At 60.1% G+C, this 57,671-nt stretch carries 43 protein-coding genes (1 of these 43 running past the window's edge); 17 read left to right on the forward strand and 26 right to left on the reverse strand.

The genetic code is table 11. The features are described from left to right. The 3 genes from ACKVY0_RS27710 to ACKVY0_RS27720 form a co-directional block, all read right to left on the reverse strand. On the reverse strand, nt 1–1,369 hold a 1,369-nt coding region (locus tag ACKVY0_RS27710; protein WP_409218121.1), incomplete at its 3' end, for a glycoside hydrolase family 32 protein. Beyond that, nucleotides 1,366–2,265 carry a carbohydrate kinase family protein gene (locus tag ACKVY0_RS27715; protein ID WP_409218122.1) on the reverse strand — a complete coding sequence of 300 codons (900 nt, stop codon included), beginning with the start codon at nt 2,263–2,265 and terminating at the stop codon, nt 1,366–1,368. The genes ACKVY0_RS27715 and ACKVY0_RS27710, both read right to left, overlap by 4 nt. Continuing rightward, the gene (locus tag ACKVY0_RS27720; protein WP_409218123.1) at nt 2,262–3,587 is read right to left on the reverse strand and encodes a sugar porter family MFS transporter; all 1,326 of its coding nucleotides are present in this window, start codon (nt 3,585–3,587) and stop codon (nt 2,262–2,264) included. Before ACKVY0_RS27720 ends, ACKVY0_RS27715 begins: the two co-directional genes overlap by 4 nt. Nucleotides 3,588–3,695: 108 nt before the next feature. On the opposite strand from ACKVY0_RS27720, the gene ACKVY0_RS27725 reads away from it, so the two are divergent. After that, entirely contained in the window at nt 3,696–4,808 is a 1,113-nt protein-coding gene (locus tag ACKVY0_RS27725) for a substrate-binding domain-containing protein (protein WP_409218124.1), read from the forward strand. Nucleotides 4,809–5,024: 216 nt separating this feature from the next. Here the strand turns inward: ACKVY0_RS27725 and ACKVY0_RS27730 are convergent, their stop codons facing one another. Genes ACKVY0_RS27730 through ACKVY0_RS27740 form a run of 3 tightly spaced genes read right to left on the reverse strand, consistent with a single transcriptional unit; the run spans nt 5,025 to nt 8,511 of the window. Continuing rightward, nucleotides 5,025–6,431, reverse strand: coding sequence for a sulfatase-like hydrolase/transferase (locus ACKVY0_RS27730; RefSeq protein WP_409218125.1), 1,407 nt, complete (start codon nt 6,429–6,431; stop codon nt 5,025–5,027). A gap of 48 nt (nt 6,432–6,479) precedes the next feature. Beyond that, nucleotides 6,480–7,985 (reverse strand): LamG-like jellyroll fold domain-containing protein, encoded by a 1,506-nt coding sequence (locus ACKVY0_RS27735; RefSeq protein WP_409218126.1) that lies wholly within the window; start codon nt 7,983–7,985, stop codon nt 6,480–6,482. After that, nucleotides 7,978–8,511: an RNA polymerase sigma factor gene (locus ACKVY0_RS27740; RefSeq protein ID WP_409218127.1), complete on the reverse strand. Its 534-nt coding sequence runs from the start codon at nt 8,509–8,511 to the stop codon at nt 7,978–7,980. Before ACKVY0_RS27740 ends, ACKVY0_RS27735 begins: the two co-directional genes overlap by 8 nt. Before the next feature lie 123 nt (nt 8,512–8,634). Here ACKVY0_RS27740 and ACKVY0_RS27745 point away from each other — a divergent pair, with 123 nt between their 5' ends. From ACKVY0_RS27745 to ACKVY0_RS27765, 5 genes are all read left to right on the forward strand, one after another. Beyond that, nucleotides 8,635–11,091: a c-type cytochrome domain-containing protein gene (locus ACKVY0_RS27745; RefSeq protein WP_409218128.1), complete on the forward strand. Its 2,457-nt coding sequence runs from the start codon at nt 8,635–8,637 to the stop codon at nt 11,089–11,091. Between the two features lie 66 nt (nt 11,092–11,157). Beyond that, nucleotides 11,158–12,018, forward strand: coding sequence for an SGNH/GDSL hydrolase family protein (locus ACKVY0_RS27750; protein ID WP_409218129.1), 861 nt, complete (start codon nt 11,158–11,160; stop codon nt 12,016–12,018). Nucleotides 12,019–12,032: 14 nt separating this feature from the next. Further along, complete coding sequence (locus tag ACKVY0_RS27755) at nt 12,033–13,646, forward strand: hypothetical protein (RefSeq protein ID WP_409218130.1); 1,614 nt, start codon at nt 12,033–12,035, stop codon at nt 13,644–13,646. Continuing rightward, complete coding sequence (locus ACKVY0_RS27760; RefSeq protein WP_409218131.1) at nt 13,643–13,789, forward strand: hypothetical protein; 147 nt, start codon at nt 13,643–13,645, stop codon at nt 13,787–13,789. The genes ACKVY0_RS27755 and ACKVY0_RS27760 overlap by 4 nt, the downstream gene beginning before the upstream one ends. A gap of 68 nt (nt 13,790–13,857) precedes the next feature. Continuing rightward, a complete protein-coding gene (locus ACKVY0_RS27765; RefSeq protein ID WP_409218132.1) occupies nt 13,858–15,207 on the forward strand; it encodes a sialidase family protein in 1,350 nt (449 codons plus the stop codon). 42 nt (nt 15,208–15,249) lie between these two features. Here ACKVY0_RS27765 and ACKVY0_RS27770 read toward each other — a convergent pair whose 3' ends face one another. Continuing rightward, nucleotides 15,250–16,230 carry a hypothetical protein gene (locus ACKVY0_RS27770; protein ID WP_409218133.1) on the reverse strand — a complete coding sequence of 327 codons (981 nt, stop codon included), beginning with the start codon at nt 16,228–16,230 and terminating at the stop codon, nt 15,250–15,252. A gap of 83 nt (nt 16,231–16,313) precedes the next feature. Between ACKVY0_RS27770 and ACKVY0_RS27775 the strand changes: the two genes are divergently transcribed. The 4 genes from ACKVY0_RS27775 to ACKVY0_RS27790 are packed head-to-tail and all read left to right on the forward strand — an operon-like array spanning nt 16,314 to nt 22,849. Next, nucleotides 16,314–17,852 carry a hypothetical protein gene (locus ACKVY0_RS27775; protein WP_409218134.1) on the forward strand — a complete coding sequence of 513 codons (1,539 nt, stop codon included), beginning with the start codon at nt 16,314–16,316 and terminating at the stop codon, nt 17,850–17,852. A gap of 5 nt (nt 17,853–17,857) precedes the next feature. After that, a complete protein-coding gene (locus ACKVY0_RS27780; RefSeq protein WP_409218135.1) occupies nt 17,858–19,600 on the forward strand; it encodes a DUF4838 domain-containing protein in 1,743 nt (580 codons plus the stop codon). 7 nt (nt 19,601–19,607) lie between these two features. Beyond that, nucleotides 19,608–21,674: an alpha/beta hydrolase family protein gene (locus ACKVY0_RS27785; protein WP_409218136.1), complete on the forward strand. Its 2,067-nt coding sequence runs from the start codon at nt 19,608–19,610 to the stop codon at nt 21,672–21,674. Between the two features lie 53 nt (nt 21,675–21,727). After that, nucleotides 21,728–22,849: a hypothetical protein gene (locus ACKVY0_RS27790; protein ID WP_409218137.1), complete on the forward strand. Its 1,122-nt coding sequence runs from the start codon at nt 21,728–21,730 to the stop codon at nt 22,847–22,849. A gap of 9 nt (nt 22,850–22,858) precedes the next feature. On the opposite strand, the gene ACKVY0_RS27795 is transcribed toward ACKVY0_RS27790, so the two are convergent. Beyond that, nucleotides 22,859–24,241, reverse strand: coding sequence for a sulfatase (locus tag ACKVY0_RS27795; RefSeq protein WP_409218138.1), 1,383 nt, complete (start codon nt 24,239–24,241; stop codon nt 22,859–22,861). A gap of 90 nt (nt 24,242–24,331) precedes the next feature. On the opposite strand from ACKVY0_RS27795, the gene ACKVY0_RS27800 reads away from it, so the two are divergent. Then, nucleotides 24,332–25,057, forward strand: coding sequence for a polysaccharide deacetylase family protein (locus ACKVY0_RS27800; protein ID WP_409218139.1), 726 nt, complete (start codon nt 24,332–24,334; stop codon nt 25,055–25,057). 27 nt (nt 25,058–25,084) lie between these two features. After that, a complete protein-coding gene (locus tag ACKVY0_RS27805; RefSeq protein ID WP_409218140.1) occupies nt 25,085–25,942 on the forward strand; it encodes an alpha/beta hydrolase in 858 nt (285 codons plus the stop codon). Nucleotides 25,943–25,945: 3 nt separating this feature from the next. On the opposite strand, the gene ACKVY0_RS27810 is transcribed toward ACKVY0_RS27805, so the two are convergent. After that, nucleotides 25,946–26,917 (reverse strand): sugar phosphate isomerase/epimerase family protein, encoded by a 972-nt coding sequence (locus ACKVY0_RS27810; RefSeq protein ID WP_409218141.1) that lies wholly within the window; start codon nt 26,915–26,917, stop codon nt 25,946–25,948. 75 nt (nt 26,918–26,992) lie between these two features. Then, the gene (locus ACKVY0_RS27815; protein WP_409218142.1) at nt 26,993–27,739 is read right to left on the reverse strand and encodes a four helix bundle suffix domain-containing protein; all 747 of its coding nucleotides are present in this window, start codon (nt 27,737–27,739) and stop codon (nt 26,993–26,995) included. A gap of 253 nt (nt 27,740–27,992) precedes the next feature. On the opposite strand from ACKVY0_RS27815, the gene ACKVY0_RS27820 reads away from it, so the two are divergent. After that, nucleotides 27,993–30,635: a PVC-type heme-binding CxxCH protein gene (locus tag ACKVY0_RS27820; RefSeq protein ID WP_409218233.1), complete on the forward strand. Its 2,643-nt coding sequence runs from the start codon at nt 27,993–27,995 to the stop codon at nt 30,633–30,635. A 1-nt stretch (nt 30,636) separates the two neighbouring features. Here the strand turns inward: ACKVY0_RS27820 and pdxA are convergent, their stop codons facing one another. The 8 genes from pdxA to ACKVY0_RS27860 all read right to left on the reverse strand — a co-directional run bounded on the left by pdxA (nt 30,637) and on the right by ACKVY0_RS27860 (nt 43,175). Next, a complete protein-coding gene (pdxA, locus tag ACKVY0_RS27825) occupies nt 30,637–31,632 on the reverse strand; it encodes a 4-hydroxythreonine-4-phosphate dehydrogenase PdxA (RefSeq protein WP_409218143.1) in 996 nt (331 codons plus the stop codon). A gap of 17 nt (nt 31,633–31,649) precedes the next feature. Beyond that, on the reverse strand, nt 31,650–32,492 hold the full coding sequence (locus tag ACKVY0_RS27830; protein WP_409218144.1) for an alpha/beta fold hydrolase: 843 nt from the start codon (nt 32,490–32,492) through the stop codon (nt 31,650–31,652). After that, complete coding sequence (locus ACKVY0_RS27835; protein ID WP_409218145.1) at nt 32,489–32,932, reverse strand: hypothetical protein; 444 nt, start codon at nt 32,930–32,932, stop codon at nt 32,489–32,491. Before ACKVY0_RS27835 ends, ACKVY0_RS27830 begins: the two co-directional genes overlap by 4 nt. An 86-nt stretch (nt 32,933–33,018) precedes the next feature. Continuing rightward, nucleotides 33,019–34,431, reverse strand: coding sequence for a DUF1501 domain-containing protein (locus ACKVY0_RS27840; protein WP_409218146.1), 1,413 nt, complete (start codon nt 34,429–34,431; stop codon nt 33,019–33,021). A gap of 45 nt (nt 34,432–34,476) precedes the next feature. Then, nucleotides 34,477–35,799 carry a DUF3883 domain-containing protein gene (locus ACKVY0_RS27845; RefSeq protein ID WP_409218147.1) on the reverse strand — a complete coding sequence of 441 codons (1,323 nt, stop codon included), beginning with the start codon at nt 35,797–35,799 and terminating at the stop codon, nt 34,477–34,479. Next, a complete protein-coding gene (gene dcm, locus ACKVY0_RS27850) occupies nt 35,796–38,582 on the reverse strand; it encodes a DNA (cytosine-5-)-methyltransferase (RefSeq protein WP_409218148.1) in 2,787 nt (928 codons plus the stop codon). The genes ACKVY0_RS27845 and dcm overlap by 4 nt, the downstream gene beginning before the upstream one ends. 204 nt (nt 38,583–38,786) lie before the next feature. Next, complete coding sequence (locus ACKVY0_RS27855) at nt 38,787–41,867, reverse strand: PSD1 and planctomycete cytochrome C domain-containing protein (protein ID WP_409218149.1); 3,081 nt, start codon at nt 41,865–41,867, stop codon at nt 38,787–38,789. Nucleotides 41,868–41,921: 54 nt separating this feature from the next. Continuing rightward, nucleotides 41,922–43,175 (reverse strand): hypothetical protein, encoded by a 1,254-nt coding sequence (locus ACKVY0_RS27860; protein ID WP_409218150.1) that lies wholly within the window; start codon nt 43,173–43,175, stop codon nt 41,922–41,924. A 94-nt stretch (nt 43,176–43,269) separates the two neighbouring features. Between ACKVY0_RS27860 and ACKVY0_RS27865 the strand changes: the two genes are divergently transcribed. Continuing rightward, nucleotides 43,270–44,142: a right-handed parallel beta-helix repeat-containing protein gene (locus tag ACKVY0_RS27865; RefSeq protein WP_409218151.1), complete on the forward strand. Its 873-nt coding sequence runs from the start codon at nt 43,270–43,272 to the stop codon at nt 44,140–44,142. A 9-nt stretch (nt 44,143–44,151) separates the two neighbouring features. Here ACKVY0_RS27865 and deoC read toward each other — a convergent pair whose 3' ends face one another. The 4 genes from deoC to ACKVY0_RS27885 all read right to left on the reverse strand — a co-directional run bounded on the left by deoC (nt 44,152) and on the right by ACKVY0_RS27885 (nt 49,609). Continuing rightward, nucleotides 44,152–44,934, reverse strand: coding sequence for a deoxyribose-phosphate aldolase (gene deoC, locus ACKVY0_RS27870; RefSeq protein WP_409218152.1), 783 nt, complete (start codon nt 44,932–44,934; stop codon nt 44,152–44,154). Nucleotides 44,935–45,113: 179 nt separating this feature from the next. Beyond that, nucleotides 45,114–45,773, reverse strand: a complete 660-nt coding sequence (locus ACKVY0_RS27875) for a hypothetical protein (protein ID WP_409218153.1) — start codon at nt 45,771–45,773, stop codon at nt 45,114–45,116. Between the two features lie 247 nt (nt 45,774–46,020). Then, nucleotides 46,021–47,262: a DUF1552 domain-containing protein gene (locus tag ACKVY0_RS27880; RefSeq protein ID WP_409218154.1), complete on the reverse strand. Its 1,242-nt coding sequence runs from the start codon at nt 47,260–47,262 to the stop codon at nt 46,021–46,023. A 19-nt stretch (nt 47,263–47,281) separates the two neighbouring features. Beyond that, on the reverse strand, nt 47,282–49,609 hold the full coding sequence (locus ACKVY0_RS27885) for a DUF1592 domain-containing protein (RefSeq protein WP_409218155.1): 2,328 nt from the start codon (nt 49,607–49,609) through the stop codon (nt 47,282–47,284). On the opposite strand from ACKVY0_RS27885, the gene ACKVY0_RS27890 reads away from it, so the two are divergent. Beyond that, complete coding sequence (locus ACKVY0_RS27890; RefSeq protein ID WP_409218156.1) at nt 49,608–49,766, forward strand: hypothetical protein; 159 nt, start codon at nt 49,608–49,610, stop codon at nt 49,764–49,766. The two genes, ACKVY0_RS27885 and ACKVY0_RS27890, sit on opposite strands and share 2 nt — an antisense overlap. Before the next feature lie 33 nt (nt 49,767–49,799). Here ACKVY0_RS27890 and ACKVY0_RS27895 read toward each other — a convergent pair whose 3' ends face one another. The 4 genes from ACKVY0_RS27895 to ACKVY0_RS27910 form a co-directional block, all read right to left on the reverse strand. Further along, a complete protein-coding gene (locus ACKVY0_RS27895) occupies nt 49,800–52,193 on the reverse strand; it encodes a DUF1592 domain-containing protein (RefSeq protein ID WP_409218157.1) in 2,394 nt (797 codons plus the stop codon). A 2-nt stretch (nt 52,194–52,195) separates the two neighbouring features. Continuing rightward, nucleotides 52,196–53,467 (reverse strand): DUF1552 domain-containing protein, encoded by a 1,272-nt coding sequence (locus ACKVY0_RS27900; protein ID WP_409218158.1) that lies wholly within the window; start codon nt 53,465–53,467, stop codon nt 52,196–52,198. A 53-nt stretch (nt 53,468–53,520) separates the two neighbouring features. Further along, a complete protein-coding gene (locus ACKVY0_RS27905) occupies nt 53,521–54,390 on the reverse strand; it encodes a hypothetical protein (protein ID WP_409218159.1) in 870 nt (289 codons plus the stop codon). Nucleotides 54,391–54,520: 130 nt separating this feature from the next. Further along, on the reverse strand, nt 54,521–55,288 hold the full coding sequence (locus ACKVY0_RS27910; protein WP_409218160.1) for a c-type cytochrome: 768 nt from the start codon (nt 55,286–55,288) through the stop codon (nt 54,521–54,523). Between the two features lie 129 nt (nt 55,289–55,417). Between ACKVY0_RS27910 and ilvD the strand changes: the two genes are divergently transcribed. Both ilvD and ACKVY0_RS27920 read left to right on the forward strand, forming a co-directional pair. Beyond that, entirely contained in the window at nt 55,418–57,133 is a 1,716-nt protein-coding gene (gene ilvD / locus ACKVY0_RS27915) for a dihydroxy-acid dehydratase (RefSeq protein ID WP_409218161.1), read from the forward strand. Between the two features lie 17 nt (nt 57,134–57,150). Next, on the forward strand, nt 57,151–57,671 hold the 5' portion of the coding sequence (locus ACKVY0_RS27920; protein WP_409218162.1) for a hypothetical protein. The gene runs 262 nt beyond the window's last position; the window shows 521 of its 783 coding nt (coding positions 1–521); it begins with the start codon at nt 57,151–57,153; the stop codon falls past the right edge of the window.

The raw sequence follows: 57,671 nt of genomic DNA on the forward strand, positions 1-57,671 counted from the left end.
ACAGGCGCAAGCCGTCGTCGGCGGTGCGCAGGGTCAGCTCCAGCGGGAGCGTGAAGCCGGAGGCAAAGGGCACGTTGTCTCCGAAGCCCTGGCGCACCCAGATCATCATGATGGCGCGGCCATCGGGCGCGTTGCTGAAGCATTGTGCGGCCTTCATGCCGCCGAAGATGCTGTGGCGATATTCCTTCACATCGGGCGTGAACTTTTTGCCATCGAAGGTGCCGACTTGATACTTCGGCGAGGCGTCCATGAGCACCCACTTTTTGTTCTTCGGGTCGCCATCCACGGGCAACTCGACAAACTCGGGGCATTCGTGGAAGTCCTGCCTCTCCACGGGCTGGCGGTCTTCCGGGAAGAGCTTCTCGGTCATGGATTGGAACTCCCACTTCTTCAAATCGCTGCTCGTGTAGAACGCCATGTGGCCGGAGATGGCATCGGGATTCAGGCCCATGCGATAGGTGACGATGACCCAGCGCCTCGTCGGCTCATGCCAGAACAGCTTCGGGTCGCGTCCGTAACTGCCGAGCCATTTCGAGCCCTCGGGCTTGGGATGCACGATGATGGGATTGATGTCGCGCATGACCGTGTAGCGGAAGCCGCCGTCGGTGGAATACGCGAGGCTCTCGCCGCTCGGGCTGTCGGTGAAAGCCGCGATGAGGGTCTTCTGCTGGCCGACCTGTTTGCCGAGCGTGTTGTTGTGGTCCACCACCGCGCCGCCGGAGAAGCAATTCGCATCCGCCATGCCAGGATAGCGATTCACGTCCTTCGCGCCACCGGAGCGCAAGGTGCGCGGAGCCTCGCGCCAATGCACCAAATCCTCGCTCACCCCGTGGCCCCAATACCAGCCGCCGAAGCCCGTCCCCACCGGATTGCACTGCCACGAGAGATGCCAAAGCCCGTCGGAATAGACCATGCCGTTCGGGTCATTGTTCCAGCCCTGAATCTGGCTGAAGTGAAACTGCGGACGCCCGCCTTCCTTGTAGATCGGCTGCGTGTGCCGCATCGTGTCGCTGCTCTCCATCCAGCCCAAAATCTCCGCGCCGCGAAGCACCGCCGACCCGCGGGTGATGCATAGGATCGCGTCCTTGCCCTTGAATTCCTTCATGTCGAGAAACGCCCAGAACTTCGCATCCTCCACCTTGCGTGGGAAGATCCCGTTGACTCGGTGAACTAGCATCCCGTCCACGATCACCTCCAGCAAGCCCGAGTCCGCCGTCTCCTCGCCCTTCTTCAAGGCCGCACGATCTGAAGTTGGCAGGATCAAGAGATCGCCCGTGAGCTTCAGCGAGCGCTGAGGGGGCTGCGCGCTGAGGGCGGTGGAGGTGAACAATGCGAGAGCGCAGAGGAGGAAGGCGAGGTGTGTTTTCATGAGATGGAAAAAGAGGGTTCAGCTTTGATCAAGGTAGGCACGGCACCCGATTGCGCGCATACTGCCGAGGCTGTTTCGCAAGCTTTGCGAAGGATGTCCTGATGCGCATCACCTCGCAGCAAACCGAGCACGAAAGCCGCCGTGAATGAGTCGCCCGCGCCGACGGTATCGACGACCGTGGTCGGAATGCCGGGCTGGTCGATTGCGCCCAGGGCGGAGACCAGGAGTGCGCCATCCGCACCACGCGTCATCACAACGCAATCGTGCCCATTTTGCTCACGTAAAGTCTGCAACGTGTCCTCCTGCTTCACAGTCATCGCGATGCCATAAGCAGCGGCAACTTCGGGCAGTTCATCGTCACTCAGTTTCAGCACGCTCGCCAACGCAATGGACTCGCGGATCAGCACTGCGTCATAGAACGGCAAGCGCAAATTCACATCCAGCACACGCAGGATGCCGCGTGCCTTCGCAACGCTCAGCGCTCGTCGGATTGTTGCGCATGATACTTCGCCGCGCTGCCCGAGAGTGCCAAAGTAGATCGCATCGGTCTCCGCGATGCGTATTTCAAGTTCAGTCGTCCATTCCAAACGATCCCAAGCCGATCCCGCATGAATCTCAAAGCTTGGTTTGCCCGCCGCATCCACGCTCACGCCGACGCTGCCCGTTGGCGCATCCGCGTTGCGTTGAACTAACGACGTATCCATCCCGAAGCCCTTCAAAATCGCGATAGCTTCATCGCCACGCGCGTCATTGCCCACCGCACTCAGCATGGACACCTCACCGCCAAGGATCGCCGCATGGCAGGCGAAGTTCGCCGGAGCGCCGCCGAAGCGAGCGCCATCAGGAAACAGGTCCCACAGCACTTCACCGCAGGAGAGGATGCGCGGCTTGCTCATGATATGCCGAGATCCCGCTGGATTTCCTCCAGACTGCGGCCCTTCGTCTCCGGCACCATGAGCTTCACCCAGACAAGTTGCAGCACCATCATGAAGCAGAAGAACAAGAATACATAACCAGCGGGGAAGGCGGTCACTATCTTTGGGAAGAAAGTCGTGAGCAGCGCGGCGAAAATCCAGTGCGTGAAGCTGCCGAGCGACTGGCCTTTCGCGCGGAACTTATCAGGGAAGAGTTCCGAGATAAGCACCCAGATGACCGCGCCCTGACCAATCGCGTGCGCGGCGATGAAGGCGAAGATGCACGCGGGCACGATGGCGAAGTGCTCGGTGAAGAAGGCCCACGCGCAAAGCCCCAGCGAGGCGATATAGCCGAACGAACCGATGTAAAGCAACGTGCGGCGGCCCAGACGATCAATCAGCCACAGGCCGACGAAGGTAAAGATAAGGTTCGTGATGCCAATGCCGACGGATTGCAGTAGCGCGGCCTTTTGTCCGAGGCCGGTGAGTTCAAAGATACGCGGCGCGAAGTAGAGGATCGCGTTGATGCCGGAGAGCTGATTGAAGCATGCGACAAGGATCGCGATGAGAATCGGCGTCTTCATGCCGCTGCGCCAGAAGCCTTGCGCGGAGCTGGCTTTGTCGTTGGCGGTGGTCATCGCATTTGCGCTGGCTTCGAGTCCGGCAGCGGTGGCATTTGGCGTGATGAGCTTCAGCACCGCGATGCCACCCGCGCGGTCGCCTTTGCGCGAAAGCAGCCACCGCGGGCTCTCAGGAATGATGAAGCACGCGAAGGTGTAGAGCACCGATGGCACCGCCATGATGCCGAGCATCCAGCGCCATGAGTTGTCACCCATGCCCGAGAGCAGCGAGTTCGAGACAAAGGCCACGAGGATGCCGAACACAATGTTGAACTGAAACATCCCCGCCAACCGCCCGCGACTCTCAGGTGGCGAGATCTCCGATATGTAAAGTGGTGCCGCCACCGTGGACACGCCGATGGCGATTCCACCGAGGAATCGCGCGATCATGAAGCCATATATCTCATTCGCAAACGCCGACCACAGCGAGCCCACTAGGAACAACAGCCCGATGCACAGAAGCGTCTTCTTGCGTCCAAAACGATCCGTCGGCCAGCTCCCCACCAGCGACCCCAAAACCGTGCCCCACAGCGCTGCGCCCATGGCCAGACCGTGCATCGCAGGACTCAGAGCCCACAGCGCCTGGATCGTCTTCTCCGCTCCCGAGATGACCACGGTATCAAAGCCAAACAGAAATCCCGCGAGCGCGGAGACAATGGACCAAAGTAAGAGGCGAGAGTTCATGGGAAACCTCAGCTTGAAGCGAATGAGCAGTCGGCGCAAACTTCTGTCATTGCGTAGAAGACAAAGTTGTCATGACAGATTCTCTAGCTGTAAGGTCTTCATCAGCCCATGAAGAAGCCCCCACGTCACCAGCAAATCTCTAGTGAACTGCTCTCCGAGATCCTCGCGGGCAAACACGATCACTCGAATCGCCTGCCAAGTGAAGCTCAGCTCGTGAAGCGCTTCAAAGTCTCCCGACCCACGATTGCTCGTGCGTTGCTCGACTTGAAAACGAAAGGCGTGCTAGAGCGCCGCGCTGGCTCCGGCACCTACCTGCGCAAAGATCGCGATGCCAGCCTTAGCGTCCGCCAGCTTGGCCTCATCGTGCCGGGACTCGGACGCATCGAAATTTTCGACGTCATCTGCGGCGAACTCGCTAGCCTCGCGCGAGTGAATGATCTCGGCATGCACTGGGGCGGCAGCACGCGACCGAGCACGGACAAGTCCATGAGCATCGAGGAAGCAGAAGAACTCTGCGCCCGCTACATCGAGACCGGCGTCAGCGGCGTGTTCTTCGCACCCTTCGAGCACACCACCGAAAACGAAGCCGCCAACCGCCGCATCACCGAGCGCCTTAGCCACGCAGGCATCCCCGTCGTGCTGATTGACCGCGACATCAGCGACTTTCCTCAGCGCAGCAGCTTTGATCTCGTCGGCATCGACAACTTCGCTGGCGGTTACCTGCTCGCCGATCACCTCATCAAACTCGGATCCAAGCGCCTCGCCTTCGTCACGCGTCCCTTCTCTGCCACCACCGTCGATGCCCGCAAAGCCGGAGCCAGCGCTGCCATGCACAACCAAGGAATCACAGTCCCACGCGACTTCCTCCACGCTGGTGATCCCGGGGACGTAAAGTTTGTCCGCAAACTTACTGCTGGCCGCCAATACGACGCCGTCATCTGCACCAACGACCACACCGCCGCCCAACTCCTACAAACTCTCACGCGTCTCGACATTAAAGTGCCGAGCAACCTCCGAGTCGTCGGTTTCGACGACGTGCGCTTCGCCACCCTGCTCTCCGTCCCCCTCACCACGATCCAACAACCATGCCGCGACATTGCAGTCACCGCCTTTAACGCCATGCGCGAACGCATAGCGAACCCAACATTGCCTGCGCGGAGTCTTCTGCTCACCCCGCATCTCATCGTCCGCGAGAGCTGCGGGGCATATCTGGCGAGATAGTAGTGTCAAATGACGATAGAGCGGATGAAGTCGCACTTGCTCCCAGGGATGCTTTCCCGGCTGATGCCACTCTCACGAGCAGGCGGCGATAGCCTTCGTTCGTGATGTCCTCAGAAGTGCCATAAAGCGATGTGAATACGCGACCTTCCTTGCCCGAGGACGATTTTTAGCTGCGCGTCCACTTGCTGGGCAGCAGCGGCTTGGCGGCCTTGGCACCTACTTCTTGCGCTTCTTCTCACCTGCACCCTTCATTGGCGGGCTCCACTCAGCGGGCTCTGGAGTGGCGATTTTGAGCGCGGCGGTGTCACCGCTTTGCTGCATTTCTTTTTCGAGGGCGGTGGTGAGTTCGGCGACTTTGGTGGCGTGTTCGGGCTTGTCGGAGAGGTTGGTGGTTTCAAAGGGGTCGGCTTGCAAATCGAAGAGCTGGGTGCGGTCCACCTGCGGGTAGCGGATGAGTTTCCAGCGGCCGTCGGTGAAGGCGCGTTGCACGTTCCGGTAGGCGAACATCAATTGGCTGCGGGCGGGCTTTGTGGAGTCGTTGAGCGTGGCGCTGAAGTCGATGCCGTCGCTGGTTTTGGGTCCGCTGATGCCACAGAGTTTGCCGAGTGTGGGCAGCAGATCGAAGAGATAGCACATCGCCTCGGTGCGCTGGTTTTCAGAGATGCCAGGACCGGCGATGATGAGCGGCACGCGCATGGAGTGCTCATAGACGTTTTGTTTGCCAATCAGGCCATGACTGCCGCGCGCGACGCCGCTGTCGGCTGAAAAGACGATGATGGTGTTCTTTGCATGCGGTGAGGCTTCCAGCGCGGCGAGCACGCGACCGATCTGCACATCGAGAAAGGAGATGTAGCGGTAGTACTCGGCAAGGAAGCTGCGCACATTTTCTTCTGTGCGCGGCCAGGGCAAGAGCTGCTCGTCGCGGATGGCCATCTCGCCGTTGTTGAAGGGGTGCTGCGGCAGAAAGTTCGGCGGCAGCGGGATCTGATCGGCGGTGTAGCGAATGGGGAAATCGTCCGGCACGATGTGGGGATCGTGCGGGCCATCGAAAGGCACGTAGGCGAAGAAAGGGCCGTTCGATTGCTGCTGGATGAAGCGGATCGCTTCGTCGGCAAAGACTTCGCAGGCGTGTTTGGCGCTGGGTTTGGCCGGGGCGACCTTGCCATCCACCACGTCGCTCAATTTGGCCTCCATCGGGTTCGTCATGCCGCCGGTGAACATGGAGCGTGCGATCTGAAACACGCGCGGCAGCGAGGTGTTGCCGTTGTGCCATTTGCCGCTCGCAAAAGTGGTGTAGCCGGCCTTCGTGAAGGCTTCGGGCCACGTTTCATGGCGCATCAGCTTCTCGTCGATGTGAAACAAGTTCTGCCCCGAGAGCAGCATGGCACGTGATGGCACGCACGTGGCTCCATTCATGCCACCCTGCATGTAGGCTCGGTTAAAGGCGACACCGCGATGAGCAAGGCGGTCGAGATTCGGCGTTTTGATCACCGGATTGCCCAGCGCGGCGATGGTGTCCGCACGTTGATCATCGGCGAAGAAGAAGAGGATGTTGGGCTTGGAGGTGTCTGCGGCGTTCGCGAAGGAGGCGAGGCAGGCGAGTGTGAGGAAGAGATGCTTCATGAATCGGGAGGCGTCTAAGTCGTTGATCGAAGGACTCATTTTGCAGAATCACCTGCCAAGCGCAGAGATCTCCGCATCGCTCAGCGCACGGTCCCACAACGCGAACTCATCCATCGCGCCGCTGAGGTGGCGGATGGCGACGCCGCCTTGGTGGCGGCTATCATTCCAGTTACCCAGCTCGGCGATGCCGAGTTTGAGCGCCGACGCGTCTTGGAGCGGCAGACGGGCCAACTGATCACCATTCGCGTAGTGGCGGATTTCTTTGGTCGCAGGATCAAAGACGACGGCGAGGTGCATCCAGCGGCCGAAGCGCTCAGGCGTGAAGAAAACCGGCGTGTCGTAGTCCACATGATGAGCATTCGCTTTCCCGGCCACACCGAGGCGGATGCGGCCATCGCGAGTGATCTGCCAGTGGACTTTGCGGTCACCCCAGCCCTCGGACATGAAGATGGAGTTCAAGGAGCGATCAAGGCCATTCACGCGCAACCATACGCCCATCGTGAGCGCTTTCGTTTCGCCTGCAATGCCGAGGCGCACGCGGTCGCTGACGTTGCGAAACTCCAGCGCACGCTTTTCCTGCCAGCGGCCAGCGGTCCATGAAGCACCGACGATGCTGCCATCCTCACCTTGCGCGGCATGATTGCGCAGCGAGCGAGCGGTTTCGTCGTCCTGGAAGTCGAAATGGAGCTTCAAACTCGGATCGGCGTTCAGCTTGGCACTTTGTGCCTGCCAGCGCTCGAACTGAGAGCGGTCTGACAAGGCGGTGCGGGCGTTGATTTCGTTCAGCGAGGCAAAGCTCGACGCATTCGCGGCGAGGAGCTGCGATTCGTCCGCGAAGGCCATCGCCTGGCCTTCTTTGAGCGATGTCATCGACTCGGCGGCCTGGTGCAGCTCGACCTCGCCTTTGAAGACGTGGACTTCAGACTTCGCATCATTCACATCCAGGCCGAACTCGGTGCCGAGATCGACGATGCTGCCTTTGGGTGTGTTGATGCGGAAGCCTTTGGCCTGCGGCGGCACGTTGGCGCTGAGTTTGCCGCGGGTGCAGGTCGCCTCGCCACTGGAGACGAGCTGCAGCTCGGCGGGGCCTTCGATCAAGATGCGGGCACCTTGATAAAACTCGATCTGGGCGATGCCCGACTTCAGTTTGAGCAAGCCAGGCGAAAGCGGCGTGCCGGGCGTGATGGCGGCGGATTCCCATTCGAGATTCACGCCGCGTGTGAGCACCGCGACGGAGGCACTGGTTTCTTCCACATCCGATTTCAGCCACGGCAGCACGATCCAAGTGCCTAGCAGCGTGATGCAGGCCGCCAGCGCCGCCACACTGGTGACCGTAGCGTAAGTGAAGCGACGTTTCGGCAGCAAGGCAGGCCGGATGATGTTGTTCGCGGCCAACGGCTTCGTGGCGCGCAGCATCGCGTCCATCTCGAAGTGCTGAAGCAGCCGCACGCCCAGTTCTGGCTGCGCTTTGAGCAAGTCATGCAACTGCGCCGCCTCGGCATCACTGAGCGTGCCTTCGAGGTAGTGTTGAATCAAGGTGTCAGAATCAAGCATGCGCGGATCCTCCTTGCCGCATGGATTGCTGGATGCACTCGCGCAGCTTCTCGCGCACACGAGAAAGCGCCCGGCACACCGTGTCCGCCTTCATATTGACCTGCTCGGCAATCTCCGGCGTACCGATGTCGTTGTAATAATAGAGTTCCACCAGCTCGCGGCTCTTCTCCGGCAACTTTTGCAGGCAGGAGCGCAGTACGCCGATCTCCTCCTCGTAACGCGGCGGCTGCTCTCGCTCCTCCGCCAGCAATCGAATATGATCCGCCAGCTTCTGCACCACCACCGGCTGCTGCCGCGTGCGCTCCCGCCAGAGCCGCATCGCGATGTGGCGCGTCATCGTGGCCAACAGCGGCCTCGCGTCGTTACTGAGATCCCATTTCGACTCCTTCGCCATGAACTCCAAAAAAACCTGCTGCGCGATGTCCTCCATCAATCCCGGCCATGGTGCATACTTCAGCGCCACGCCCTTCACGAAGTCGTGATGGGCGAGGAAAACCTGGGCGGCGTGGGTTTCGGCAGTGTTCATGCGTTGCCATTAACCCAAGCGAGAAAGAAAAACCGGACAAAAATTCCTCCCAAAAAACAAGAAGCCGGGCCTTTGACCACACCGTATGCGCAATTGGCACCTTTGACTGCGTACTTTGCCATCATGCTCCGCCGCAGCCTTACATTCGCCATTCTGCATTCGTCATTCGTCATTGCCGCAAATCCTGCGCCCATCGACTACGACCAGCAGGTTCGTCCTTTCCTCAAAGACAACTGCATCGCCTGTCACAACAAGACCACGACCAAGGGCGGCCTCAACATGGAGACACCGGAACTCATGGCGAAAGGCGGCGAGACTGACAAGGGCATCGTCCCCGGCAAAGGCGCGGACAGCATCATGTTTCAGGCTGCCGCACACACCTGGGATTCTGAAATGCCGCCGAAGGGCAATAAAGTCGGCGCGGTGAACCTCACCACCGAGCAACTCGCGCTGTTCAAAGCCTGGATCGATCAAGGCGCGAAGGGTTCGGCCAAACAAGAAGTCATCATCGCCTGGCAGCCGCTACCGCCCGGCCTGCAGTCGATCTACGCCGTCGCCGTCACCCCGCAGGGCGACTTCGCCGCTGCAGCACGGGCGAATCAGATCAGCCTTTACCATCTGCCCACGCAAAGCCTCGTCACCAAGCTCACCGACGAGACCTTGCTCAAGTCCGGCCTCTACAAACAACCCGGCGTCGCGCATCGCGATGTCGTGCAATCCCTCGCCTTCAGCCCCGATGGCACCCGCCTCGCCACCGGCAGCTTCCGTGAAGTGAAGCTGTGGAAACGCAACACAGCAGCACCAGCGTTCGCCCCTTCCACCAAGTTCACCGCCACGCAGGAGGCCGACAACAGCATCAAGCTCACTGAAACCGCCGGTGCCAAGCTCATCGCTCTCATCAAATCAGATCTGGTCACCGAGCAGACGCTCGCGCAGCGCAGCCTCGGTGCCGTGCGGGCCACGCTTGAAGTCACCTATCAAAACGAAGCCATCAAGAAAGCCGACACCGATGCCACCGAGCAGACCAACCGCTTGAAGAAAGCCAACGAACTCGCTGATCTCGCGAAAAAAGCCCTCGAAGAAAAAAAGAAGGACATCAAGCCCAAGGAAGACGCCAAAATCGCCGCCGAGAAGGCGGCGAAGGAAATCGGTGCTCAATTCGCCATGGCATCCTCAGGCAAGCCGGATGAGGCGTTGGCCAAAAAACACACCGAAGCTCAAGCCCAGGCTGCCAAGGCCGCCAGCGACCTCAAACTCGCGCAGGAAGCCCTCACCCGCGCCGAGACCGCCATCACCACCGTCACCAACGAAATCAAACTCGCCGCTAGCGACGCAAAAAAGGCCGCCGATTTAACCGCGATCGTTGAACTCGCGAAGCTGGCGCTCGAAGACAAAAAAAAGGCCGTCAAACCCAAGGCAGACGCCAAAGCCGCCGCTGACAAAGTCGCGAAGGAGATCGCCGATCAAGTCGCCAAGGTATCGACCGGCAAGCCTGACGAAGCCTTGGTCAAAAAGAACACCGATGCGCAAGCGCTGGCCACCAAGGCCGCCAGTGACTTCAAGCTCGCTCAAGAGGCCCTCACACGCGCTGAGTCCGCCATCACCGACACTGCCAACGAGATCAAACTCGTCACTGAAAACGAGAAGAAGGCCAAACAGAACGTCGTCGATGCCAAGGCACGTCTCGAAGTCGTGAAGAAGGAACTCGAGAAGGCGACTGCGGAGCGCGACCTCATTGCCAAAACACTCACCACCGGCCTCAAAAAGGCCAAGGCACTCCAGTTCTCCGCCAACGGCCTCGAACTCGTCGCCACCTTCGATGCCGGCCCACCGCTCGCGTGGAGCACCGTGAACGGCAAACCTATCGCGCCCGGCAGCAGCACGGCCACCTGGGTGCTGGAACGCAGCTTCGGCACCGGCGACGGCAAATCACTCATCACCGACCGCGCCAACAGCATCGCCTTCAGTCCCGATGGCAAAACACTCGCCATCGGCAGCGGCGAACCGTCCCGCAGCGGCGACATCACCTTGTGGGATGTTGCCACCGGCACGCTCACCACCACTTATGCCGAGCGCCATCTCGACAGCATCTTCGCGCTCGACTTCACCCCCGATGGCAAGCTCCTTGCCTCCGGCGGAGCCGACAAAGCCGTGCGCATCACCGATTTGAGCACCGGCAAAGTCGTGAAGGTCTTTGAAGGCCACACGCATCACGTTCTCGGCGTTTCGTGGCGTGCCGATGGCCGCCTGCTGGCCAGCGCCGGTGCGGACAACGTCGTCAAAATCTGGGATTGGACCACCGGCGACCGCCGCAAGAGCGTCGATGGCTGGGACAAGGAAGTCACCGGCATCCGCTACCTCGGTGCCGCTGATCAGATCGCCACCAGCGCCGGTGACACCAAGCTCCGCCTCATCACCAGCGACGGCGGTCAAGTGAAGCAACTGGCCGGCTCCACCGCCTTCCTCCAAGCCCTCGCCACCAATCAAGCCGGCGATCTCATCCTCGGCGGCGACCAGGACGGCACCGTGCGCGCCTGGGATGTCGTTTCCGCGAAGGAAATCGCCGTCTTCAAGCCATGACGTGCTGGTTGATCTTTTCGAGTGCGAGAAAGGATGGATGCGGCGGCTCGTTTGCTTGGACCCACCATGAACAGCCTCACACTTCGACTTCTTCCTGTCCTCGCCGCCACACTCCTCGCTCCCACTTTTGCCACCGCTGAAATCGCCGTGAAGAGCGGCGAGAAGATCGCCTTCCTCGGTGATTCGATCACGGCGGGAGGCTGGGGCAGCCCGGCGGGCTATGTGCGGCTCGTGATCGCGGGGTTGGAGGCAAATGGGATCAAAGCCGAGCCTGTTCCTGCCGGGATCAGCGGTCACAAGTCGGATCAAATGCTCGCACGGCTCGACAAAGACGTGCTGAGCAAAAAACCGCAGTGGATGACGCTGAGCTGCGGCGTGAACGATGTGTGGCACGGGCCGCGCGGCGTGCCCCTGGATGAGGCGATGGCGAAGAGCGGCACCTACGATGACAAAGTCGCCGCGCGTGGCACTTACCAGAAGAACATCACCGCGATCATCGACCAGGCGACGGCTGCAGGCGTGAAGCCGGTGTTGCTGACAGCGACGGTGATTCAGGAAAACCTCAGCAGCAAAGAGAACGGCTTGCTCGCGCCCTACAACGACTTCCTCCGCAAGCTCGCCAAAGAGAAAAATGTCCCAATGGCCGATCTGTTTGCGATGTTTGAGGAGCGCATCAAGGCGGAGAACAAACCGAACGTCAAAGTGCTCACCAGCGACGGCGTACACATGAACGCCGAGGGCAACAAGCTCATGGCCATCGGCGTGCTGCAAGCCTTGGGCCTCAATGCCGCCGAACTCGACAAAGCCAAGGCCTCCTGGCCAGCGCTCGAAGCCTTGGCCGTAGAAGCCGCAAAAAAACAGGCCGAAGCCAGAGCCAAAGCGGCTGCTGAAAAAGCCAAGGGAACTCCCGAACCGAAAAAGAAGTAAGCGGGGCCATTCGCATGATGATTCGGCGCCTCTGCCTCTTTTCGGCCCTTCTTGCTTCATGCTGCCCGCTTACCGCCGCCGATGACATCACCTGGCTCGTGAACTACGACGCCAAATCGCTGCCTGCCGCTCTGTGGAACGCCAACGGCACTCCCAACGCCAAAATCGAAGCCGACGGCCTGCGCTTGATCGACGACTCGAAAGAGTTCGCGAACTATCGCGCCGCATGGAAGGCGGGTGCGGATGACGAGATCATTGTCGAGGCCACGGTGAAGGTCGCCAGCGTCACCGGCTCGCAGCCGAAGAAGACCGCGTCGTCGCTTTGGCCGTGGCGTGATGGTGCGCCGGTGTCCGTGCTGGTGAGCAATGGCAAGCATCAGGAAGGTCTCGTGCTGTTTGCAAACCAAGCAGCGAGTCACACGGACCGCTTCATCCCGATGGACACGACGAACCGCGCGCACACCTACCGGCTCGTCATTCGCGGCAAGGATATGAGCATGTGGGTCGATGGTGAGCGCAAAGTCGAGGGCCAGGGCGCGTTCTGGAAGCCTGCGGAATCATCTGAGCCGTTCATTCAGTTCGGATCGAGCGCGAAGACGGCCACGGGCGAGGCGATCTGGCAGTCCGTGAAGCTCGGCGTGCGCAAAGCCGCCAGCGCAGCCGGTTCAGACCCGATCAAGCTCACTGTCAGTGAGCCGTGGGAGATCAAGCGCGACGACATCCGCCAGACACGGCCCTATCTCTATGACATGGGCAAGGGCTTGCTCCTCATGAGTGTCGCTCAAGGGCCGGACGCCTTCTACGAGCCCTACGGCCTGCTCAAATCGACCGACGCGGGCAAAACATGGTCGCCGATCCCTGGCCTCGACAAACTCGACACCACGCCGCTGCCGTGTTTGCGGCGGCCCGATGGCAGCATCCTCGCTGTGTCGCGTTGGACACGCACGCAGCCGGATGGATCGGTCATCGGCAAGACGGTGCATCTCAACGCCGACGCGACCAGCTTCACCATGATCGACAACAAGATCGTCTTGCCGAAGGAATACACGAACGAGTCCAAGAGCGATCAAATCATCTGCGAGCGCCACATCTGGAACGACGCCGACGGCGGCGCGACGATGGTCGTGTGGAGCCGTAAAGGCGTAAAGCTGCCCGATGGTCGCAACAACACCGTCCGCATGTCCCACCTCATACGCAGCACGGATGCAGGCAAAACGTGGAATTTTTTCTCCACCATCGGCCCCGGCGGCGAATCCGCCGTCGTGCGCCTCAGCGCCACCGAGCAAACCGCCGTCATCCGTGGCGACCGCGACTCCTGCATGAAGCAAATGTTCTCCCACGACGCCGGCAAGACGTGGAGCACGCCCATCAAGCTCGAAGTCGGCAAAGTCCTCCCTGACCTCGTGCAGATGAGCAACGGCATCTTGGCATGCAGCTATGGCCGCCCCGCGAGTTGCCTCATGTTCAGCCTCGACGGCGGTAAAACCTGGCCCTCCCACCACGTCATCTCCGACAAAGTCGGCTTCAATTACACCAGCATCCGCGAGATCAGTCCAGGGCGCCTGCTTTACATCCATGATGCGCCGAAGATGAATGCGGTGACCGTGGATGTGGAAGTGATCCCATGAAACCCCTGCTCCTACTCCTCTCGCTCGCCACCACCGCTTTTGCTGATCTCACACCCAGCGAGAGTGAACTGATGAAGCAACTCGGCCCGGACACACCGAGGTGCTTGGCGAGTGGCTGGATAGCTTGGGGCGGCAGCCCTTAAAATTAGACTAGCGAATCCGAATCCAGAGCTTCGGCAATCCCCACACGTCATCCGCGTTCATTGAGATCATGAAATGCATTTTGTTCCTTCTCGCCGTTTGTGTGCACGTTTGGGCTGCTGATCCGCAGGTCATCGTGCGGCCGCGTGTGTCGGTCATCGAGCGTGCGGGGATCACAGGCGGCGGACAAATCGTTTCGGCGGGAGATCGGCTGCTGATGTTTTACCCGAATCATCCCGATGACTTCGGTGGCAGCGGCGGCACAGGGTCGAGTATTTCGGAGGATGGTGGGGCGACGTGGACGGCGCAGCCGGATGATTGGCCAATGCCGAAGATGGTCGATCTGTGGGCTGACAAGTTGCGCAATGGCGACCTGCTCGCGTTTGGCATCCGCTGGGTGCCTGATCCCAAGAAGCGCGGAGAGATGACAGCGAAGGATGTGCCGGCGGAGGCGTATCAAATCGCGATGTCGAAGGATCAGGGGCGCACGTGGCAACCAGAGGCGGCGGTGATCGAGTGTCCGGCGGAGTTCGGTGTTATCGCGCGCCCGCTGCCACACACGTTCGAGGATGAAAAGGGTGTGTTGTTTATGCCAGCGTATGCTTGGGGCAAGCATGGCAATCACGCGCTGCTTTTGACCTCGGTGGATCGCGGCAAGCGCTGGACGGTGCTTTCGAGCATCACGACTGCGGCGGCGATGGTGAAGGCGGGAGCACCGGTGACGACGCCGTGGCTGGAGACGACCGTTTCGCCGACGAAAGCCGGTGACTGGCTGGCCATCGTGCGCACGGGCAGCAGCGCCAAGGCATCGCTGGTGAGCGTGCGATCCACGGATCGCGGCAAGACGTGGTCAGCGCCGGAGAAAATGGCCGCAGATGGCAAGTTACCGACTTTGCAATTCCTGCCGAATGGCGTGCTGGCGCTGCTCACAGCGCATTCGAAGAATCACTGCCGCCTCTACCTCTCCGCCGATGGAAATGGCCGCGAGTGGAGCCACGCTCACGTTTTGACGAGCCTCAGCGGCGGCAATGCGGGCATGACCGTTGCGGGCAAAGATTCGCTCGTGGTCGTTTCGCCCGCGAATGGCCGCATTGATGCCTGGCGTGTGTCGATCCGCGCTCCGAGTGCCATGGCGCAAGATTTGGCTGCCCCAACGAACGCGGTGATGCGCAAGGGCACGTTAAGCTGGCAAGCGGTCGCGGGTGCGGTGGGCTATCGCGTGACGCCGGTGCTGGTGAAGCCGAGCGCGGCCTTCAGCGAGGCAGAGGTGCTGCCGCAGGCCACGCTGGAGACGCAGGCCCACCAGATCGACCTGAGTCGGCAGCTTTTGCCTGCCAGCATTTACCGATTTGAGATTCATGCCGTGGAGCGTGAGGGCCGCGTGTCGCCTCCGCTGTGCACGGCTGTCCTGACGTGGTGAGGCCAAGATCGATCCGAGATGCTCTGAATACTGAGTGCAGTGTCAGGCTAGGGGCAAGCTGGAGTCGGCCCGGCAAAGCTGGTCGTGCAATGCACGCACACTTTCGGCATCAGGATGAACGATGGGACTGCCGAGCCGCTCGATAAAACGGCAGGAGGCAAATTTGGGAACAATCGCTTGGTAACCAGCCACCCATCTCTCCCGGCGCTGCACATGCTCTGGGGGAAATGGCCACTTGGACTTGGGGAGGAGTTCCTTTGGCTTGTAGCCCATCCGCCAGTATTTTGGACTCACTCGTGCTCGGAAACAGGCTTGAAGAGCACAGAGTGTGGCGAATCGTTTGTCGGAGTTCAGATCATTAAGAGCCGCTTTGGCCGCCTCGCCCGTGGGATCGAACGCAGCGTGCATTGCGAGCAGCCTGAAACCCGCTGGTGTCTCATAGACACGCAGATGCCATTCGGGATGGGAAGCAGCAAACGAGCGAATGGCCGCCAGATTCTCCTGCTTAGCCAATGCCTCGGCTGTCGGACGGCGCATGCGGTTGACGGAGTTGTTTACTAGAGACCACAGCCACGGGATGCCGATGGCAATCGCACAACCGAGTAAAGGTGATCGCTGCCAAATACCGACGACGATGCCTGCGATTACGACCGACAAACATCCCGCTGGATGAATCCTCCAGGCACCCCGCCAAGGCGCATCCACATCCGCAAAAAATACATTCGGAGTATTGAGGCAAAGCGACCCATAGCTGTTGCGTGTGACGATGGCGTTCTCGTGGCGTGAGATGACCTCCTCGCGGATGGGCACACCGTCTTCAGCGCCATAAGCATCCTTGAGTTCGCGGCGACGGATATCCTCGCCGCTGAGAATGCGTTCCATCGCCTCTTGAGCACGTCGATCTGCGACTGATTGCGCATCCTCCTGGCTGATGTCTGACCACCCCCAGCGCTTCACCGTGACTTGTTTGGCTGGCGTTTTGCTTTGCAGGCGCGACTCAGCCCAGAAGTGAGGAATAACCATGAGCGAGTTTGTTGTACCTCCAATCGTTTGTCAAAGATCGAGGCACCTAGCGAGACGACACCCATCGGCGCCGTAGTTCGGGAATGCGATTTCTGCTCATCTTTCTGCCCGTCCTAGTCCTTGCAGTCGAGCCCATCCGCATCGGCAAAGAGCATCAGCTTTTCCTCGATGATCACCTCATCGAGCACACCGAGCATCTCACGCGGCGCGTGCAGCAGGCGCGGAAGCACGAGGCAAACCCCATGATCGTGCCGCGGGCGAAATGGGAGCCGGAGGGCTACTTTTTGCCGTCGGTGCTCTTTGATGAGGAGGAGCGCATTTTCAAAGCGTGGATCGATGGCGGCGGACCGGGCGTGTTTTACTTCACGAGCAAGGACGGCATCAACTGGGAGCGGCCGAAGCTGCACTTGTTCCCCGAGTTCGACGCGGAGCCGACGAATCGCGTGATCCTCAGCGGCTTCGAGTTTGATCAAAAAGAAGCGCCGCCGGAAAAGCTGGCCTATTTGCGCTCACGCGAGCGCGGATGGACCTACTTTTGCTACGCGAGCGGCGTCATCAAAGACAAGCGCGAGACCGATCCGCAAAAGCGCTACAAGATGGCCTACCTGTGGATCGACCGGAAGTTCCAACGCACGCCCACATCGAAGCCGGGCAAACTCACGGCGCTGGGTGTGGCCTTCAGCCCCGATGGCATCCACTGGACGCCGCACAACGAACCCGCGAGCTACGCGACTCTCGATGCGCCGATCCACGTGAACTGGGACGAGAAGCATCAGCGTTGGATCATGCTCGGACGAGCATTTGGAGTCGTTACCGATGAAAAGAAGGCCGCGCAGGCCGCCGAGCCGAACCTGCAATACAACGCGGGTCGCGCCGTGATCCGCTGCGAAAGCACCGACTTCATCCACTGGACGCCGGAGAAGGGCGATCTCGTCATGGCCAGCGATGCGCAGGACTCGCCCACCACCGAGATCTATGACATGCGCAGCATTCCGTATGCCGGGCTGCACATCGGCCTCGTGCACATGTTTCTGAACAATCCCGACAGCGTCACGCTGCCCATCCAGCTCGCTGTGAGTCGCGACAATAAAACCTGGCAGCGTCTCAGCGATCGCTCGCCCTTCCTCGCGCAGGGCGGCTTTGGCGAATGGGATCGCAGCGTCATCTCGCCGCCCACAACCGATCCGCTCGTCGTCGGAGATGAGCTGTGGTTTTACTACACCGGGCGCAATGGCTTGCACAGCACGCGCTGGATTCCTGAGGACAATCCGAAGCTGCTCGCCGGTGTGTCGCCATTTCGCGGCTCGCTCGGCCTCGCCACGATCAAACGCGACCGCTTTGTCGGCATGGAGGGCAACTATTTACCTGGCATCCTGCGCACGAAGCCCTTCATCCACGACGGCGGCACGCTGCATGTGAATGCGGCGGCGAAGTTCGGCATCCTCACGGTGAGCCTGCTCGATGAGTCCGGCGCCTCGCTGCAAAAGATCACGATCAAGGAAGGCGATGCCATCGACATCGCCATTCCCGAACTCACGAAGCTCTCTGCGCGGAAAGACCAGCCGGTGAGATTGGAGTTCAGCGTGCAGAACGGGCGGTTGTTCTCGTTTTGGATGGAGTAAAAATCATGCGCCCCCTCGTCCTGCTCTTCCTTTTGTCGTTGCTGCCTCACGCTCAAAGCGAGCCGGTCATCCACCATGCGGCAACTGCGAGTGAAACGACCCAGTGGGCGGCGAAGGAGCTGCAAAGGCTGCTCGTCGCTGCTGGCTGCGAGTCCAGCCCAGCGATCCGGCTCGTGGCGGATGATTCGCTGCCGCATGATGGATTTGAGATCCGCAGTGAAAAGGGCGGCATCATCATCGCAGGCAACGACAGCATGCCGGAGGGCACCTGGGCGCTGCCGAGTCATGGGACGCTATGGGGTGTGCTGGATTTTGCAGAGCGCTTTATCGGTGCGCGATGGCTGTTTCCGGGGCCGCTCGGTGAGGATGTGCCGAGGCTGAAGATACTGGGCATCGAGCTAAAGGAGCCGATTCGCGGCCAGCCGGGCTTGGCGGCGCGTTCGGTGGCTTATCTCGGTGAAAGTGACCGTGAGATCACCTCCCGCTATGTTCCAGTGCTCGACTGGATGAAGCATCAGCGGCTCACGAACGCGCTACATCCCTTCGTCACCGGCTACGGGCACTCGTGGGATGATTATTTGAAGCCTGCGGACATCGAGGCACATCCCGAGTGGCAGCCTTCGAGCGGCAACTTTGAGCGCAACGGCAAGGTGACCTTCTTTTGCACCACCGCGCCCGGTTTGGTGGAGCTGTTCACCAAACGCGTCATCGAAACGATGGATCGTAATCCGAAGCGCGAGATGTCGAGCATCTCGCCCACCGATGGCGGCGGGTTTTGCACCTGCGAGCGTTGCAAGCCGCTGCTCGACACCGATCCGCACGGCAAACCGAGCCACGCACGCGCAATGCTCACGTTTTACCAACGCGTCGGCGAGATCATCGCCCGCGAGCGACCCGGGCGCAGGCTCGGCGGCTTCGTGTATTACAACTACCAGTATCCGCCCGCGAACGCGCCGAAGCTGCCGGACAACGTGAGCCTCTGCTGGGCACCGCTGAACTACTACGGCTACGGTTTGCTCAAGCCGCTGTATCGCGCCGAGTTCGAAGGCCTGATGAAGCGCTGGAGCGAGATCACACCGCATCTCTTTTACCACAACTACTCCACCTGGATGCGCAGCCTCCACGGCGCACCGTTGCCGGTGAGCCTCGACATTTTGAAACGCGAACTGCCCGCCGCCGCGCAAAACAAGGCCTGGGGTGCCCGCATGGTTGGCACCAGCGCTTGGGGCGTGAACGCGCCGATCAATTACCTGCTCGCGAAACAACTCTGGAACCCGCAGCTCGATGTCAGCGCTACCCTCAACGAGTGGCTCGAACGCGCCTACGGCCCTGGCTGGCGGCACATGCGGGCGCTTTACGATGAACTCGACGCCAAGATGGCCACGCACAAAGCAGCGCAGTCGCCCATCTACAAAGGTGCCAACTACGAGGTGAACGAGGAAGTCATGCGCACCATCTACGCGCCGCTCTTTGCCACCATGGAGCAGCACTACCACGCCACCCTCGCCGAATGCGCCACCGAGGTGCAGCGCCAACGCCTCGCGATGTTCGGCCACAACCTCACGCAACTCCACTTCGCCCTGCGAAAGGCCGGTTTGATCCCTGACGATGACCAATCACTCTTCCGTCGCGATGACGCCGCGTTTGCGCAGTTCCTGAAGGACATGGAGACGACGTTCAGCCTCTACCGCGACAAGCGCGGCCTCGATCACGGCCCGATTTGGAAGGGCGAGTGGCGGGAGCCGTAATCGTGGCATGCGCTCCCTTCTTTTACTTCTCGCTCTCAGCTCCGCGATGGCTGCGGATGAACTCACCGTGCTCGATCCGGCATCCAAACCGGCGGAGGCGTTTGAGGGATGGCTTGTGCGTGAGTTCAATGCGCTCTGTGACAAACGTAGCGCGGCGTTTGAGGTGATGATCAAGAGCGAGGCGGTATGCAAACGCTGGCAGGACGAGCGGCGGGCGTTTTTTCTGGAACGCATTGGCGGGTTGCCGGAGCGCACGCCGCTGAATCCGCAGATCACAGGCACGTTGCAAGGCAAGGGCTATCGCGTGGAGAAGATCATTCTGGAGACGCGGCCCGCGTTTCATCTCACGGCGAACCTTTACCTGCCGAACACGCCGCCGCCTTGGCCTGCGGTGCTGGTGCCGTGCGGGCACAGTCATGAGGGGAAGGCGGTGGGACAGTATCAGCTCATCTGCATGCTGCTGGCCCGCCACGGCATGGCGGCGATGTGCTACGATCCCATCGGCCAGGGTGAGCGCTATCAGATGCTCGATCTGGCGAAGGAACGGGCTGTTTTCGACGATGCGCCGCATGTGAAGGTGCCGCATCCGAATGTGCGGCTCATGTGTACCACCGAGCACACAATGACGGCCATCAGCAGCGCTTTGATCGGCGCGAATGCGGCGCAGTTCCGCATCTGGGACGGCATGCGCGTCATCGACTACCTGCAAAGCCGCAAAGACATCCTTGCGGACAAGATTGGCTGCACGGGAAACAGCGGCGGCGGCACGGAGACCGCGTATTTGATGGCGCTGGATGATCGCATCCTCGCCGCGGCACCGGGTTGCTATCTCACGACGTTTCGGAAACTCATCGAGACCAAAGGCCCGCAGGATGGCGAGCAGAACATCGTCGGACAGATCGCCTTTGGCATGGATGAGGCGGATTACTGCATCATGCGGGCGCCAAAGCCCACGCTCATCTGCGCGGGCACGCGGGATGTCACCTTCGACTTTGGTGGCACGTGGGAGCTGTTTCGCGATGCGAAGCGCTTCTACTCGCGCCTCGGCCATCCGGACATGATCGACCTCGCGGCACCCGATGCGCCGCACGGCTTCACGCTGCAACTCCGCGAGGCGGTGACGCGATTCATGGCGCGGCATCTTCTCGGCAAAGACATCGTCGTGCGCGAAGTCGCGAAACTGCCGGATTCATTCACCGACGAGGAGCTTCGAGCTCTCAGCATGCCGGACTGGACGCCCGAGCAGCTTCAATGCACACCGAAAGGCCAGGTGAGGCTGCTGCCGGGCGAGCGCAGTGTTTTTCAAATCAATGCGGAAACCGCCACGAAGCTCAAATCGACCCGTGAAAGCGGATTGGGGCCCAAAACCCTCCTCGAGGCCATCGGAGCCTCCGAAATGATCGAGGAGCCCCAAGTCGAAACACTCGCTCAAATCACGCGCGATGGCTTCACCCTCGAAAAACTCGCTTTGAAGGCCGAGAACGCCTTCCAACTGCCCGCGCTGCTCTACACGCCTGCCAAGCCGAGTGGTCAGGCGGTGCTCTATTTGCATGGCGAGAGCCTCAAAGCGGATGCCGTCGCCATCGAGCAGCTCGTGAAGACCGGAAACCTCGTCCTCGCCGCCGAACTGCGCGGCATCGGCGAGACGGAGACCGGTTTGAGGCGCAAAGCCTTCGGCGCAGGCCGTTTCGGCCGCGACAACCTCGAAATCCTCACCGCCTATCTCATGGGCAAAAGCTACGTCGGCATGCGCACGGATGATGTGCGGAGCTGGGCACGCGTTTTGAAGACCAAAGCGGCGACGGTGAGACTTATCGCCACTGGCGAGGCCGCGATCCCCGCTCTCCATGCTGCTGCATTGGAACCCGATGCCTTCACCAAGATCACGCTGCGCCGCATGATCACCAGCTACGAGTCCCTCGTCGGCGAGGGAGAGACTTTCGACCAGACCGTGAACATGGTTCATGGCGTGCTGAGGCACTACGACCTGCCGGACTTGATCCAACTCGCCGGAAAGGATCGCGTCGTCATCGAGCAGCCCGTGGACGGGATGGGTCGTGATCGAGTGCCCTGAGTCTGGCAATGGCCTGTCAGATGCACGCAGGCTGGTTCGTTCATGCCTCTCTCATGAAAAAGACACTTCTTTTGCCCCTCCTGCTTGCCGCCTCCGCCTTCGCCGCAGATGAATCACCCGACGATGTGAAGATTCGCGAATCGATCCCGCTGGGCGGTGACTTCAAACCGGAGCCGAAGGTGGGTGCGTTTGTCGCGGTGGGGCATGGGGCGCGGATCATCGTGTCGAAGGACGATGGCAAAACGTGGAAGCAGGTGTTCTTCGCCGCGCCGGGTGCGGATCATGGGCCGTGGGCGACGAAGGCGGTCGGTTACACGAGTGGCGTCTTCGCGGTGCCCGTGGGCTGGGGTGCAGCGACGATTTATTTAGCCTCCGACGACGCGGTGAACTGGCGTCACCTCACGAAAGGCACGGCGAAGCTCCCAGAAGGCAAAGGCGACTTACGCGTGATGCCCGGCACTTGGGGCATCGCGGGTGGTAAGGGCACCTTCGTCGGCAGCGGCTACATGACGTTTACCGCCACGAGCGATTTCGGACAGTCCTTCGACACCTTCGGCATGTGGGGAAAATTCAAAGACGATCCGCGTGGCAAGCTGAGCACGCACCACGTCGGCACGGTGTATTGCGGCGATGCCAGCGGACGCTTCCTCGCGCTCGGAGATAATCGCGTCGACTCCGGCGCGAAGTTTGGCAATCTCTTCGCCAGCGATGATCTGGGTAAAACGTGGCGCTGGCTCGCACCGAAGGGTCTGGAGGCCTCGGCGGGCCGAGGCACGCTGCTCTGCAATGGACAGGTGCTCACCATGACCGACAAGGAAGCCGAGAACGCCTGGACCAGCACCGATGGTGGCGAAACCTGGACCGGGCCGCATCCCACCGGCACGAAGCGTGCGACGATGAGCCTCGTCGGCAAAGAGTTCTGGCTCAGCGGCATGCTTTCGCGTGCCAGCGCGGATGGTAAAACCTGGCGTGATCTGCCCGCCGCGATACCCGAGGGCAACGTGACCGCCTCCGACACCGGCACGCTCGTATGCGTGAACAACAAACGCTCCAACATCCTGCGCAGCACCGACGGCGGCAAAAGCTGGCAGGAAGTCTTCACCTTCGAGATGGCGAAGGTCAGCGGTGGTGCGCAGGGCCTGCGAGCCGTCGCGTGGGGGCTGGTGAGGCCGTGAGATGTGCGCTCAATTGTCCTTCACCTCCCCATGCTCGTAAGTCTTGGGCAACGTGTCGGTCCAGGCTTTGAGGCGAGTGGTGAGTTGCTGCACGAGGCCGGGCTTTTGCGTGGCGAGGTTTTGACGCTCGCCGGGGTCGTTGGAGAGGTCGTAGAGCTCGATCTCGCCGCGTGCGCGGTGCGGGAGGTGGAGCTTCCAGTTTTGCCAGCGCAGGGTGGGATCGGCTTTCTCGGAGTTCACTTTCCAAAACAGTGGCTTCGTGCGCTCATGGATGCCGCCGAGGAGGGCTGTGGAGACGTTTTCGCCATCGAAGTCGGCGGCGTTGAAGGTCACACCGGTGATGGCGCACAAGGTCGGCAGCCAGTCGGTGCCGCTGAGCACGGATTGAGCGTCCACGCGGCCTGCGGGCACTTTTCCAGGCCAGCGGACGATGAAGGGCACGCGCACGCCGCCTTCGTAGTCGCCGTGTTTTCCACCGCGAACCTCGGGACCGGCGTATCCGAGCAGATGATGCGCGAGACGGGCTTTTTCGGTGGTGAGGGGCTTCTTGGCGGCATTGGCGGCGGTGCGCTCACGCAGGACATCTTGCGGCGATGAGGGACCTTGATCGCTGTTGAAGACGACGAGGGTGTTTTCGGTGAGTTTGAGTTCATCGAGCTTCGCCAGCAGGCGACCGATGTCTTGATCCATGGAGAAAGCCTCGCCGAGAAAGCGCCGCATGGAGTCATCCACATCGCCGCCGTGCTTTCGCACCGTGGCGAACTTCTCGCGCTGGTAGTCGGAGAAGTCGGCGTCCTTCACCTTCAAGCTGGCGAACTCATCGACAAACTTTTGCGCAGGATCGACCGGATGATGCGTGATGTGACCCCACACATTCATGTAGAAGGGCACATCCTTGTGCCTCTCCAGAAAGGCGATGGCGTTATCATAGACACGCGTGTCCTTGCCGCCATCGACCGGCTTTGGGGCCGCGTTTTCCTCGTCGGAGCCGATCACGTCGATGCCATAGGTCCCCGGTGTCACGGTCGGCCCCATGTGCCATTTGCCGAAGTGGCCCGTCGCGTAACCAGCCTTCTTCATCAGCTCCGTGACCGTCACGCGATCCCCAAAGCCAAAGCTGGCGGGATACTTCGCAAAGGTCGCTGGCCGTTTGCCGGTCATGAGGCCCGTGCGTGCCGGGCAGCAGGTCACGCCGGTGGCATAGAACTGCGTGAACCGCGTGCCCTCCCGCGCGAGGCGGTCGATGTTTGGCGTCTTCGCATACGGATGCCCGTAGCAAGCCGGATCACCCCATCCGTAGTCGTCCGCGAGGATGAAGATGATGTTCGGCCTCGGTGCCGCATGCAGCGAGCTGACGAGCCAAAGCGAGAAAAGGCAAAGCAGGCGAGTCATGGCCGCTATGAACGCGCAACGAGCACGCGGCTTTCGAGCTTCTGCTTCCAGGCTTGCAGAGCGGTGAAGCCTCCGAAAGTATGCGGCTACATGAAACATCTCCTCTTTGCTCTCATGCTCGTCAGCTCGCTGCACGCCGAAGCGGTGCCGGATAAACTTGTCGTGCTCACGTTTGACGACTCCGTGGCGAGTCAGGCGAACTATGTGGCACCGCTGCTGAAGAAATATGGGTTCGGGGCGACGTTCTTCATCACGGAGGGCTTTGAGTTCCTCGTGGACAAGAAACACTACATGACCTGGGAGCAGATCCAGGCGCTGCACGCGGATGGCTTCGAGATCGGCAACCACACGCGGAAGCACGCGGGCGTGGCGAAGCAGAAGCCGGAGCAACTGGCGGCGGATGTGGAGTTCATCGAGCAGCAGTGCGTGAAATACGGCATTCCGAAGCCGTTGAGCTTCTGCTACCCCGGCTATCAGACAAGCGAGGCGGCGGTGAAGCTGCTGCGGGAGCGCGGCTACCAGTTTGCACGGGCGGGTGGAGCGCAGGCATTCGATCCGACGAAAGATGATCTGCTGGCGCTGCCGCAGGCTTTCGATGGAAAGCCGGACAGCACGCTGGAGCAGTTCAAGACCGCCGTTGCGCAGGCGAAGAACGGAAAGATCGCGGTGATGACGTTTCACGGCGTGCCGGACCTCAAACACCCGTGGGTGAACACCGATCCAGCGAAGTTTGAGAGCTACATGCAGCACCTCAAAGACGAGGGTTGCACGGTGATCGCGATGCGGGATCTGGCAAAGTATCTGGCGAAGAAGTAAGGGCTGCATGTGCGTATAGGAAGAACCATGAAGCCCTTCCTCTTCGCCAGCCTCGCTCTTTGTGTCTCCGCCTTTGCCCAAAACGTCCAGCGTGACATCCGTTACCTTGATGACGGCCACGCACGGCATGTGCTGGACATCTTTGCGCCTGCGAATGCCAAGAACCTGCCCGTTGTGTTCTGGATTCACGGCGGCGGCTGGCAGCAGGGTGATAAAGGCAACGTGGATATCAAGCCGCAGTGGTTCATGGACCAAGGATTCGTCTTTGTCTCCACCAACTATCGCCTGCTGCCCGAGGTGGACATGGGCACGCTCATCCGAGACTGCGCTAAATCGTTCGCCTGGGTGCAAAAAAACATCGCGCAGCACGGTGGCGATCCAAAGCGCATTCTCGTCGGTGGCCACAGTGCCGGGGCGCAGCTCGCGGCGATTCTTTGCACGGACGACCGCTACTTGAAGGAGGCCGACGCTGATTTCAGCGCTCTCATCGGCAGCGTGCCGGTCGATGGCGACACCTATGACATTCCGGCAATCATCGAGACGGCGGAGACGCGCCTGCGTGTGCATGGCATGCCGATGCCGAAATACGGGCACCGCTTGAAATTCGGCAACGATGCGGCGCTGCACAAAGATTTCTCCGCAGTGACACATGTGGCGAAGAGCAAGGGCATCCCGCCCTTCCTCATCCTGCACGTCGCGAATCATCCCGACACGTCCATCCAGGCGCGACGCTTCGGCGCGGTGCTCACCGAGGCCGGCGTGCCCACCACCGTCTTCGGCGCGAAGGACACCGACCACAGCAAGCTCAACGACAACCTCGGCAAGCCGGGCGATCCGGCGACGGCGGCGCTGAGTGAGTTTGTCGCGAAAGTGTTGAAGAAGTGAGGCTCACACGCCCGCGATGATCTTGTTCAGACGATCCGTGAACTCGGGCAGCGGCAGACCGTTGTCCTCGACGGTGATCCAGCCGTTGTAGCCGACGTCATCGAGCGCCTGGCGCATTTTCGGCCAGTCGATGCTGCCATCGCGCGGATGCACGAACTTGCCGCTGTGGTTGTCCGGGGCGAGGGCGTAGTCCTTGATGTGGATCTTCTTGATGAGGCCGCCCAGCGTGTGAATCCAGTCATGCACCGGCACGAGATACTTCACATGATTGCCCACGTCGTAGTAGGCCTGAACAAACGGATGATTGAAGGACGCGACGAAGTTCTTGTACAGATCCGGCCGCACCCACAGGTTGTTCCAAACGTTTTCGAGGCCGATGATGACGTTCAGTTTTTCGGCCAGCGGGATGAGCTTCGTCACCTGCTCCTTCGAGCCGTCGGTCGATTTGTTTTGCAGCATGATGTAGCGGGCAAACGGTGCGTTGTCGCCCTTCACCACGCGGCTGACGTGGCCAGTCTTCTCGTCGAACTCGATGTCGAATTCCCACGGCTCCGGCAGCTTCACCGTCGGGCCACCGACGCGGCATGGCACGAGCAGGATCGTCTCCGCGCCGAGCCAGTTTGCCGTGCGCAGCGCCTTCTCCGTCACCGCATAACTCGCCGCCACTTGTCCTGGATCATCGCTATTGAATTCCGCCCAGCCACGCAGCACCGAGTGGACCTTCAAACCGATGCCTTCGACGAGTTCGCGCGCCTTTTTGGCCTCCGTTTCGTCATCAAAGAGATGCGCGACCTCCACACCGTCGAATCCGGCATCCTTGAGATCGCGCAGCGCCTTCTCCTCCGGCTTGCCGATGATCTTGGCCTTCTTGATCACCGTTTTGAAGGATGCTGCGGAGGAAAACAGCGAAAGCGAAGCAGCGCCTGCGGTGACGAGGAATTGACGACGATGGAGAGAGGATGCGTTTGGTTTCATCGGAGAAGCCAAACGTCTTGGAAAGAGGGCTTGTTGCCGTCGGACGAGTCAGACTGGTCTGACGAGTCCGACTTGTCAGACGCCATCGCTGATCTCACGCGTGCCTTTGCAGTCCGGGTAGCCGGAGCAGCCCCAGAAATCTTTTCCGGCATGCGCGCCACTCTTTGCGGTGCGCTTGCGCATGGGCTTGCCGCACTCGGCGCAGGCGGGTGTGTCTGCCTGCTCGTTGCGCATCTTCATGCGGGTGGCGTAGAGACGCTCGGTGAAGCCGCCGTTTTCGGCAAAATCTCGGCCCTGGCTCTCAATCTGGCGTTTCAGTAGATAGGCCGCTTGGTTCACTGCACAGAGCATCGCGTTGGCAGCCAGTTCGGGTTCTGCTTTCTTCACAAAGTCCGCCAAACCGGCCAATCCCGTGAGCTGGACCTTGCCGTTGGCCGGCGGGAGATCAGGAGCCACGTCATGCGTGAGGCGCTCGCGCATCGCGAGGCACTCCCGCGACTCCTTGGGCCACACGCGCAGACTGCGGTGCAGCAGGAAGCTCTTGTAGTCCTTCAGCAGTTCATCATTGAGGCTCGCACGCGCCACGTTGGTCAGTTTCATCTCCGATTTGCGCGAGGTCGCCGCCGCGCCGCTGCCCTCGCTGATGTTGCGCACGCCGCTGCGTGCGGCCTGCACCATTTGATCATGCGTTCGGGAGCTTTTGGGAATGAACCGCTCACAGAAGACCACCGTGGCATCATAGACCGCCTCCGCGACCTTGTAGCTGCCCAGATTCTCGTAGCCGCCGTGCGGCATGAGCGGACAGGAGTCGTCTGGAGTCATGCGCGCATTGAAAAGGTGCGCAGCATGTCTGACAAGTCCGACTTGTCTGACAGGTCCGACGCGTCAGACCCGTCTGACTACCTCATGAAGATCCTTTGTGCTCTCCTGATCCCCGTACTGCCACTCTGCGCTGAATCCATCTTCGACGGCAAGGCGCTCAACCACTGGAGCGGCAAAGCAGTATAGGACGAATAAGTCGTATGAGTCCTATAAGACCTATCCCTTAGCACCTGGACTCTCCTTCAAGGCCCACATCCTCCTTGATGGCTTCGGCTATCAAGACACGCACGAGACTCTGAACAGCTTCATCTGGGGCCCGGACGGCTGGCTTTACGGCAATCAAGGAGTGTTCAACACCGCCGCCATCGGCAAGCCGGGCTGTGATGCGAAGGATCGCGTCACGCTGCGGGCCGGGGTGTGGCGCTATCATCCGGTGCGACATGAGTTTGAAGTGTTCTGCCACGGCGGCAGCAACCAGTGGGGCCTCGACTACAACAGCAACGGCCACTTCTTCATGACTCACTGCCGCAGCTTCCACGGCAAAGGCGGCACCACGCACGCCATCCGCAACGGCCACTTCTGGAATCAATCAAACTCGAACTACGCGCCCTTCATCTCCGCCACTGCGCCCGCGTTTGCGCCTGATCTGCAAAACTACCTGCCCGCCTCCGCGCGTTACGACAGTGGTGAAGGCGGCGCGGGCAAACCCGGCACCACGGCCGTGTATGGCGGCCACTCGCACGTCGGCACGATGATCTACAACGGCGACAACTGGCCCGCGATCTACCGCGACCACCTCTTCACGCACAACCTGCACGGTCATCAGCTCAATCACCAGCACATGGTCCGCACCGGCAGCGGCTACGAGACCTTCCACGCCGGCTACGACCTGCTCTACAGCCCCGCCGCCGACTACATCCCCGTCGATCTCCAAACCGGCCCCGACGGCGCCGTCTATGTCATCGACTGGACCGACACCCAGCACTGCCACAACCCGGATGATGAAAAATGGGACCGCAGCAACGGGCGCATCTACCGCATCTCTTGGAAGGAGACGTACAAGCCGGTGAAGGTGCCGGAATGGCGAGACCACGGCTTTTTCGCGACTTTCGGCCACGGTGGTCTGCCTTCCGCAGATTCCGAAGGAAGTCGTGTGCTGTTGGACCGTCACTGGTGTCAGCGGATGGCGAGACGCTTGCTCCAGGAAGGCTCCTTTGAACCGAAGAGCGAGGATCGGATGCACGGACTGCCGGAACTTCGTGCCTTCCTGCAAGTCTTCTTCTCGCAGTCGATGCCGCTCAATGAGAAGCTCTCGATGTTGTGGAGTGCCTCCAGTGCACATCGGCGAGCCCCAGATCTACTTGCCGAGTTTTTTGAGCGAACAATCAAAGACACGTCCGACATCATCCGCTCCTGGGCCATCCAGCTCGCCACGGAGGAAGCCGGGAAGCCCAAGCTCAGCGCCGAAACACTGCTGGATCTCGCCAAGACCGATCCCTCACCCACCGTGCGTCTCGCGCTGGCGTCGGCGTTGCCGAAGCTGGATGCGGACACAGCTCTGGCGGTTGGCAGCGCGCTCGCCATGCACGCCGAGGACAAGGACGACCGCTTCCTGCCGAAGATGATTTGGTTTGGACTGGCGAGTAGGACAGGCATTTTGCCTGTCACGAGTGTCTCGGGCATTCTGCCCGAAGCAGCACCCGTAGCGGGCAGAATGCCCGCTGCACAAGCGACGGACAGAATGTCCATCCTACTCGCACTCGCGGCGAAGTCGCCGATGCCCTCGCTGGCCGATTCGATCCGCTGGTTTGCCGCCACGAGTGTCGAGGGACGCGAAGCACTGGTTCCAATGATTAAGACTGAGCGTGATCTGCAAATCCTCGCGTTTGGCATGAAGGACGAGGCTGCGGTGAAGATGCCAGAAGCGTGGCCGCAGGTTCGGTCGGACTTGTCGGACAAGTCTGACCTCGTCCGACAGATTTCAGCGCTCTTCGGTGATCAGAGCGTTCTCGCTGACATGCGCGGCGTGTTGGCTGACACCACCAAACTGCTGCCACAGCGTCGCAGCGCCTTTGATTTGCTCAAACGAGTCGGTGACACCGAGGCGACGCCTATTTTCGCGAAGCTGCTTGATGAAGCGGCTTTCACGTCGGCGGTGATTCCGCTGTTGTCGCGGTCGAATGATCCGGCCACCGCCTTGACCCTCCTTGACCGTTTTGACAAATTTGACCCTGCTGACCGCAGCGCCGCGCTGGGCGCTTTGACGAGCCGCGCGGAGCTGGCCTTGCCGCTGCTGCGTGCTGTGAAAACAAACACGTTCGACAAGAAGCACCTGAGCAGCCTGCAAATCCGCCAGATGCGCAATTTGAACCACGCGGAGGTCAATGCGCTGCTCGACGCGACCTGGGGCAAGGTGAACGACTCCAGCGAAGCTGCGAAGGCCAGCATCGCCAAAATCAAGCAGTCGTATGAAGCCGCGCCGCTGTGGGCCTTCAATGCCGGTGCCGGAGCTGAGACCTTCAAGCAAATCTGTGCCGTCTGTCATCCGCTGAACGGCGTCGGCGGCAAACTCGGCCCCGATCTCGCCGGATCGTGGCGCAATGGCCTCGACTACTTCCTGGAGAATATCATCGACCCGAACGCCGTCGTCGGAGACAACTTCCAGCTTCACGTCTTGACCAAAAAAGACGGCAGCGTCGTCTCCGGTGTCATCGAGCAGGAAACTGACACCGCGATCACAGCACGCACCGTCACCGAGTCCGTCATCATCGCCAAATCCGACCTCAAAGACCGCCAGAAGCTGCCGGTGTCGTTCATGCCACCCGGATTGCTCGAAGCGCTGCCAGAACGGAAGACACTGGAATTGCTGAAGTTTCTGCTGAGCAAGCGCGAGTAATTCACCGGGCCAGCTTTGCCGCCAGCAGCACGGCCTCGACGAGGCTGTTGCCGTTCGCCTTGCCCTGCCAGGCGATGTCGCAGGCGGTGCCGTGATCCACACTGGTACGCGGTACGGGCAGGCCGAGCGTGGTGTTCACCGCCGAATCAAATGCGATCATCTTCAGCGGGATCAGCGCCTGATCATGATACATGCAGATGTAGGCGTCCACATGGCGGCGCTTCGCCGGGATGAAAGCAGTGTCCGGGGGCAGCGGGCCTTCGATGGTGATGCCGCGGGCCTTCGCGGCGGCGATGGCAGGTGTAATGATGGCTTCCTCCTCGCCACGGCCAAACAGGCCATGCTCACCGGCATGTGGGTTCAGGCCGAGCACGGCGATCTTGGGTTTCTTGCCACGCACACGCTGCACGGCTTCGTCCGTCAGTTCGATGACATCCAAAATGCGGGCTGTGGTGAGTGAGGGAACCACGTCTTGGTAGCCGATGTGAACCGTCGCGAGGCTGCAGATCATCTCCTCGGAGAAAAAGGTCATGCAGGAACGTGCGGCGGCCATTTTCTCCGCATACATCTCCGTATGGCCGGGATAGGTAATGCCAGCGGCATGCAGCGCCTCCTTGTTCAATGGTGCCGTGGCCACCGCAGCCACCTGCTTTGCCAAAGCGGCCTCGATGCTCTTTTCGACGTAGCGATAACCTGCCGCACCGGTTCTGGCACTCACGCTGCCGGGAGTGAACTCTTCGGCATCGAAGCCAAACAGATCGAGCACCGCCGGGCCATCAATGGAACTGCATTGGTCCGCCCACTCGATCTCCGAAATGATGCGCTTCGGTGCCGGGAGGTTCGTCTGGCGCGCACAACGGGAGAGCAGCCGCGCATCGCCAAACACAACGGGCGTGGCGACCTCGCACAGAGCTTCGTTCGCGAGCAGTTGGAGGCAGATTTCGGGACCGACCCCGGCAGGGTCGCCCATGGTGACGGCAATGATTGGTTTGGACATTGAGCGCTGATTGTGGCTCAGCGCAGCGCCTTGTCGAGGAACTTGGCAACGATGACCGTGCGTTCATCATCGTAGAACTCAAGGCCGCCATGCTTGCTGCCGGGCAGCATGATAAGCCGCACCGGTAAATTGAGCGCCTCATACGCCTGCGCCATCTCCTGCGACTGCTCTGGAGGCATCTGTGGATCCGCATCGCCATGGATGAGCAGGAGCGGCGTATCGTCCTTGTCGAGATGCGCCACCGGACTGGCAAGCTTCGCGAGATCGGGCTTTTCCGTGGGCTGGCCGCCAAGGAGTAGTTGCAAAGCCGGAACGCGCATCTTGAGGCCAAACTCGGTGCTTTGAGGCAAAATCGTCTGCAGGTTTGATGCACCAAACAAACTCACGATGCACTGCACCTCGCTGCTTTGACTCAAATGCTCGCCGATGGTGCCTTCGAGCACCTTGTTTCCATTCGTAACGCCCACCAACGCCGCGAGATGCCCACCGGCGGATGAACCGATGATGGCAATGCGTGAGGTGTTGAGGTGAAACAGCTCCGACTTCGCCCGCAGGAAACGGATCGCGGCCTTGATGTCATGAATCTGCGCTGGGAACACCGCCTGCGTCGAAAGCCGGTAATCCACGCTCGCAATCGCGAAGCCGTGATCGAGCAACTTCGCGATGGGCACATCCGACTTCGATCCTGCCCGCCATGCTCCGCCGTGGACATAGACGATCAGCGGGGGATTGGTTGCCTGAGGGCGATGCAGATCAAGTTTGAGCGAGAGGTCGCCGACACGGGCATATTCGATGTCGGTTTGAGTCTCCGCGCATGCTGCGAAGGCGATGAGAAACAGGAGAAGGGCAATTTTCTTCATGGCTCGAACATCATCTGCTCTGGCGGCACTTCCAGCGTGATGTTCATGCCGTAAGCCAGTCCTTCCGTCCACGGCAGCAGCAGTTCGAGCACGTCGGGTTGCTGGAAATGCTCCGGCTTGGTGTCGGGATGCGGGAAGTAGATCAAGCCCGAGACTGGCTCAGCATCATCGCGATGCACAAGCACATCGAAGAACGAAAAATCTTCCGCTGGCTCGGTGGGATGCCATTGGAGATCACGAAACGTCCACTTCGACTTCACGACGCGATAGCTGAGCGGAGCGATGCTCACATTGAGCGTGCCTAGATGATAGGGACTCAAATCGAGGCCCAGTTCCTTGAAGAACGGCAACTGCATCCGCATCGTTCCGCCAGGGAAGCACGGATTGCCGTTTAGGCCGGAGGCGACGCGATGGCCTTGGACGATGATGGCGGGGATCATGGTTTGAGATGGTTGTAGCGCGGAATTCCGATTCCGCGACGGTGTATTCTCGGTATCGGAATACCGAGCTACACATCAGCGCAAGATCACGCCAGAATTTGCTTCACCACATGGCATGGCTCCACGCCGGTGAGTTTGAAGTCGAGACCGGCGGCACGGAAGCTGAGACGTTCGTGGTCGATACCGAGACAGTGGAGGATGGTGGCCTGCAAATCGGGGACATGGACTTCATCCTCGATGATGTTGAAGCCCATCTCGTCGGTGGCACCGAGGGTGACACCGCCTTTGATGCCGCCGCCGGCCAGCCACATGGTGAAGGCCTGCGGATGGTGATCGCGGCCCAAGGAGCGGCCAAGTGACACGCTAGCCTCGACCATCGGCGTGCGGCCGAATTCGCCGCCCCACACGACGAGCGTGCTGTCGAGCAGACCGCGTTGCTTGAGGTCTTTCACGAGCGCGGCACTAGCCTGGTCGGTGTTCTTGCAGTTGTTGCGCACGTTGCCCTCGACGTTGCTGTGGGCGTCCCAGCCTTCGTTGTAGATGTTGATGAAACGCACGCCGCGTTCGACCATGCGGCGTGCAAGCAGACAGGCGCGAGCGAAGGATGGCACCTTCGGATCGCAGCCGTAGAGTTCGAGTGTGGCCTTGTCTTCGCTGGTGAGATCCATCAGTTCGGGCGCTGAAGATTGCAGGCGATAGGCCATCTCGTAATTCGCGATGCGCGTGGCGGTCTCGCTGTCGCCATCGAGCTTGAGGCGGCGATGGTTCATCGCGTTGATGAGGTCGATGGTGTCCTTTTGCGTACCAGCCTCGATGCCCTGTGGCGTGCTGACATTTAAAATGGGATCGCCCGTGTTGCGGAAGCGCGTGCCGGAATACACGCTGGGCAAAAAGCCGCTGCTCCAGCATGCCGCACCACCGCTGATGCCGCTGCCGGTGCTCATGACGACGAAGCTCGGCAGATCACGCGTCTCCGCGCCGAGTCCATACGTCACCCACGAACCCATGCTGGGCCGTCCGGGCTGCGAGAAGCCGGTGTTCATGAAAATCTGCGCCGGCGCGTGGTTGAACTGCGTCGTGCGGCAGGATTTCACGATGGCGATGTCATCCACGATCGTCGCCAGATGTGGCAGCACCTCCGAAAGCTCCGCGCCGCACTGCCCGTGCTTCGCAAACTTGAAGCGCGGCCCCAACACCGCCGCGTCCGGCCGGATGAAGGCATAACGCTGCCCGCCGATCACCGAAGGCGGCAGCGGTTTACCTTCATATTTCGTCAGCATCGGTTTGTGGTCGAACAGCTCCAACTGCGACGGCGCCCCGGCCATGAACATGTGGATGACGGCCTTCGCCTTCGGCGCATGATGCGAAACCGAGGCCACATTCGGACTTTTCGCCGCTCCACAGGCCGATTCTGCCAACAACGAGGCCAACGCGATCTTGCCGGTGCCAATGCCACAGTCTTCAAAGAAGTGACGGCGGGTGATGTTGGAGGTGTTCATAACTAGAAAGAATGCACAGCGAAATGAGACATTTAGGCGGAGCTTTCAGGCCAAGGCCGTGATGGGAACTGCTGCGGCAGACCAGGAGCTTCGGGAGATATTATGCGAGATGGTTCTTTGTTCGCTCGCCGTGCATCTGGTGGCTGGATCGGGCACCCAATAGACGGTGTTTAGCCCGACAGGATTGAAATTTTCCAGCACGGCGAGTATGTAGCTTTCACCATGAACTAAGGCCTGCTGCCACTCGCGGGCTGTTAATGATGGAGAGCATTGGCCGAGTGAACTTTTCACCTCAACGTACCGCTTCACTCTCCCCTTCTCAGCGAACAAGTCATAGCCAAGCTGCTGGCGGGAAACGTGATGAACCGTCCATCCGGCTGCTTGCAAGGCGCTCACGACGTACTGTTCGGCGTCCCAGCCCGTGTTGGATGATGGTGGTGGCACGGGCGTGCCGGACAGAACTGGCGTAAAAGGAATTTGACGCAGTGATCGTGCTTTACGTGAAGCCTGAGCAACGGGAGTTCTGGTTGAGGCTCCAGACCAAAGTGTAAGCTCTGCATTATCCCAGCCGAACATGCTGAGCATGCGAGCATTTTGAGCATTGCTCGCCGTGGCGTCAAAATAAGCGTCGAACTCGGAGTCTTTGAAATGGAAGTCATCCATGAACTCCTGACGGCTCACGGTCTGACGCGTGCCGATTCCCCAGGATGGATCGCTGTCATGATACAGCGCGATGATCATGGGGAGAACTGGCAGCTTACGCCCCTCATGGGTGAGCACTGGAGCGAAATTGGGGATGTTTTGGAGATCGATCACTGCATAGCCCGCGCCCTGCGGATCGGCACGCAGCCACTTTGGCTGGCTTTCATCTCTGTGAGCGTCGTATGAACCTCCGGCATCACAAAGAGAACATTCAGCGCTTCTCAAAGAGCCTGATCGTTGCGGAGCCAAATATCGGCAGTTAACTCGATTTTCAGCCAGGAAAGTCAGACTCGACAGGTCTTCGATTGGCGCATAGCAAATCATACCCTTCTGGATGTGGAGATTGTTACGCCATGTGTTTTGAGCGCCTTTGTTTCCGGGTTTGGTGAGTCCCGTTCTGGCGAGATAGCTGGCCTCGAAGAGTGAAAGCACGCCGTCATGCGCGGGACGAGATGATTTATGATAAAGATCATCCAGCAGTGATTGAAGAACCTCAGGCGTCGCAAACGAGCCTGAATACATGCTGGGCAATTGGTTTTGGAAGAACTTTAACCCGAGGAAAATCTGGATAAACCGGCCTTTGAATCCTGCGCCCGTCATTTTTCGATGTGCCTTCAAGCACTCCAAAGCCGTCTGAAATGCCTCTGGATCGCTGACAGGAATCATCGAGAAAGTCCTCCATTCGATTTCAGTCCAGCCAGGTACTCCGTGGGCGAGAAAATGCCGCGCATGAATCGCTGATAAGATGTGCTCGCGGCTTTGAGATAGCCTTTGGCTGAGCCATCTTCACCGGGCGTCAATGGTGGCAAGTCCAGAAGTGCTTCGGCCACACCAATAGCCGGACTGGCTGATTGAAAAAGATCACGTCCTTTTTGCAAAGTGGTGACCGGGGTTGGCGCTTGGATGACACCCCATGCTTTCGGCACACTGACGAGCACGAGCCTTGTGCGACGCTGCGGGATGCCATATTCCTCCGCCTGGAGTATCCAGGGAGTGAGGGTGTTGCCCGGCAGGGCGAGTTCGCTTTTGATCATCTCAAACACGGCTCCGCCATCCATGTTAAGCAGGCCGGAGACATTTTCGAAGATAAAACCATCAGGCCGAAGCTGGTGAATGAGCTTTTTGAACTCATTGAAGAGGTGATTGCGATCATCATCAAGGGTCCGTCGCTTGCCTGCTGTGGAGAAACCCTGGCATGGAGGCCCCCCGATCACAAAAAAGGGTTCGCCTTGCCTTCTGTTCGTCTCGGCATGGCGTACAATCTCATCGAAGATCTCCTTGTGGCGAATATCTCCGCAAACGGTCACAGGATGAATGTTCCGGCGATAGGTGGCGAGGAACGAAGCCTCAATGTCATTGGCCACCACTGGCTGCCACCCGGCCCAACGAAAACCGAGCGAAAGCCCGCCTGCACCGGAGAACAGATCGACATACTGCCCCGTGACTCCGAGCTGTCGAGCGATCTGGAAGGCAAGGAGAGGCGGCACAGCGTTTCCGACCTGCTTGTGGATGGACGCATGACTGCCCTCGAAAATAAAACTGTCGGGGAAAGATTGCAGCCGTGCCGCCTCGCGCTCAGACAGGACGCGGTGCTGTCCGCCCTCGTAGTCGTAGTGCAGATGGCAGCCGTTCCCAGGCCGGTTGAAATAGGTGTTGATCGTGTACGAGGGACGATCTGGATGCAGTCTGCCGTAGTAGGTGGAGCGGCTGCCTCCACCTGCGGCATAGCTCACGCGAATAGAGTGCAGGCGCTGAGAGGGAACCTCCACGGGGATGTCCTTCCAGTTTCCACCCGGAGGGACGGCGACAGCCGTTTGCAGGTCGAGCTGGCTCAACCGGGCAGTGTAATGATTGGGGATGGGAAAGGCGGCTGGCACGTTTGCTGGTGCGGTGGATGCGTGACCATTCTTGGGCGGTTTGACCTTGTCTCGCAACAGGTCATACGCAGCCGCGTCAAGCCCGGGAAATCCGTCCAGGATGGCGAGACGCTCTTCTCGGCTTAGCCCCATCGCAGAAGCCAGTTCATGCTCGATCATCCACTCGGCCTGTGAATCACCCTGCAATGCGCGGTCCACATGAGGGGCAAGCAAGCGGACGAGCGCCCAATCTTCCAGGTCTGCCACATGCACACCACGCACCGCGCTGAGAGACACATGACCAGTTCCCAGCCGCGAGCGAAGTTGGAACTCAAACACCAGCGAGTTCAATACACCCAGCAGCGTCTTCAGCCGGTCTGTGCTCCCATCCTGGAAATACCCGACGTGAAGTGAATTGCCAGTCACCACCTTTGCTGGAAGCAAGGTCGCCACCATGCGGCGCACTTGCGACCGACGGGAGACATCACGCCAGGCGACTCTCGCATGCTTTGAAGAAGCCGGGATGTCAGTGACATGAGGTGCCAGATAGTCGGTGTGGTCTTGAGTTTGTCCGTAGCGTTCGATGTTTCTGCCTTTGATGAATGGCAGCATTCCCTCTGCACAAGTGAACGAGGCATAGTTCGTCTCGTCCAGCTCGCGCCCCAGCCAGAGATCGCCTCCGTGTGCCGTGGTGAAGCTGTTCATGGTCGGAAAATCAGACAGCTTCAACAACAGCCGCAGCTCTTCGCCGCCAAGCTCGACAGGGATGCGATAAGCGAGCTTTTGCAGGTCAGCGGTGGAGAGCGTCACATCTTCGCTGGCGACGATCTGCCGATCTCGATCGTGTCGGGTGACATGGAATCGAACCCCGCTGTCAGTGTCCCTAACCTGACTGCGAAACACTGCGGTAATGCAGGGTTGATCGACTTGATCGAAGGGCTTGGCCTCCGCCGGGTAGTGATCCACGTTCAACAACTCGTGGTGTGCGAGCATCCAACGTCGCAGCCCCACCGACACCTGATCCGCAAGGATCGACGCTGGCAAAACAATCCCGCAAACTCCGCCAGGAGCCAGCAACTCCAGCGCCAGCTCCAGTCCGCAGCGGGACAGGTTGGTGCCCCAGCCGTAGAGTTTCGTTTCAGGCTGCGAATGAGGCAGCAGTTCCGCAAGACGCCGGTCATAGGCTTTGAGCGAGGATTCAAACTTTCGGCGCTCGTCACCTGAGGCACCCGAAAGTTCGCGACGATCTGGCTTCAAGGCTTCCCATGGGGGATTAGTCAAAACCAGATTAAAGTTGCCCCGGCTGGCCAGTCCCTCCACGAAACTATCTCGGCATGAGACTTCCACCGTGCTTTTCAAACCAAGGCTGGCGAGTGTTTGCCTGATGTTCTGCCCGGCTTTTTCGATGCCGTCTTGATCGTTGTCCCAGACTTCAAAATGCCAACTCACAGACCTCAAAGCAGATTCCTGCGCGATCCTCTCGGCAAAAGCCTTCAACAGTCGGCCATCGCCAGCAAAGGGGTCGATGACACGTCGTTCTTTGTGTCCTGCAAACGCGGATAAATCCAGCCTCGAAACCAAATCGCGTGCCATCCAGTGCGGCGTGTAAAACCGCCCCGCCGCACGCCGGAGGAGATCCTTTCCGCCTGCCAGGCTCGAAGGCGACTCAGGGAGGTCAACGAGGTGGATCATGGGTGAAGTGGAATTGTTTTCAGAGGCTCACATTGTCATCCGAACACCCCCAGTCAATCAGCGTTACTGGAGGTGCCGAGATACTCGATGCGCTGAGCATTGTCGCTACGGATGTGTGATGGCTTCATCGAGATTCAATGCCGCACGGCTCACTGAGGCCCAGAGCGCTTCGCCTTCGAGTTCCTTGTCGCGCTGCTTTTGGAGGAAGGTTTTAAGCATGGCGAGCTCATCGGAGGAGGCGGGGCGGGTGGTGCAGCGGCGGAAGATGTTTTGGAGGCGGGTGTCGTCGTCTTGAGATTCGGCGATGACCTGCTTCGCCATGGCCTGCGCGGCTTCCATGAACATCTGGTCGTTGAGGAGCGTGAGGGCTTGCAGCGGGCTGTTGGAGACATCGCGCCTTGCCAGGCAGGCTTCGCCGGTGGGGGCGTCGAAGGTGGTGGCCATGGCGAAGGGCGCGGTGCGCTTGATGAAGGTGTAGAGGCTGCGGCGGAAGTGATCGTCGCCCTCGCTGACCTTCCACTCGAACTTGCCGTAGGTGCCTTCGGAAGTCACGCTCACCGGCTGCGGCGGGAAGACGCCCGGGCCGCCCATTTTCGCCGACAAAACGCCTGCGGCCTTCAACGCGGAGTCGCGGATGATTTCGGCATCGAGACGGAAACGCGAGGCGCGGGCGAGCAGGATGTTGTCGGGATCACGCTGCGCGAGTTCGGGCGTGATGCGGCTGCTTTGCTTGTAGGTGGCGCTGGTGACAATAAGGCGGTGGAGCTTCTTCATCGACCAGCCCTGCTTCACGAACTCGATGGCAAGCCAGTCGAGCAGCTCGGGATGCGAGGGCGGCTCGCTTTGATAGCCGAAGTCTTCGAGCGATTTCACGAGACCACGGCCAAAGAATGCCTGCCACTGGCGATTGACCGTGACGCGGGCGGTGAGCGGATTCTCGGCAGCGAAGAGCCACTTTGCGAAGGTGAGGCGATTCGCGGGCGCATCCTTCGGCAATGAAGGCAAGAAAGCGGGCACGCCGGGTTTCACCGCTTCCTTAGGCGAGAGGAATTCGCCGCGATGGTAGCGATGCGTGAGGCGCGGATTCGAGTCGGGGCGCTCGTTCATCACTAGCGTGGGCTGCCCGCGTGGCGGGTTCTTGCGTGCAGCGAGCAGCGGCGCAACGGCCTGCTTCATTTCGGGCGCGGTTTCGAGGAAGCGGCGCAGGAGGATGGCGTGGTCGGCAGTCGTAGGTTGGGTGTGTTCGGCGGCTGGTGCTTTCGCCTCGGCTATGATTCCCTGCGCCGAACCGCCCGACGTTTGGGCGCTGGTCGTGTTAGCGGTCACTCTTGGAGACGGGCGGGCTGTCGCCACACCCGTCCTACGGGCGAGCGCGTCTTCGACCGCCGCAGGATGCCCGGTGGCCGTAGCGTGATCGCTGGTGGTAAACGTGATGCGGAAATGGCCGAGCGGGCAGGCGAAGTGTTTTTCAAAGAGCATCTTCAAATCGAAGCCGTTGGTGAGATCGACGGGCTGCTCGAAATGAAACACGGCGGCGTGCTGCAGACCGTAGCCGCCGAGCACCTGCCAGCCGCTGGACATCTCGGCATCGAGCGTGGCGCTGGCGTTGTTGGTTTTACGGGCTTTCGCGGCTTTGGCCTGCGCTTTCGATTTTGCGGCGGCCTGGTCGTTGATGCGATCTTCCTCAGCGTCGTTCGTGGCTTCGGCGCGGGCGATTTTGACGCGCTGACCGTTTTGGAAAGCCTGGAGTTCACTGAGGAAGAATCCCCCGAGTGGTCCCTCGTAGTTGGTGAGTCCAGGGCCGTCATTTGGAAGACTTGAATGGCTGGCGACTTCGATGCGCAGTGCGGTCACGCCTTTGATCGGTGCTTTGAAGCTCAGGTCATAGACATCGCTCTTCGAGATGTCGCCACTGCCGAGGATGAAGCCATCGGGCTGCTGCTCCAGGTGCGGCATGGTGGTCTTCATCGCCGTGGGGCGGATGAGCAGCCAATTGGAGGCGCGGTGGGACTCGCCCTCGATCCAGCCGGCAAAGCGGCTTTCCATGGCCGCCGTACCGCCGGGGAACTTCGATGGCAATGACCGCTCTAGTTGCTCGATTTTGACCACGTTCTCATCCTGTCGCACTTTGATTTCTGGTGTGTAGATGTTGTAGGTCGGCTCGTCAGCGTTGTTGAGCAGCGCCATGACGCTGTAGTAGTCGGTGTGCAGGATGGGGTCGTATTTGTGCGTGTGGCACTGGCAGCAGTTCAGCGTGAGGCCCATCCACGCAGTGCCGGTGACGCTGACGCGGTCCACCATGGCGTAGAAGCGGTATTCATTCGGGTCGATGCCGCCTTCCTCATTGAGCATTGTGTTGCGATGAAAGCCGGTGGCGATGAGATCCTCCGGCGTGGCATTGGGCAGCATGTCACCGGCGATTTGTTTGATGCTGAATTGATCGAAGCGCATGTCTTCATTCAGCGCCTTCACCACCCAGTCGCGATACGGCCAGATCTGACGCGGACGGTCTTTCTCGAAGCCGTTCGTGTCCGCATAACGTGCGAGATCGAGCCAGCGTCGTGCCCAGCGTTCGCCGTATTGGGGAGAGCTGAGGAGCTGATCGACGAGATCTTCATAGGTCTTATGGGACTCATGTGACTTATGGACGAAGGCATCTGCCTCGGCGGGCCTGGGCGGCAGGCCGATGAGATCGAGATACACACGGCGGACGAGCGTGTAGGCATCAGCTTCTGGTGAAGGTTTCAGCCCTTCTTTTTCGAGACGCTCGCGGATGAAGTGGTCGATGCTCGCTTTCGGATCGGTGGAGGGTTTCGGCGGCGAATAGGCCCAATGCGCCTCATATTTCGCGCCTTCAGCGATCCAGGCTTTCAGCGTGGCCTTGTCCTTGTCCGACATGACCTTCTTCGTGTGCGGCGGCGGCATGACCTCGTCTTCATCGGTCGAAAGGATGCGCTTGATGACCTCGCTGGCGTCCGGCTTGCCAGGGACGATGGCGATCTCGCCGGATTTGCCCGCGCCGTGGGCGGATTCACTCAGATCAAGCCGCAGCTTGCCTTTGCGCGCGTGATCATCCATCCCGTGGCAGGTGAAACACTGCTGCGCGAGCACGGGGCGCACGTCGCGGTTGAAATCGACGGCGTGGGCTGAGGCGGCGAGTAGTAAGAGGAGGAAGATTGGCTTCATCAACATCACTAACGGCTTAAACCCGGGCTTTTGACATCAAGAACTGACTGGCGGTCACACCTTCGGCTTGATGAACAAGACCTCGGCGCGCTCGATCCAGCCTTTGCGCAAATCCATGCGGAACCAGCCGTCGCTGTTCTTCCGGTGAATGCGGCAGCCAGAACGCGGGCCGAACTCCTTGAGGTCGTATTGCGCCCAGGTCTTGCCCATGTCGGGCGAGTAGATGATGCCGCAGGCATAGGTCGAGGCCGGGGCGCAGTGCGTGGCGAGCATCACGCCGTCCTGCACGAGCATGTTGGCGGATTCAAACATGGGATTGAACAGCAGCGTGTGCTTCGACGTGTCGGTGATGTCTTTCGGATCACACATGAAGATGCCACGATCATGCCGGTTGGCGATGGCGGGGCCGTTGGCATCGGCGATCCAGTAGCATTTGCCGTCGATGAAGTTGATGCCGCCGCATTTGAAGCGGGAGTTGGAGTCCACCGAGATGACGAGCTGCCAGTCCAAAACATCGGCCTTGGCATCGTAGGTGCCGCGCAGCCAGTGGACTTCCTTGCCATGCGTGCGGTCGATGTCGCCGGTGCAGGCGTAGAAAGCGTTCTCGCCGGGGTTGTAGGTCACGTTGTGGACGTGGCGGGCGATGAGTTTGTTGTTGGGATTGCCGAGGAGTTTCGCAGGATCACCGTCCTTCTCCTGAAACTTGGGGTTCTGGCCGAAGGCATACGCGAGCTTCACGGTCTCGCCGTTGTCGGTCGAGTAGTAGATGTTCACCGGCACCGGACCACCGAGCACGTTGCAGTAGTTGCCCCACACGAGCATCTCTTTGCCATCGACCTCGAAACAGTGCTCGCCATCCAGCGAATGGAAGTACCAGCCCGGCTGTTCGGGATTCACCGGCGTGTGTGGCACATAATCGCTGCCATCGGGGTTCTTCACCGTGATGGGCCGATGCGTCTTGAGATTGTCGGTGCTAAGGAAAAGCTGCGCCCGCGTGGCAAAGACGATGTTTCCGTTCTTCAGAATGACGCTGAACGTGATGTTCTCCGCTTCGGCGAATTCAGCGCTATGCGGCCAAGTCTTGCCGTTGTCCTCGGACAGGAAGATCTTCCCGCCGCCGAAGCCGAAGGCTTTGTTGTCACGCTGCGAGTCGATGTAGGGGCCTTCGGGAGCGAGGCGATACCAGAAGTGCTCTGTGGATGCTGGCTCAGCGTGCAGCGTTGCAGTGTCTGACAGAAAAAGACCACCCACAGCGGCGGCAGTAGTTCCGATGAATTGGCGGCGATCAAGTGCGGAGGAGTGTTTCATGGTGTGCGCTCTATAACGCTGCGAGCAGCACGAATCGCACTCCACCGCGCATCCTTTGAAAGGCCGCCGCAAGCGGTCGCGATGGAGTCATGCCGTGCTTCTCCGCCTTCTTGCTCTCAGCACGCTCATCATCACGACCATTCACGCCCAGGAAATTCGCCGTGTGCCGCTGACTTTGAGCCAGGGCGGCACACCGGAGAATCCGGCGGTGTTTGATGGCAAAGGGATGATCATCGATCTCGGCATCGACGTCACCACGCGCGACTGGCAGAAGAACGGCGAGGTGTGGACTTCGAACGGTCCGTTTGCCAAACATCCGGCGGTCACGGACCCCCAGCGTGCGGTGCTGTTCATTGAGGAGGTGCCCATGCGGATTGCGCGTGATCGCGAGGCCGAGAAAAAAAGCGGTGTCGCAGGCCACGCCAGCTATACGGCCCCGGCGGCTCTCAAGCCAGGTGAGGTGGGGTTCACGGCGGCAGGCGCGATTTATTTCCGTTGGCCGACCGAGAAGCAGCCGGGCACCGCACGCATCATCCTGCCGCCTGCCAATCTCGCGAGCTGTGTGTCGATTCAATGCTCGCACATCACGGTGCGGAACATTACCGCGATCCACGCGGCGAATGATGGCTTCAACATTCACGGCGCGCGCATCGGCGTTCGTCTGGAGCACGTGAAGGCGCTCTCGAATGGCGACGAAGGCATCAGCGCCCATGAAACCGTGCAGATGGACGTGGTGGATGCCGAGATCGCCTGGAACGGCTCCTCCGCAGGCGGCGTGGCCGATGTGAACGACAGCGTCACGACCTACACCAACTGCGAGGTGCATCACAATCTCGCTGCCGCCTTCAGCTTCGCAGGAAAGTCACACCGCGTGACCAACTGCGTCATCCATCATCAAGCAAAGGACTTCGAGATGCGCGAAGACGCCCAACTGATCCAATCAGGCAACGAATGGCGAAGGGAGTGAGTGGCTCGGTCAATATCCACCTGAGCCGATCTTCCCACCTGATGTGTCCAGTGTGCCAGCGGCTTCACGTTTGCGGTAGTCGTCCATCATCGCGGCAGTCGCCGTCGCACCGCAGCGGCTGCCGCCGAGATCGCGGACTTTGATGAGGCCGTCGAGATCGCGCACACCACCGGCAGCTTTGACCTGGACCTTGGCAGAGACACTGGCGCGCATCAGAGCGAGATCGTGCTCCGTCGCGCCCTTGTAGTTGTAGCTGCCGTCGGGCTGCTTCACGAAGCCGTAGCCGCTGCTCGTCTTCACCCAGTCGGCTCCGGCGCGCTCGCTGAGCTGGCAGAGTTTGATTTTGAAATCATCGCTGCTGAGGCCAGCGCCGCCGTTGGTGAGGTAGTCGTTCTCGAAGATGACCTTCACCTTGGCACCGTGCTTATGGGCTTCATCGCAGACCGCCTTCACATCGATCTCCACATAGTTCCAGTCGCCGCCAAGGGCCTTGCCAAGGTTGATGACCATGTCGATCTCGCTCGCGCCGTCTTTGCAGGCCAGCTCCGTCTCGTAGCGTTTCGATTCGGTGGTGCTGTTGCCATGCGGAAAGCCGATCACCGCACCAACGAGCACGCCGGAGCCACGCAACCACTCGACGGCCTGCTTCACGGCGTAAGGCTTGATGCAAACCGAGGCCACCTGGTATTTGGCGGCCACCTTGCAGCCGTCTTCGAGGTCTTTGTCAGTCATCGTCGGGTGCAGCAACGAGTGATCGATCATCTTGGCGAGGTCGGAATAGGAATAGTTCATGGTGGAGACATCTGTGATAAGCCGCGCGCCATGTTTTGCAAACGCTCCCATTGTTCCGGCTCCGGGGCGAGCAGGATGACATCAATGGGATGGACATGGCCCGCGACATCGAGGACAAAGTTTTTCGGCAGCGCGTCACTGGCGGCGATCTCGCGGTCGCGATGAATCCAAGCGCCTTCTTAGGCTTTTAAAAAGCCGGTACGCCACATGTAGGCATCGATCTGCGTCAGGTTCGGCTCCGGCCGTTCCGGGTTCACGCGATACCACGGCTGGCTGGTGACGAGGCGCGGATGCTCCTCATTGGGATAGCGCAGCCAGCCTTCGATGAGCACCTCGTCATCAAAGAGTTCGTTTACCCAGGCGAGGCGCTGCAAATAGTCCTCCAGCCCGCCCCATGCACCAAACTCGCCGGGCATCGTGAGCTTGATCACCCGGCGCGCTGCGGGATCAAAGAAGGCATTGTGCTCTGCGCCGTTTCGATGCTTGAGACCGGCGGTGCCGAGAGTGAATCGTTGCGCGTCGAGTTCCGGTAATGCTGCAAGGCCGCCAGTGATGGATTCGGCTGCGTCGGCTGCGGTCCATGCGCGCGCACTCCCGCCAGCGCCTGCTCCAGCGGCACGGCTGCGGACGCGCTCAAGCGCTCGGCGAGGGTTCCGATACGGATAGATGACAGCTCCGGCTTCATGGTGCCGAGCATCGCTCACGGGCTCGCCCGCCGCAACCATTCGGATGAAGTCCGGCAGCGGAGCCGATGGTGCAGGCTCTGTGGCAGTCACATCCTCCAGCCGCTTCGCAGGCGGAGGAGACAGGCTGGCGAGCATGCGGCGAATCCAGGACACAGCTGCGATTCATCGCGGATGCCGCATTGTACGCAAGCGGATGTCACCTCAGCGTAAAGATGCAGTCGGACTCACGACAGCGCGGCAGCGTCTTGGAGTGCTCCAGCCCTCTGGAACTTTGCGCAGGCCTGGGGACGCTCGAAAGCGCCAGAGGACTGGCGCACTCCAGAACGCTGCCGCGATATAGCACACCATCCGGTGTCTTCGCGTTGCCTGGAATAAGCGGCAGGTGCTGCCTGGCTACGGCTCACGCAAACTCCAGTCCCTTCAGCGGTCCGGTCGCGGTGCCGAATTTTTTGTCAGCGAGACCGAACTGATTGAGGACGCTGACATAAAGATTGCTCAGCGGCACAGTGCTGGGATCGAAGGCGAGGTGCTGGCCGTGTTTGAAGCGACCGCCCATGAGCAGGACGGGGAGGTCTTTGTTGCTGTGGTTGGAGGCGTTGCCGAGGCTGGAGGTCACGAGGATCGTGGTGCGGTCGAGCAGGTTGGAATCGCCTTCCTTGGCGTTCTTGAGGTTGGTGAGCAGTGTTTTCAGCTCCTTGAACAGTTCCTTCTCGACGAGCTTGAGCTGCGTGATGTTGTTCGCGTCCATGCCGTGATGTGAGAGCGAATGGTAGCCGTTCGAGACGCCCTGGATGTTGACGTTGTTCTGCTGGAAGTAGCTGAAGGTCACGACGCGGGTGGAGTCGGTCTTGAAGGCGAGATAGGTCATGTCGCACACGTTGCGAAGCTGCGTGACGATCTCAGACGGGCTGGTGGGATCACGCGGCGCTTGTGCATCGACCTGGGGCTTGGCCGTATGCACCCAACTCTCGGATTTCACCAGGCGGCGCTCGGTTTCGCGCACGGAGTCGAAGTATTCCTCCAACTTTTCCTGATCGGCCTGCGAGAGCTGCGGTTTGAGGGATTTCGCCTGCCGCTGCACGAGATCCATGATGCTTTTGCCCTGGCCAATCTCCTGGATGACCTTGTCGGCGGTGGATCTGCCTTCGCTGACGAACAGCTTCGCATACACGTTCGCCATCTTGCTTTCCGCAGGCACCATGGAGCCGCTGTCGGTCCAGGAGAACTGATTGTGACCGACGGAAAGCGCAAGCGAATCAAACCGCGTCTCCTGGCCGACCTGTGCGGCGATGTATTGGTCAAGCGAGCGCACGTTGCGCACGTTCGAGGGCTGTCCGGTGAAGATGCGCGCCTCGGCGCTGTGACCGCCACCGACGCCCGGATGATCGAGGCCCGAGATGACGGTGAAGTGATCGCGGAACTCGTCGATGATGGAAAGATACTCAGAGGTCTCGTAGCCGACGCCTGCTGCCTTCGGCATCAATGCCTCGCGATAAAGGCCCAGCGGCACGCCAATGAGGATGAGTCGCTGCGGCACGGCCTTCGAGTCTGCCGCATGAGCGAAACCGCCCAGCGATTCCAGCCACGGTAGACCGAGCATAGCGCTGCTGCCTTTGATGAAGTTTCTGCGGTTGATGTGCATGGCGTAGTTGAAGTGACGATTAGGGACGTTTGAAAAGCGGGCTTTGCACCAATGCGGTGATCATCGTCTTGAGTCCGCCGCCGTTCTCGCGCGTGGTCTTGACGATATGATCGATGTCTTCACGATCCGCGAAACCGAGGCTGCGACCGAGGGCGTAAGTCGCGAGTTGTTCGGCGACGTTGCGGAAGACGAGGTGCTCGCTTTTGCCGAGCAGGGTGCGAAAATCCATGAAGGTGGCGAAGCGGCCGAGCTTGGGCAGTTCGTCATCGGCGGAGACTGCCTTGCCTTCGCTGAGCTGCGGGCGCGGGCTTCTGCCGTTTTGAATGAGCGAGCGATAGGTGTCGCGCCAGCCGCCGATGACATCAAAATTTTCGAGCGCGATGCCATAGGGGTCGATCTTCCGATGGCAGGCGGCGCATTGCGCGATGTCGCGGTGTTTGTCGAGCTGCTCCTGAATGGTGCTGGCGCCGCGAATGTCCGGCTCGATGGGCGGCACGTCGGGCGGCGGTGGCGGAGGAGGCGTGCCGAGCAGATGATTGAGAATCCACACGCCGCGCACGACGGGCGAGGTGGTGGTACCGTTCGAGGTGATGCTCAGGATGCTCGCCTGCGCGAGCAGGCCGCCGCGCACCGTTCGAGTTTTGTCGAGCGCGACTTTGCGGAACTCATTCCCCTGCACGCCCGCGATGCCGTAATGCTTCGCGAGGCGGTCGTTGAGCATCGTCCAGTTGGAGTCGATGAGGTTGGTGAGACTGAGGTCATTGATGAGCATCTCGCGGATGAACATCTCCGTCTCCTGCACCATCGCACGCTCCAGCAGGTCGTCGTATTCGGGATACAGGTTCTTGTCGGGCCGCATTTCGCCCACCTTGTTGATTTGCAGCCACTGGCCGGTGAAATCCTGGAGGAAGCGCTGCGACTTCGCATCCGCGAGCAGGCGTGTCATTTGCTTTTTGAGTTCAGCAGGATTGGCAAGCGAACCCTTGGCGGCGAGCGCGAGTAGTTCGTCATCCGGCATCGAGCACCAGAAGAAATACGAGAGGCGGTTCGCCAGCGCGAAGTCGTCCACCTTCGTGGCAGGCTCATAGTGAAACAGAAACAGCGGCGAGGTCATCATCGCCTTCACCGTGAGCTTGAAGGCATCGAGCGCGGACACTTCCTTAAGCCGCTCCTGATAAAACGCGACGAACTCATCCACGACGCTGCTTTCGACCGGACGGCGGAAGAGCTTCGGTGCAAAATCGCGCAGCAGTTGCGGCACGGCGGCTTCGTCGATGTTCGCGATCTCCTGTTTGCCAAACATCGCCTGATGCCCGCGCGGCGGCCACTGCTCGATCATCGGGCCTTCCATTTCGATCTTCTTGATGGCGATGGCTGGCGATGTGCTCTCCGCGACCTTCGATCCCGGCATCCAGTTGACGCCATCGATCATCCGCAGCGCGATGCGGCGCCCCGGCTGAAGATAGACGCGAAACTCGGACTCCTTCGGCTGCGCTTCCGTGAGCTGGATGATGTCCACGACGGTCGGCACATCCTCCTGCCTGCCGGTGCCGTGAGACACCTCCAGTCGCATCGGTGCGCCGTCGTTGCGCACAGGATAGGCGATGACCTTGTAGCGATACCAGCCAGGTTCACGCACGAAGTAGAATCCGTTCGTGTCCGGCTTCAAATACTGCATCGGGATCAGCGCATCCTCGCCGTGCTTCGGATAATAGGGCGCAGCGCGGCCGCCGGCGGCCTTCATGCGCTCGAGCTGTTTCAATTCAGCCTCGGTGCGTTTGATGTTGTTCTTCTTTTCATACGCTTCACGCTCGGCCATCCGTCTGGCATTGACGGCCTCAATGTCGTGCAGCGTAAAGCTCACCTTCACCGTCTCCGGCTTCGGTTTGGTGACGATGGCACGGTTCAAAATGAAGTCTGCCGCACGCAGGTATTGATTGATCTGCTCAGCCGAGAGGCCCAGCGCCGCACCGTTGTTGTTGAAGCCGCCGCTGGTCGCATCCTCAGGGAAACCGATCGCATAGTCGCCGCGCACATCGAACAAATCCTCGATCGTGTTCTCGTACTCAAAACGGTTCAGCCGCCGCAGCACCACCTCGCTTTTTTGCCCACCGAGCGCCTGCGCCGCACGCTTGATCTCGCTCTGAATCCACGTCGTCACCAATTCCACCTCCGCCGGCTGCGACTGTTTCTCCTTCTCCGGTGGCATTTCGCCGAGATGGAGATTGTCCAGCACGAGCTGCCAGTTCTCCGCATCCGCCGCATTCGCGGCAATCTTCAGTTCATCCACCCGGAAGTCGCCCTTCTGCTTCTTCGGCCCGTGGCAGCCAATACAATATGTCTGCATGAAGCCGCTGACCTTTGGGTCAACGACGGCAGCACGCAAAGACGGTCCAAAACCGGCCCAGCAGGCCAGAAAAACGACTGAACGTGTGAAAAGAACATTCATGCAAGGTTGCGAGGCTGGCTTCCACCAACGAAACGACCAGCCAAGCGAAATCTGACCGGCAATATGTCGGCGAGACGGGCCAGACAAGCTACTTGCTCAGGAAAATCGGACTTTGCACGATGAGATGCAACAGATCGCGCATCGTGTGGTGCTTCGCTTTCGATTGAGCGACGATGCGGGCGATTTCAGTGCGGTCGGAGAAACCGATCTCGCGGCCGGTGGCGAAGATGAGGAGCTTTTCAGCGACACAGCGGACCACGCGGTCCTGACCGGCAAGGAGGAGCTGTTGGAATTCGGTCATGTTGGCGAATTTGGCTCCAGTGGTGAGTTCGCCAGCAGCATCGACGGGCGGGCCGAGTTTGTAGCGGACTTTGCGGCCTTCGACCTTGAGGTCGATGTACTTGCCTTTGTCGATGCTGCGGAAGTTTTCACGCCAACCGCCGATGACGTCGTAGCTCTCCAGCGCGAAGCCAGGCGGATCGATGACGCGGTGGCAGCCGTTGCAGCTTTCCATGTTGCGATGTTTGTCGAGCAGCTCGCGCAGCGTCGTGGCACCACGGATGTCCGGCTCCACACCGGGAATGCCGGGTGGCGGTGGTGGCGGTTCCATGCCGAGGATGCGATCCATCACCCACACGCCGCGCACGACGGGCGAGGTGTTGGTGCCATTCGCACTGACCTTCAAAACGCTCGCCTGGGTCAGGATGCCGCCGCGTTTGCTCTCCGGCGGCAGTTTGACCTTTCGCATGGCGAGTCCGCTGACGCCAGGGATGCCGTAATGGCGCGCGAGACGTGAATTGAGCATCGCGAAGTCGCTGTGGATGATGTTGGCGACACCGAGGTTGTTTTGGATGAGTTCGGTGATGAAGCCGCGTGTCTCACGCAGCATGGAGTCGAGCAGCAACCCGTCGTATTCAGGGTAGAGCTGCTTGTCGGGCGTGGTGAAGTCGATCTCACGCAGATTCAGCCAGCCATCGGTGAAATCGGCCACGAAGCGTTCCAGCGTGGCACTTTTGAGCAGGCGCTCGGTTTGTGCGCGGAGCACCTCGGGCTGCGTGAGCTTCGCGGCGAACAGGTCGGCATCGGGAGTGCTGCGGGTGAGGAAGTAGCTCAGTCGTGAGGCGAGTTGCAGATCGTTGAGCTTGCCCGCAGCCTCCTTCAGGAACAAAAACTCCGGCGAGCACAGCACCGCGATAGCCGCCGTGCGCATGGCGAGGAGGAAATCTTTGCTCGCGGCAAACTCGGCATCAAAGAGCTTCAAGTAGGGCTCCACATCCACCGCCGTTGCTGGACGACGAAACGCGGCGGTGATAAAGGCAGGGAGCAGTTGTCGGGATGCAGCAGTGGGATCGACCGTTTCAGCGGTGAAGACGGGTTTGTAGCCCGATTTGCCCTTCATCCATGGTTTTTCCGGCGGCAGCTCGCGCAGCTTGGCATCGCCAAGGAGCAGCTTTTGGCCACGTGGCGGCCAATCGGTGACGATGGGGCCTTCGAGCGTCACTTCCTGAAATGCCATGCCTTCGCCGGGATACTTGTCCGGACCATCTTTGACTGGTGAATGGCCATCTGGTCCGTTGAGGCCCTGCGGGCTGATCCAGATGCCGTTGCCTTGATTGAGGTGCAGGGTGACTTCCACCGTGCCGGGTTTGCCGACCGGCAGTTCATGGAAGCTGTGCGTCACGTTGTCCGCGTTGCGGAAATTAAAACTGCCCGTGATGAGGGCAAAGACGACCGGCGCCTCGATCTGGTAGCCGTAACCGGTGACGCGCAGTTGGTAGGTGCCTGCGGTTTTTGCCCGCAGATTCGGGATTACCGTGCTGGGGAAGCCGCCTTCGTTGAAAACGACGATGGCGCCGTCTTCACGCTTCAGCCATTGCTTGCCGATGGTGTCCTTGTTGCGATCGCTTTCCAGCGTGGCGCGCTGCGTGCTCAACTCAGGCCGCGTTTCCGCAAACAACGCGGCATTCAGCGCCAGTTCGGCGGCCTCCATGTAGCGCAGCATCTGAATGCCGGAGATGGAAAGCGCCTCACCGATGTTGTCGAAGCCATGCGCGCGTCCGTCCTCCGGCAACGAGTCGATCACGTTCACCGTGACGCCGAGCAGATCGTTGATCGTGTTTTGATACTCACGCCGGTTGAGCCGCCGCAACACAGTACCCTTCTGCGCGGTGTGCTTCGCATTCAAATCACTGCCCAGTGCCGCCATGAACGCCTGCATTGCATCGGCCTTCGGTCGTTCTTTCTTCGCAGGCGGCATTTCGCCTGACGAGACACGATCAAACACCCTCACCCATTTCTTGTGCGCCGCCGCATCCGCTCCGTCGGTGGACAGTGCTGACAAATCGAGGCCGCCTTTCTTCACATCACCGTCATGGCAGTCCATGCAGTGCTGATCCAGGAAAGGCTGGATCGAAGGCAGCGCAGCGGACGAGACATTGGCGCAAATGATGAACGGCAGAGCCGCGAGGAAACGAGACTTCATGTTCACGCCTGATTAATGTCGAGCACGCCGGTGCTGAAGCCGAATTTGTCCGTCTCCACTCCCATGTGCTGGGCTAGAGAGACGAAGAGGTTCGAGAAGACATGCTTCTCCTTGTCGATGGCGATGTGCCGACCGTGTTTGAAGCCGCCACCGGCGAGAACGAGCGGGATGTTCGCCGTGTTGTGGGCGCTAGCGTTGCCGAGGTTGGAGCCGAAGATGACGGCGGTGCTCTCCAGCAATGACACGGCCTTCAATTTCGTGAGGAAGCCCGCAAAGGCGGTGAACTCGGCTTTTTCGATGACTTTGAGTTCTTCGATCTTCGCGGGATCCTGGCCGTGGTGGGAGAGGTTGTGCCAGTCGTTCTTCACGCCTTCAATTTCGGGCACGGCGTTCATGCCGCTGAGGCGCAGCGTGACGGTGCGGGTGGAGTCGGTTTGCAGAGCGAGCACGATGAGATCCTGCATGAGCTTCATTTTGCCGATGGCGTCGGTGCGGCTCTGGATGTCCGTCGGCGGCTTGGCATCGATCTTGGGCTTGGGTTTCTGCACCCACTCCTCGTTTTGCACGAGTCGGCCTTCGAGATCGCGCACGGCGCTGAAATACTCGTCGAGCTTCTCCTGGTCGCGCTTGCCGAGTTCGCCGTGCAGTTTTTTCGCCTGACCCGTGACGGTGTCGAGAATGCTGCGTCCGCGCTTCAAGCCGCTTACCTGTGCTTCGATCTCCGCCTGTGTGCCATCGACAAAAAGCTGCTGGAAGGCCTTCGAGGGCGAGCTTTCCGCCGGCAGCGGCACGCCGCTGGCCGACCACGACAGCGAATCGCTGCCGGTGCCGAGGATGAGGCTGGGAAAACGTGTCTGCGTGCCGATGCTCTCGGCGATGAGCTGGTCGAGGGAGATCGTGTTCTTGAATCCAGCGAGCCCGGGATGCTTTGCGGAGGTCAGCCACGTCATCTCGGATGTGTGGCCGTTCGCGCCGTTCTGTTCCATGTGCTGGAGACCGGAGATGACGGAGAAATCGCTCTTCAAGTCCTTCAGTGGCTCCAGGTAAGGTGTGAGCGTGTAGTCAGCGCCCGTTTCCTGCGGAAACAAAAACGGCGTGTGGAAGCCGAGGGTGGCGCACATCGCCAAGAAGCGCGGGGGCGGCTGTCCTACGGCTGCTTGCGCCCGCGTGGCGAAGGCAGGAACCATCGCCTCCAAAAACGGCAGCGAGAGGGCAGTTCCGGTGCCGCGCAGGAAGGCGCGGCGGTCGAGATGGCGTTTGGTGGCGATGTTCATGATGAATTGAAGGCTGTAACGATCCATGAGGCGCTGCTCTGACACTGTAAGCGCTAAAGCCGCAGCTTCTTCACCAGCGTCGCCTCTTTGTCGGCATCGTTGATCGGCTTGAAATCCACTTTGCAGTTCGGTAGCGCCGTCTTGATCGCCTCCACATCGGCGGCGTTGATGTCCACGGTCTCGATCTTGAGTTTAGCGAGCTTTGGCAGCGCTTTCAGGTGCGGGATGATCTTCGCGCTGAGTCGCGCCTCGGTGAGTTCGAGAGTTTCGAGGGTCTTGATCTGCGCCAGTATCTCCAGGGTCGATTCATCGAAACTGACGGGCGAATCTTTGCCATTGGGCAGGCGTTGACCGATGCGCAGTGAGGTGAGCGGCAGCTTCAAAAGGTACGCATTTCCAGCCTGCGTCTGGGCGGTGTGCCAGGTGCGGAATTCCTTGAGCTGGGTGAGCTGGCCGATGGCCTCCATCGCCTCGTCACCAGCGGTTGATCCGGCGAAGGTGAGGCGTTCCAGTTTCGGCAAGGCCTTCAACTGCGCGAGACCGCTGCCGGTAAATTTTTCGGAACGGAACGCTGGATGAAAAAAGGAGAGCGACTTGAGCTTTTGAAACACAGCGAAGTGCTTGTAGCCCGCATCCGTGAGCTGGATGCCATCGCTGCTGAGGCGCTCTAACTCCGTGAGGCCGGTGAGCAGTGCGAGCGTGTCATCCGTGATCGTTTTGCCGCTGATGGTGAGGTCTTTGATCGTGGTGAAGCTGCCGAGTGTCTTGAAATCGGCCTCGGTGAAGGCGTCGCACTTCACCTGCACCTGCGTGACGACTCCGGATGTCTCGGTTACCTTCGCACCAAGATTTTTGAGGGATTCGACATCCGCTGCGGAGATTTGCAGCGCGGAGATCAGGAGAACGCAGAGAATGTGTTTCATGAAGCGATGAAACGGTGCAGATAACGATCTTCTGACTGGACGTAGCACGAAGCTTCAATATTAACGCCGCAAGTCTCGCCTGAACGGCTTTCACTTTGCATCACTCTTTGGCCTCTTTGGCAGATACGGCTCACAGCACCGGCCCGGAAGGCAGGCGGATGCTGAAAATGTAGGCGATGATGTCCCAGCACTGTGCCTCTGAGAGCGTGGCATCAAAGCTGACCATGGGTGTGCCGTTCAAACCGGTGGTGAGTACGCGGTAGATGTCTGCAGGAGCATCGCCGCAACGCAGATGTGGCTGACGCAGATCGGAGGGAGCGGCGGGAATGCCCCAGATGTCCTTCAAGGCGACGGCGGCGGGGCCTTTGCCATCTGCCTTTTCTCCATGGCATGCGGCACAGTTTGTAGTGAAGAGCTTTTGACCGAGTCCGGCGTGTGTTTTGAACTCTGTGGGCGCTTTGAGCCATTCAGGTGGTGGCGGCAGTTGCACGGGCGAGGCATGGTTCTCCGGCTTGCGCCAGCGGCGGGAGAAGGACTTCACGTAAGTGATGACGGCGTCGATTTCCTCCTCGGTGAGCTGGGTGAACATGCCCATGGCGGTGCCGCTAAGTCCGCCGCGAATGGTGCGGCGCAGATCGTCATCGGTCGGCAGCATGCCGAGCGAGGTGGTGCGAAATTTGAACATGCCTTCACGGAAGGAACGTGGCTTCGGCTTCAACGTGGGGCTGAGTTCGCCATTGCCATCGCCACGCGGGCCATGGCAGACGATGCAGTTGCGCTCATAGATGTACTTGCCCTGCATGTAGAGATTGAAATCCAGCGACACGGTGGAATCCGCCGCTGACAAGACGGGGGCGATGGCAAAAAGAATGAAGGCGCGTTGGGCGAGGAATCTCACACCCTGTTCATCGTGCAAAGCGGGCCGGGGAACCATGCGGTTCTTGCCAAACGCTGCGCTAGAACTGCCGCAAAGGGTGCTTGCGCACGTGGAGGCGCCTGCCATTTTGCGCGCCCACCCCACCACGTCATGCCCAAAAAATCCGCCGCCAAACCTTCTCTCCATCGCAAACACAGCGCCATCGTCGTGGACGGTGCCGAGCGCGCGGCCAGCCGTGCGATGCTGCATGCCGTGGGCTTCAAGCGCGAGGACTTCAAGAAGTCGCAGATCGGCATCGCATCGACGTGGAGCATGGTGACGCCGTGCAACATGCACATTGACCGTCTGGCCAAGGAAAGCGCGAAGGGCGTCGATGCCGCAGGCGGGAAGAGCCTCATCTTTAACACCATCACCATCTCCGACGGCATCTCGATGGGCACCGAGGGCATGAAATACTCGATGGTGTCGCGGGAGGTCATCGCGGACTCGATTGAGACGGTTGTTGGCTGTGAAGGCATGGATGGCTTCGTCGCCATCGGTGGTTGTGACAAGAACATGCCGGGCTGCCTCATGGCGATGGGCCGCATGAACCGCCCGAGCGTGTTCGTCTATGGCGGCACCATCCTGCCGGGCTGTGTCGGCGTGGAAAAGAAGGACGCCGACATCGTCACGGTCTTCGAGGCCGTGGGCAAGCACGCGAACTGCCTGATCAGCGACAAGGAACTCATCGACATTGAGGAGCACGCCATCCCCGGCGAAGGCTCCTGTGGCGGCATGTATACCGCGAACACCATGGCCAGCGCCATCGAAGCGCTCGGCATGAGTTTGCCGAACTCCGGCGCGCAAGCCGCGGTATCGAACGAGAAGCTCATCGACTGCTTTGATGCCGGTGTAGCCGTGATGAACATGATCAAGAAAGGCATCACGCCGCGTGACATCATGACGAAGGAAGCCTTTGAGAACGCCATTACTCTAATCATAACGCTCGGCGGCTCCACCAACGCCGTGCTGCACCTCATCGCCATGGCGCACAGCGCGGGAGTGAAGCTCGGCCTCGAGGACTTCGTCCGCATCGGCAAGAAGACACCGGTGCTCGCCGACGTGAAGCCGAGCGGCAAGTATTTCATGAACGACCTCGTGAAGATCGGCGGCACCGTGCCGCTCATTCGCACGCTCATCGCCGAAGGCCTCATGCATGGCGACTGCCTGACCGTCACCGGCAAGACGATGAAGGAAAACATGAAGAACAGCAAGATCGTGTGGCCGAAGGACCAGCAGATCGTGCGTCCGCTGAGCAACCCGCTCAAGAAGGACAGCCACCTCGTCGTCTTCAAAGGCAACCTCTGCCCCGATGGTGCCGTGGGCAAGATCAGCGGCAAGGAAGGTCTCAAGTTCGAGGGCAAGGCCATCGTGTTCGAGTCCGAAGAAACCGCGTTGCAAGCGATCTTGAACGACAAGGTCAAGAAGGGCCACGTCATCGTCGTGCGCATGGAAGGACCGAAGGGCGGACCAGGGATGCGCGAAATGCTTTCACCTACGAGCGCCATCATGGGCAAGGGTTTGGGCAAAGACGTCGCGTTCATCACCGACGGACGTTTCAGCGGCGGTAGCCACGGCTTCGTCGTCGGTCACGTCACGCCCGAAGCGTATGTGGGCGGACCGATCGCTGTCATCAAGAATGGTGATCCGATCACCATCGATGCCGAGAAGCGTGCAATCACGCTGGGCATCCCTGCTGCTGAACTCAAAGCACGTCTCGCCAAGTGGAAGCAGCCAAAGCCACGCTACACCCGCGGTGTACTCGCGAAGTATGCGAAACTCACCAGCGACGCGAGCCACGGTGCGGTCACGGACCTCGGGCTCTGACATGGGTCTCACCAAAAATGGGCACCGTCGTTCACGAATCCCTATCGTCCAGTTTCCCTGATGCATGGGAACACGACTTCCCATTGAGTGAAATCGGTGGGAGCGGCGTGCCTGCAGCTGTGATCTCATGCATTGGCAGGGATCAGGCATCGGCAGAAGCAGCATTCACCCAACGTCTGTCGGCCCTCAAATCCCCCGAGGTGCGTGAGTTCGCTGGTTTGTTCGATGGCATGCTCCCCTGTTCTGTGATGGTGCAGGGCGAGAAATGCTGGCTCGTTTTGAAACGCGTTGAGAATCAGTTGGCATCGACCCAATTTGGCAATGCCATCATGGTGCCTGCCCTTTCACAATGCCTTGTCTGGTCACCAGACTTGGCGGGTGATTTCGCACATGCATCCTACATGCTTGAATTCTTCGATCAGTTTGGCGGCCTGACGCTCCTCGTACCGCCTTCAGGATACTGTGCGGCCTGCAATGACAAACCTTTTGTAATGCGCAGCAAGGCTTTCCCGGGACTGGGCGAATGGGATGGAAGCCT

The sequence above is a fragment of the Prosthecobacter sp. genome (assembly GCF_046154365.1).
Lineage (GTDB): Bacteria > Verrucomicrobiota > Verrucomicrobiia > Verrucomicrobiales > Verrucomicrobiaceae > Prosthecobacter.

What these genes read in the sequence shown, in the direction of transcription:
- ACKVY0_RS27810 (WP_409218141.1), bottom strand. Translation starts at nt 26,917, where the DNA reads ATGAAACCAAACGCATCCTCTCTCCATCGTCGTCAATTCCTCGTCACC.
- ilvD (WP_409218161.1), top strand. Translation starts at nt 55,418, where the DNA reads ATGCCCAAAAAATCCGCCGCCAAACCTTCTCTCCATCGCAAACACAGC.
- ACKVY0_RS27775 (WP_409218134.1), top strand. Translation starts at nt 16,314, where the DNA reads ATGCGATTTCTGCTCATCTTTCTGCCCGTCCTAGTCCTTGCAGTCGAG.
- ACKVY0_RS27730 (WP_409218125.1), bottom strand. Translation starts at nt 6,431, where the DNA reads ATGAAGCATCTCTTCCTCACACTCGCCTGCCTCGCCTCCTTCGCGAAC.
- ACKVY0_RS27770 (WP_409218133.1), bottom strand. Translation starts at nt 16,230, where the DNA reads ATGGTTATTCCTCACTTCTGGGCTGAGTCGCGCCTGCAAAGCAAAACG.
- pdxA (WP_409218143.1), bottom strand. Translation starts at nt 31,632, where the DNA reads ATGTCCAAACCAATCATTGCCGTCACCATGGGCGACCCTGCCGGGGTC.
- ACKVY0_RS27760 (WP_409218131.1), top strand. Translation starts at nt 13,643, where the DNA reads ATGAAACCCCTGCTCCTACTCCTCTCGCTCGCCACCACCGCTTTTGCT.
- ACKVY0_RS27815 (WP_409218142.1), bottom strand. Translation starts at nt 27,739, where the DNA reads ATGACTCCAGACGACTCCTGTCCGCTCATGCCGCACGGCGGCTACGAG.
- ACKVY0_RS27800 (WP_409218139.1), top strand. Translation starts at nt 24,332, where the DNA reads ATGAAACATCTCCTCTTTGCTCTCATGCTCGTCAGCTCGCTGCACGCC.
- ACKVY0_RS27780 (WP_409218135.1), top strand. Translation starts at nt 17,858, where the DNA reads ATGCGCCCCCTCGTCCTGCTCTTCCTTTTGTCGTTGCTGCCTCACGCT.
- ACKVY0_RS27715 (WP_409218122.1), bottom strand. Translation starts at nt 2,265, where the DNA reads ATGAGCAAGCCGCGCATCCTCTCCTGCGGTGAAGTGCTGTGGGACCTG.
- ACKVY0_RS27765 (WP_409218132.1), top strand. Translation starts at nt 13,858, where the DNA reads ATGAAATGCATTTTGTTCCTTCTCGCCGTTTGTGTGCACGTTTGGGCT.
- deoC (WP_409218152.1), bottom strand. Translation starts at nt 44,934, where the DNA reads ATGAACTATTCCTATTCCGACCTCGCCAAGATGATCGATCACTCGTTG.
- ACKVY0_RS27720 (WP_409218123.1), bottom strand. Translation starts at nt 3,587, where the DNA reads ATGAACTCTCGCCTCTTACTTTGGTCCATTGTCTCCGCGCTCGCGGGA.
- ACKVY0_RS27795 (WP_409218138.1), bottom strand. Translation starts at nt 24,241, where the DNA reads ATGACTCGCCTGCTTTGCCTTTTCTCGCTTTGGCTCGTCAGCTCGCTG.
- ACKVY0_RS27790 (WP_409218137.1), top strand. Translation starts at nt 21,728, where the DNA reads ATGAAAAAGACACTTCTTTTGCCCCTCCTGCTTGCCGCCTCCGCCTTC.
- ACKVY0_RS27880 (WP_409218154.1), bottom strand. Translation starts at nt 47,262, where the DNA reads ATGCACATCAACCGCAGAAACTTCATCAAAGGCAGCAGCGCTATGCTC.
- ACKVY0_RS27755 (WP_409218130.1), top strand. Translation starts at nt 12,033, where the DNA reads ATGATGATTCGGCGCCTCTGCCTCTTTTCGGCCCTTCTTGCTTCATGC.
- ACKVY0_RS27745 (WP_409218128.1), top strand. Translation starts at nt 8,635, where the DNA reads ATGCTCCGCCGCAGCCTTACATTCGCCATTCTGCATTCGTCATTCGTC.
- ACKVY0_RS27750 (WP_409218129.1), top strand. Translation starts at nt 11,158, where the DNA reads ATGAACAGCCTCACACTTCGACTTCTTCCTGTCCTCGCCGCCACACTC.
- ACKVY0_RS27805 (WP_409218140.1), top strand. Translation starts at nt 25,085, where the DNA reads ATGAAGCCCTTCCTCTTCGCCAGCCTCGCTCTTTGTGTCTCCGCCTTT.
- ACKVY0_RS27860 (WP_409218150.1), bottom strand. Translation starts at nt 43,175, where the DNA reads ATGAAACACTCCTCCGCACTTGATCGCCGCCAATTCATCGGAACTACT.
- ACKVY0_RS27840 (WP_409218146.1), bottom strand. Translation starts at nt 34,431, where the DNA reads ATGAACACCTCCAACATCACCCGCCGTCACTTCTTTGAAGACTGTGGC.
- ACKVY0_RS27895 (WP_409218157.1), bottom strand. Translation starts at nt 52,193, where the DNA reads ATGAAGTCTCGTTTCCTCGCGGCTCTGCCGTTCATCATTTGCGCCAAT.
- ACKVY0_RS27835 (WP_409218145.1), bottom strand. Translation starts at nt 32,932, where the DNA reads ATGATCCCCGCCATCATCGTCCAAGGCCATCGCGTCGCCTCCGGCCTA.
- ACKVY0_RS27885 (WP_409218155.1), bottom strand. Translation starts at nt 49,609, where the DNA reads ATGCAGACATATTGTATTGGCTGCCACGGGCCGAAGAAGCAGAAGGGC.
- ACKVY0_RS27830 (WP_409218144.1), bottom strand. Translation starts at nt 32,492, where the DNA reads ATGAAGAAAATTGCCCTTCTCCTGTTTCTCATCGCCTTCGCAGCATGC.
- ACKVY0_RS27855 (WP_409218149.1), bottom strand. Translation starts at nt 41,867, where the DNA reads ATGAAGCCAATCTTCCTCCTCTTACTACTCGCCGCCTCAGCCCACGCC.
- ACKVY0_RS27900 (WP_409218158.1), bottom strand. Translation starts at nt 53,467, where the DNA reads ATGAACATCGCCACCAAACGCCATCTCGACCGCCGCGCCTTCCTGCGC.
- ACKVY0_RS27905 (WP_409218159.1), bottom strand. Translation starts at nt 54,390, where the DNA reads ATGAAACACATTCTCTGCGTTCTCCTGATCTCCGCGCTGCAAATCTCC.
- ACKVY0_RS27785 (WP_409218136.1), top strand. Translation starts at nt 19,608, where the DNA reads ATGCGCTCCCTTCTTTTACTTCTCGCTCTCAGCTCCGCGATGGCTGCG.
- ACKVY0_RS27735 (WP_409218126.1), bottom strand. Translation starts at nt 7,985, where the DNA reads ATGCTTGATTCTGACACCTTGATTCAACACTACCTCGAAGGCACGCTC.
- ACKVY0_RS27725 (WP_409218124.1), top strand. Translation starts at nt 3,696, where the DNA reads ATGAAGAAGCCCCCACGTCACCAGCAAATCTCTAGTGAACTGCTCTCC.
- ACKVY0_RS27890 (WP_409218156.1), top strand. Translation starts at nt 49,608, where the DNA reads ATGAAGCCGCTGACCTTTGGGTCAACGACGGCAGCACGCAAAGACGGT.
- dcm (WP_409218148.1), bottom strand. Translation starts at nt 38,582, where the DNA reads ATGGCACGCGATTTGGTTTCGAGGCTGGATTTATCCGCGTTTGCAGGA.
- ACKVY0_RS27740 (WP_409218127.1), bottom strand. Translation starts at nt 8,511, where the DNA reads ATGAACACTGCCGAAACCCACGCCGCCCAGGTTTTCCTCGCCCATCAC.
- ACKVY0_RS27845 (WP_409218147.1), bottom strand. Translation starts at nt 35,799, where the DNA reads ATGATTCCTGTCAGCGATCCAGAGGCATTTCAGACGGCTTTGGAGTGC.